We start from the raw sequence: 57671 nt of genomic DNA, 5'->3' as shown, positions 1-57671 counted from the left end.
ACCGGTAACGTCCTCCGCCGACTCGAACTCCTTGCTGACGAAGTAGATCGTGGCCGTCAGGCTCAGCGGCCCCCATTCAATGGTATTTGCCCAGTTGCCGCGAGTACGCGGCGTACCTGCGCCGGAGGACAAACCATACGGGCCCTGCGTTCCGACGTAGCTTTGCACCTGGCCGGCAACATCCTCCTTCCACTGGAAGATCTGGGTGGCCTGCAGTTCGCTGATGTATTGGATGCCATTGCTGAAATGGAAGTGCGCCTGCAAGTCCAGATCCAGGCCCGTGGTCTTCAGCCAATTGCCGTTGACGTAGTCGGCGCCCACAAAAATCGGCCGTAGCGGCGCGGTGGGGTGCTGGGGATCGGGCGTATCGAACTGCATGGTGTAGCCCGGCAATACCGTGCCGGTGTTGTAGTAATTCAACAAGGCGACACCCGGGTCCGCCGGGACGATCACATTGCTCTTCCTGATGTTGTAGTAATCCAGCGAAGCGTTCAGCCAGCTGACCGGTTGCACGACAACACCGAAGGTAAAGCTCTGCGACTTTTCCGGCTTCAGGCTGGGATTGCCCGAACTCCCTTCTTCAAGTGCATAAGGAATCGTCACGTAGTTCGAGTTGCCGTGTGCTGCGATGAAGGAGTCCGGAGCACCCTGGGATACGACGGAGCTGTTGACGAAACCCGCACTGAAACTACCGGCGCTCTCGCCGAATTGCGGCGCACGGAAACCTTTCGAATAGGTGGCACGCACCGCTACCCAGTCAAACGGCTTCCACTTCAGACCAATCTTCGGCGAAAAATTGTTGCCGACGTGCGGGTAATGGTCAAAGCGGCCGGAGACGTCGGCTTCCAGCCTCTCCAGCAGCGGCGCATCAAATTCCGCGTAGATGCCGCTTACGTTGCGCGAACCCGTAATGAAGGTGTCGCCCAGGCCTTGGTAAATGCCGCCCGGATTGAGCTCCTGCTGCAGCTGTGCCTCGTGGCGGAACTGGACACCGGCGGCCAACCCCGTTGGACCACCTGGCAAGTCGAACAATTGGCGGTTAACGGAAAAGTCGAACACGTCCATGTCCGAGTGGTTTTGCGCGATATCCGGTGGCGAAACGGCGTTGCGAACAGCCGCACTGTTTGCCGACGGGTTGGCGAAATTGTAGGTACCGTTGTTGATCGCGTTGAGCAAACCCTGATAGCTGATGAACCCCAGGTTTGCGTAACCCATCCAGATGTGGTTGCCCACCACCGACGCCTCATAGTTCCAGTCGCCGAAGGTGCCCTGCAGGTCGAGTACGCCGCGAAGGTTATGCGTATCGGTGCTGGTCGCGCCAGGAATATCACCGAACGTGTAGTTGATATAGGCGTACTGGCCCGGGAACGGGTTGGACGGGTTGCCCGGCGGCAACTGAATGTTGTCGGTGTTGTTCGGCACGCTGGACTGGATCTGGCTTGGCGTACCTAACTCATGCACCACAGACTGGTAGTAACTGACCGCGGCATATGCCTTGGTGGTGTCATTGAACTTGAATGTGAAGCGGCCATAGAGGCCATCCCTATTCGAGTACTGTTGCACGTGGCCCCAGGTGTAGAACTGATCCTGCGCGCAATACGAACCCGTGTTGGGCCCCGTGCCTGGCACAGTCACCAGTTCGGTGCCAGTCGTGCATGGCCCCAGAGGCTGGAAGGGGCCGGTTGCATCGCCGCCTGGCGTCGGCCCCGCCGGCGCTACCGTGCCCACGGTGGAGCCGGTGGTGTTCAAGGGATTGCCGTTGCGCAAGTCGGGGCCACCGATGCCGGTAAGGTTCGCACTGTTGAACGGATAGCTGCGCTTGCTCAGCGGGATCGCCTGATCCTGATCCCATTCCGCGCTGAAGTAGGCGTTGTAGTGATCCGTATTCAGATCACCCATGCCTGCAACCAGCGTGGCATTTTTGTGGAAACCGCCACCATGCTGCGAGTTGCCGACTTCGGCGCTGCCTTGCACGCCCTGAAAACTGGGCTTGAGAATGATGTTGACCACGCCAGCGATCGCGTCAGAACCGTAGATTGACGAAGCACCATCCTTCAGCACTTCGATACGTTCAACCGCAGCGAGCGGAAGCGTCTCCAAATCGACAAACGAACGGATGCCGTCGTCCACCAGCGGATAACTCGCTGCACGCTTGCCATCGACCAGCACAAGGGTGGAGTTCACCGTCAAGCCGCGCAACGCGACACCCGAAGACCCGGTCGCGAACCCGGCATAAAACGAAGGCGGAATGCTGCCGCTGTTATCCGCGGAAACAGCACGCACCACATCCGAAACATTGGTAAAGCCCGAACGCGCAATGTCCTGCGCAGTGATCACCGTGACAGGCGATGGCGTTTCCGTATCGACGCGCGGCAATGCGGAACCCGTAACCGTGATGGTCTGCAATTGCTTGGCGTTTGTTTGTGGAGGTTGCTGTGTGGATTGGTCTTGCGGGGCAGTGCTTTGTGCGAAAACCGCTCCGGAAGCAGGCGTGAGCAGCAAGGCTGCTAGCGAAAGCGCAAGTGGATGACGTTTCATTTGAACCCCTCCAAGGTCTAACCGTGAATGGTGTGACCGCTTGTGAGATGTCCAATCGATCCGCTGGATGACAAGTTGGCAAGGAACCCCTCCAGTTCCCGAGCGCGGTCTATCACACCCTGGCGTGATGGACAAGTCTTTAACATTTGCAAGGGCTTGCGATTCCGGCAACGCACAAGAGCGCGAAAAGGTACTGTTAACGCCTGTGTCCCAGCGTACGCAGCATCAGCACGATTTCGGATGCAACGTCATGGTGCGTGATATCTTGCGATTTCACGGACTGTTGACGCGAGATTACGCGCTGCAACAGTGAGCTAACTTTTCGATGCCGCGAAAATAACGATCCGCCGAGCCTGACGCACCGCTACTGAAACCAACTCGATTGTGGTGATAGACGGACGCTAAACGTCTTAGCCGTTGCCGGAGACGAGCAAATCAGATTCCGCCGTGCCGATTTGGTGTGTTCTGTCCTCGGTAGCCATTCGCTGCGGGACGACATCCCGCACGAATGAGAAAGCTCACATCGCTACTGCCATGTCCGGCTTTGTGTTCCAAACCAATTCTCATCGCCTAACCGCTCCAGCACTTCGTCAATCTTTGCGTTGATCGCTTCAAAGATGAAGTACAGCTCGGCACGGCCAATGATCATCACGGCGTTGCCGTCATCGGCGTTGTCTTCGTTATAGGTGATGTGCGCCATCAGGGTCAGCATGTCCTGCAGCTGTTTCAGGTTTTCGTAGCCGTCGCTGGACAATAGGTAAAGCTGCGGTCCGCAGCGGCCGCCTTGCATGTCATGCATGTTGGTTCTCCACACACTTAGGTCACGCCGCGTGTTGCGCGCGGCGTGAAGGGCTTCAGGAAAATCCTGCTCGTTTATCGGAATCAGCTGCTTCCGTTTCGACGAATGCCCACTTTGGCTCGACGTCGCGCAGTGTGCGCGGCGGTGAAGTCGCAAGAATGCACCAGGGAGGGAGCACGAAAGCGTGCCGGTGCCGTATGATCGAGCGTAACCATCATTAACTCCTACTTAGTTTGTGGTGGCCAGCGGATCGCCTGAGCGTCTACTCGGGCGATCCGCGCAAACTTCACGTCATGTCGGGCGTGTCGCGGTCATCTCGCTGGATGGGCACACCCGACAGCCGCACCTTCGCATGATATGCATCCCGCAGTCTGTCGGGTCCGAATGATTCAAGGTGTTGGCGAATGCCTACTCGCCTATGCGGAAGAGTTGGGATACAGCTGACGTTTTACTGCTGCGCTGTTGAACATCAGCTTCACGCTTAGACGCCGTGCTGAACCTCTGGCGACTTTCCGTCGAACACCGCGTGCGGAGGTTGCCATCGCTGTTAGGTCGGTGAAACCGGGGCTACTCCAACCCGTTCCCTGTGCCGCTTTTTTTATCAAAAAAACGGCGCGTCGAATCCGACGCGCCGTTTACTAAACAAGCTTCGATGGTAGCGATGCATGCAGCCGAAGCATCATGCATCGCTACGTCGATGCTTAGAACTTCACCTTCACACCCACGTTCCAGAAGCGGCCCACAGCACCGGACTGGCTATAGGTCGGGTTGTAGTTCGTCGCTGCGTAGTTGGCCGGATCGAACGGCGCCTTGCGATCAAACGCGTTCATCAGCGATGCGGTGATCGCGACGTGCTGGTTGATGTCGTAGCTGCCCGTCAGGTCGAAGTCGTAGAACGCACCGACGTGGCAGTTCGACGGCATGAAGGCCGTGCCGGCGCCGTTGAGGAACAAGCAGGAGCCCGGACCCACGCCGACGTCTTCCGCGATTTCCTGATAGCCACTGGTGTAATACAGCGTGCCGGTAACACTCAGCGGGCCGTACACGATCGTGTTGGACCACGAACCCTTGGTGCGCGGCGTGCCTGCACCGGACGACAGGTTATACGGCCCCTGCGTACCGACGTAGTTCTGCACGATGCCGCCCGGCAGGATCATCTGCCACTTGAAGATCTGCGTGCCCTGCAGTTCGCTGATGTACTTCACGCTGCCGAAGTCCCAGTGACCTTGGATATCGACGTCTACACCGGCGGTCTTGAGTGAATTGGCGTTGATGTACTCGCCCGTGAGCACCGCAGGACGTGCCAGAGCACCCGGGTGCTGCGGATCGGCCAGGTCCGGCGTGATCGCCACGCCCGACACCGTGCCACCGTTAGCCCAGTAAGCATTAAGTGCACTACCGTAATCCGGAGCGGTGATGACGTTGCTCTTGCGGATGTTGTAGTAGTCCACCGAGGCATTCAGCCAGCTCGTCGGCTGTACCACTACACCGAAGGTGAAGCTGTCTGCCTTCTCCGGCTTGATGTTGCGATTGGCCAGCGTGTATTCGGAAATCGCATACGGCGAGGTGCTGTAAGCATTGCTGCCATGCAGCGCCTGGAAGCTATCCGGCGGTGTGATGGTGACGAAGCCCTGCGCGGAGCTGGAGCCGTTTTCGGCGAAGCTCGGTGCACGGAAGCCCTTCGAGTAGGTACCGCGAATGGCGACCCAATCCAGCGGCTTCCACTTCAGGCCAATCTTCGGCGAGAAGTTGTTGCCCACGTCGGAGTAATGGTCGAAACGGCCGGAGACGTCGGCTTCCAACGATTCCAGCAACGGCATGTCGAGTTCGGCGTAGGTACCGGCGACATCGCGGCTGCCCTTGGTGGTGGCATTGCCCAGGCCCTGGAACTCGAAGTTCGGATTGAGCGTCGGGTCATTCTGCGCTTCGTGGCGAACCTGCGCGCCCACGGCCAGGCCCATCGGGCCACCCGGCAGATCCCACAATTCGCGGTTGGCGTTGAAGTCCAGCGAATCCAGGTCCGACGTCGAGGTCTTGGCATAGCCAGGTGCCAGCGATGCACGGATGGCAGACGAGTTCGACGACGGGTTGGCAAAGTTATACGTGCCGTTGTTGATCGCACTGATCAACGCCGCGTAGTTGATATAGCCGAACTGAGTCGTATCCAGCGACGTGTGGTTGATGGTCGCCGTGGTGTTGTAGTTCCAGTCACCGATGGTGCCCTGGACGCCACCCACCAAACGCATGTTGTGATTGGTGTAGTTGGTGCCGCGCGGGATATCGCCGAATGCGTAATTGATCGGCGCCGGCTCAGCAAACGGGTTGGACGGATTGCCCACCGGCAACGTGATGTTGTTGGTGTTGACCGGCGTGCTGGTCTGGATCTGCGCCGGCTGGTTCACGCCCAAGGTCTTCGACTGCATGTAGCTGGCCGACAGATAAGCCTTGGTGGTGTCGTTGATCTTGACCGTGAAGCGGCCGTAGATGCCGCCTTGTTCCATCTGCGGCTGGATCAGGTTGTACTGATTGACCAGATTCTGCGAGCAATAGCTGCCAGCACTATTGGTGACCAACTTAGAGCCATTGGTGCAGTTGCCCAGCGGCTGCAACAACTGGGTGGTCGGATTGGTAATTGAGCCAATTGTGGAGCCAGTGTTGTTGCCGGGCGTTTCCGGATTCGGGCCACCGATCGGGCTGAGGTCGTCGGTGTTGTACGGGAAGTCGCGATCACGAGTAAAGATCGCGTTGTCCTTTTCGTACTGCACGCTGAAGTAAGCGTTGTAGCGGTCTTTATCCAGGTCACCGGTGCCGGCCATGAAGGTGGCTTTCTTGGTGAAGCCGCCGCCGTGTTGCGAGTTGCCGATATCCGCCGTGCCTTCGACACCCTGGAAGCTGGGACGCAGGATGATGTTGACCACGCCGGCGATGGCGTCGGAACCATAAATCGACGAAGCACCATCCTTCAGCACTTCGATGCGCTCCACGGCTGCGAGCGGAATGGTGTTGAGGTCGACGAAGGAACGCTGGCCGTCATCCGACAGGGCGTAGCTGGCGGCGCGCTGGCCGTCGATCAGCACCAGCGTGGAGTTCACGGTGAGGCCACGCAGCGCCACGCCCGACGAACCGGCCGCAAAGCCGTTGGAGAACGCGTTGGGGATCGAGCCGGAGTTGTCCGCCGAAATCGAGCGAACCACGTCGGAAATGGTGGTGTAGCCGCTGCGCGCGATCTGCTGCGCGGTAATCACAGTCACCGGCGACGGCGTTTCGGTATCCACGCGCGGCAGCGCCGAACCGGTCACGGTGATGGTCTGCAGCTGCTTGGTGTTCTGCGACTGATCCTGCGAGGTGGCAGGCGTGCTTTGCGCAAAAGCGGTGCCGGCGATCGGGGCAAACAGCAAGCCCGCCAACGAGAGCGCAAGCTTATTACGAGTCATTTTTCATACCCTCCGAGGTACAGCAGATTGTGATTCGCCCAACTTAGGGAGTGTTGCGGGTAGGGGAAAGTTGGGCGTGTGGGGACACTGGGCCGGAGTGTTCCACAGACGCCAGCAATCAGACAAGTCCTTAACATCCCGCAATATTTTGCGATGTCGGCGCTACAGCAGAATCTGAGGTCCCATCGCTAATCCCGCAGCGCACAAGGGAAATCGGCTGAAGACGCGCGGAAGCTGGTGTTACGCATGTGTTGCAAGTGCTCATACAGGTCCGCCAACCGATGCAGCCTGCTCTTAACGCCTGACAGGGGTTTTGCTAAGTGAAAGCAGCCGTGTCCGTCTAGGGTAACCGCCGAAAAGCAAGAAGGCGCGCCGATGACTCGACGCGCCTTCCACTTCACACCCGCATCGCCGGCAGCGATGCGTATGACATGCACTTATTCGAACGTGTACTTCGCGCCCACCGTGAAGTACCGGCCGATGGCCCCGCTGGAATCCAGCGGGTTGTAGTTCATCGCACCGTAGGTGAGCGGGTCCAGCGGAGCCATTTCGTCGAACACGTTCTGGATCGAGCCGAACACTTCGAAGTTGTTCTGGAAGTGATAGCGCGCGGAAAGATCCAGCGTAGTGAACGACGGAATGCGGCAATGCGCTGGCGCATCCGTGCCATCGGCGAACTCGTTACCGCACGGTGCACCCTGCTCCGGCACATTCTTGAACGCACTGCGATAGTTCACCATCGCGCCGAGCGAGAAGTTGCGGATGTCCCAATCGGCACTGATCTGCGCACGATGACGCGGCGTACCGATGCAATTGGTGGTATCGCAATTGCCGTGCGTGCCGGCGTATTGCACGGTGCCGCTGGCGTCCTGGCGCGCATACGAAATCAGGCGCGTTGCGTTGAGGTCGAAGCTCAGTCTGCCCGCGTTGCCCATGTCCCAGCGCTGCGTGAAGTCCATGTCGATACCGCGCACGGACGTCGCCGCAGAGTTGATGTAGCTGCCCAGCGCCGCCAGCAGCGTACCGCTGTTGGGAATGCCCGGCAGGTTGTTGTCCTGGCGAACGACATTGCCCGCCGCGATGGCCGAAGCGGCCGTGCTCTGGTTGATTTCATCCGTACGGCGAATGCGCCAGTAGTCGACGGTCAACGAGGTATCGGCCGTGGGCGCCAACACGATACCTCCGGTGTAGCTGCGCGAACGTTCCGGTTTCAGGTTCGCGTTCGGCCCGGTGATGATGGCGATGGCAGCGTTACAGTCGGCTTGCGACGCACCCGGCGCCGCGCTGCCATTGGGGCAACGCACCGGATCGGGCGCATTGGTGAACGCGGCCAGGTGGCCGCCGCTTTCGGCCGGATTCGGTGCGCGGAAACCGCCCGCGAAAGTGCCGCGCAGCGACAGCCACGTCGTGGGCGACCATTTGATACCGAACTTCGGTGTGACGGCCGTGGTGCCTTCCTTGTAACTGTCCACGCGACCGGCGGCGGAGACTTCCACCGTGCTGAGCACCGGCGCATCCAGCTCGAAATAACCCGCTGCGACGGATTGCGTGCCCTTGTAGGCGGAATAACCCAGGCCAATGATGTCGCCTTGATCGGTATACGTGGTGGGCGTCAACGAGACCGACGTACGGCGATATTCAGTGCCCAGCGCCAAGCCGAGCGGACCGCCCGGCAAGTCGAACAATGCACGCGTTACCTTGGCATCGATCGAGTCGAGCACGCTGCTTGCGTTGGCGCGCAGCGTCGGCGAGATGTAGTTGTAGAGGGCCGGGTTGTTCAAGCCCGCGTTTTCCCCAATGCGCCAGTAGCCATACGGGCTATTGGGATTGGTCAATGCATCGCGCACAGCGCTATAGCGCAGGTAGCCCCAGCGGGTACTGGTGAGATCGGTGCCCGAATGCATGTACGCCGCATCGTAATCCCACTCGCCGAAGCTGCCCTTCACACCCACCAGGAAGCGGTAGAAATCGTTGTCGGTGCGCTGCAAACGCGGGCCTGCATCAAACGACGTGTAACGCAGGCGTGCATCTTCGTTGTAGGGATTGTCGGGATGGCCCGCGCCCAGCACCACGGCTCCCGCACCACTGCTGGCATTGACTGCGCCACCCGGATACCCCCAGGCGCCCGATACGCCCGATGGCGTGCTCTGGAATTTGGATACCTTGTTGTTGTAACCGAACTCGCTGTACACCTGCATGGTGTCCGACACATTGAACGTGCCGCGCACAAACAGGTTGATGGAACGGTCGCTTGGCGTAATCCAGCGGTATTTCGCGGTATCCCACAGGCAGCCGCCACCGCCGCCGGCCTGGGAAATGGTGGAGAACTGGCCGCAGCCCGGCAGCGACTGGTAGTGATAGATGTTGCTGGCGTCCGGAATACCCAGAGCGCCCGCCGGCGAACTGCCGGCCGCCGTACCGCCGCTGGTGATCGCACCGCCCAGGAACTGGCTGCCCGTCGCGCTGTAACCCCACGGACGCAGATCGCCGGTGCCGATCCATTTGCGGTCGCTGCGATCGGTGGCGAGGATCGCGTCATCCTTGATGCCTTCGAGGTTGAACAGGATGTTGTAGCGATCCTTGTTGAGATCGCCCGTGCCGGCCGTGAGCGACGCCTTGTAACGATTGCCGTCCCCATTGCCGGAAACACCCGTCGAAACTTTGGCCACGGCACCGTGGAAATCGCTCTTCAAGATGATATTCACCACGCCGGCGATGGCGTCCGAACCGTAGATCGCCGAAGCGCCGTCCTTGAGCACTTCGATGCGCTCCACGGCTTCCATCGGAATGGTGCTGAGATCGGTGAACACTTTTTGGCCGTCATCGGCCAGCGCGAAGGATGCCATGCGGCGGCCGTTGAGCAGCACCAGCGTCGAGCCGGCACCCAGGCCGCGCAGCGAAACGCCGGTGGCGCCGCTGGCAAAGCCGTTGCCGAACGTGGAAGGAATGGAGCCAGCACCGTCGGAGGTGAGGCGCTGCAGGAAATCGGCCACCGTGGGCAGGCCACTGGCTTGCAGATCCTTGGCGGTGATCACTTGCACCGGCGAGGCGGTTTCCAGGTCGGTACGCGGAATGCTGGAGCCGGTTACCACTACTTTTTCCAGCGTCTTGCTGGATGACGCGTCTTGCGCGCTGGCCGCCAGGGCAAAGCCGGCAGTACCCGCAAACAAGGTCAACACGATGGCGTCGCGCAGCCGTGTCGTTCTGAAACGCATATAGGACTCCCTCTTGATCAGCAGCAGATGTGGGGTATGGGTAGGGTTCTGCTGACTCCCCTGGCGCATTTACTTACGTCGTAAGAAAATGCTGCCTTAGGAATAGTAAACACGTTTCGCAAGAAATTAACAGTACTACATGGACTAACAGGACAGGGAAAATCGCGTCGCTATGCCATAACTAACTGAAATTACGAAACTTATCTAAGTGATTTGCAGCCATGTGCTAACGCAATATATTGCGTTAGCACATGGCTAGGTAGGACAAGTTCTTGCGGTGATGTGCCGATGCAACGCTTGCTTCGAGCAAGCCGGCAGGGAGAAATCGATCAGCGCTCCCTGCTTGCCGCGCGTACTTCCTGGCGGGAAGGCCGCCGCAGATAGAAAACACCCTCCCTGGTTAGAAGGCAGTCTTTTGATCACCAACCCGACGTGACCTCAGAGTCAGGCGTGGCGATGATCGCTCCCTCCCTCCCTGCGTGCAGGGGAGGGAGAGGATCATCACCAACGTCACGTTGGGTCGGCTGTTACGCCCTCAGACGAGCGGCGGCGCATTTATGGAAGCGCCCTTAAAGTTCGGAGCATTGACCCCGAGCCTTCCCTGCAAACAGGGAAGGGTGTGCATTTGCCGCGTTTTGCAGGCGCCACGCGCCTTATCGACGCCAACGAGCAGCTTGAAGGAGATGCCAGCTTTCTTGTGGTGTCCGATGCGGGATTTTCACCCCAGCCACTGCCTGCACAGCCGAGTCAGGACTCGCGCGCCATTACGCGTTGCCGGCCGGCCTTGCGTTCTCGCCGGCGCGAGCGCCACGCTGCCCAGCGCTCGCCGAGGCAGGAGAAGACCACATACAGCGCGGGCGTGCTGAGCAAGGTGAGGCTCTGCGAAATCATCAGGCCGCCAATCAGCGCGATACCCAGCGGACGACGCAGGTCGGAGCCCTCGCCAAGGCCGATGGCGATCGGCAACGCGGCGAGAATCGCGACCATGGTGGTCATCATGATCGGGCGGAAACGCACCAGGCTCGCTTCGCGCGCGGCTTCCAGTGGCGTCTTGCCATGTTCGCGCTGCGCGACGAGGGCGAAGTCGATCATCATGATCGCGTTCTTCTTCACGATGCCGATCAGCAGCACCAGCGCGATCTGCGCGATCACGGACAGGTCGGTATTGGTGAACCACAACGCGAGCAGCGCGCCGACGCCTGCGGCAGGCAGCGTGGAAAGAATGGTCACCGGATGGATCAGGCTTTCATAAAGAATGCCCAGCACGATGTACACCACGACAATCGCGCCAAAAATAAGCCACAGGGCGCCGCTCTGCGATTCCTGGAAGCGACGGAAGTCGCCGCCCACATCGAGCTTGATATCGCCGGGCATGCGCATGTTGTTTGCCGTCGCCTGGACGATCTTCAAGGCTTCGCCCATGCTCACGCCGGGTGCGAGATTGAAGCTCAGGTTCATGGTGGTGTACTGGTTCAAGTGCGACACCTGCGTCGGCGCCACGCCCGGCTCCTGATGCGCGAACGCCGATAGCCGCACCATCTTGCCGCTGCCCGAACGCACCAGGATGTCGTCGATGGATCGTGGCGTGGCGGTCTGTCCGGGGATCGCGTTGACCACCACTTTGTACTGGTTGAGATCGGCGTAGATGTTGCTTATCTGGCGTTGGCCGAACGAATCGTAGATCGCCGAATCGATGTTGCCGACATTGACCTGCAAGCGCGCCGCCTTGTCGCGGTCGATGACGACGTTCTGCTGCAGGCCGGCATCGTCCAGGTCGCTTCCCACATCACGCAGCTTGGGGTTCTTCCTCAGCTCATCGACCAGCTTCGGCAACCAGAACTGCAGCTTGGCGGTATCGTCGCCGCGCAACGACATCTGGTATTGCGCGCCCTGGCTGGTGCCGCCACCGCCGAAGCTGGGCAGGTCCTGGATGGCACGCAAGCGCACGTTGAGATCGGGATATTGCGCGGCTTTCTTGCTCAGCCGCGTCAACGCGGTAAACGTATCGTCCGTGCGGCCCTGCGCATGCGTCTTGAGCTGGATGTCGAACGTGCCGGACGTACCGGTGCGCGTGCTGCCCAGGCGCGAACCCACGACGGCCACGTCGTGGTCGCGCAGCAGCATGTCGATCAGGCGCTGCTGGCGCGCCACCGCATCCTGGAAGGAAACGGTGGCGCCGGAGGTGGCGCGGCCGCGGATCAGGCCGGTGTCCTGCATCGGGAACAGGCTGCTCTTGATCTGGCCGGACATCACGATCATCACCGCCAGGCCGATCAGGACCAGTGGCGTCAGCGACAACAGCAGGGCATGGCGCAGGGAAAAATCCAGCGCGTTCTCGTACAGCTTGAGCATGCGCTCGTGCATGCGGTCGATCACCCGGCCGAACCTGGAACTCGCCTGGGCATCGCGATGGCCCTGCAGAAACAGTCCGCACAGCGATGGCGTAAGCGTGAGCGACACCAAGGCCGAGACGACGATCGCGCCCACCAGCGTCAGCGTGAATTCCTTGAAGAACATGCCGGTGATGCCAGGCATGAACAGCAATGGGATGAAGACGGCCACCAGCGAGGCGGTGATCGAGACGATGGTGAAGCCGATTTCGCGCGCACCGGTCAACGCCGCTTCCATGCGCGTCATGCCCTGGTCGATATGGCGGATGACGTTTTCGATCACCACGATGGCATCGTCCACCACGAAGCCGATCGCGATCACGCCTGCGAGCAAGGTGAGATTGTTCAGCGTGAAACCCATCGCGTACATGACCACGGCGGCGCCGGCCAGCGACAGCGGCACGGCCACGGCAGCGATCAGCGTGGGCGCCAGCCGGCGCAGGAACAGCGCCATCACCAGCACCACCATCGCCAGGCTGATCAGCAACGTAGCCTGCACTTCGTGCAGCGAGGCTCGAATGGTGGGCGTGCCATCGAAATAGGGCACGAGTTTGGTGCCGGGTTGCAGATAGCTGCCCAGCAGCGGTACTTCCGCTTTGACGCGATCGGTCACGTCGATGATGTTGGCTTCCGATTGCCGATACACGTACATCAGGATTGCCGGCTTGCCCTGGAACCAGGCGGCCTGGTATGCGTCCTGCTGGCCATCGTAGACGCGTGCCACATCCTTGAGCCGTACTTGCGCGCCCTTGCCATTGTTGGAAATCACCAGGTTCGCGAAATCCGCTGCCGTGTGCAGTGCATCGTCGGCTTCCACCGCCATGGTGGTGTTGCCGTCAGAGAGGAATCCCTTCGGCTGCAGCACGTTGGCGGCCGTCAATGCATTGCGCAGCTGATCGGGCGACAGCCCCATCGCGTTGAGTGCGCGCAGGTTGACGTCGATGCGCACGGCCGGCGTGGCGGCGCCGAGGATGTCCACTTCCGACACGCCAGGCAGCTGGCGCAGGCGCTGGGCCAGCAGCGAATCGGCGACGTCGTAGAGATCGCGCGCGGATTGCGTTTCGGAGGTCAGCGCAAAGGCGATGATCGGGTCGTCGTTCGGATTCGCCTTCTCGTAGCTCGGCGGCGCATTGAGGCCTGAGGGCAAGTCCGCCTGCGCGGCATTGATCGCCGCCTGCACGTCGCGCGCTTCGTCATCAATGCTGCGGCTGCCATCGAAGATCAGGAACACGAGCGTGCTTCCAAGCGAGCTCACCGAACGCATGGTGTCGATGCCGGGCACTTGGCCCAGATGGCGCTCCAGGGGGGCGGCGACGGTGGCAGCCATGTTTTCCGCGCTCGCACCGGCCTGGTTGGCAAATACGAAGATCACCGGAAATTGCATGTTCGGCAACGCGGCGACGCCGAGCAGCGAATAGCAGATGGCGCCGATCACGAACACGCCCATCGCCAGCAGGGAGGTGCCGATGGGGCGGCGGATGAAGGGAGCGGAAATGTTCATGCTGGAAACAACGTGCAGCGAGCGGATTGGTTGAGGCCACCTTTACTCCCTCTCCCCCATCCCTGGTCAATAACGGGGGAAAGGATTGGAGTGAGGGGCTGGGCTGGCGGGAAACTTGATCGATGCAGGCAGGTTTTGCTTTTTGAATCCCGCACGGCGTCAGCCATTCCGCGGGATTCGCCCCTCATCCCAGCCCTCTCCCCCGTTATTGACCAGGGATGGGGAAGAGGGAGCTAATGCAAAGAGCGTACGAACTACACCGCATCGCGCGCCGCATGCCGCAGCGCCCGCCGCTCGCGGCGCGCCTGCAGCCACTCCGAGAATCGTTCCATATACAGATAGATCACCGGCGTGGTGTACAGCGTCACCAGCTGCGACAACAGCAAGCCGCCGACGATCGACACGCCCAGCGGACGACGTAGCTCGGCGCCGATGCCGCTGCCCAGCGCCAGCGGCAGCGCACCGAGCATGGCCGCGGCGGTGGTCATCATGATCGGGCGGAAGCGCAGCAGGCAGGCGCGGTGAATGGCTTCGCGCGGCTTCATGCCGGTGCGCTGCGCCTCGATGGCGAAGTCGATCATCATGATCGCGTTCTTCTTCACGATACCGATCAGCAGCACGATGCCCACGATGCCATCCACCGACAGGCTCATGTTGCACAGGATCAACGCCAGCAGCGCGCCCACGCCGGCCGGCGGCAGGGTGGAGATGATGGTGATCGGATGGATGTAGCTCTCATACAGCACGCCGAGCACGATGTAGATCACGATGATCGAGGCGAGCAGCAACAGCGCTTCGTTGCCGAGCGATGAGGAGAATTCCGCCGCCTTGCCGATGAACTGCCCGCGAACCTGGGGCGGGATGTTGAGCTGCTTCTCCACGTTGTGGATCGCATCCACCGCTTCGGACAGCGAATAGCCCGGCGCGAGGTTGAACGAGATCGTCACTGCCGGCAGCTGTTGCTGGTGGCTGATCACCAGCGGCGCGGTGGTCACTTGCGCGTTCACCAACGAGGCCAGCGGAATGGTGCCGCCGGCGCCGACGATGATGCCGGTATTGGCCGTAGCGATGCCGGTGGTGGTGGAGGAATTGCTCGACGCGGCCTGACCGAAGGTGGTGGCGTTGCTGCCGGTGAGCGCACCGCTGCCGTTGCTCTTCACCGTGAGCTGGTTGAGCAGCGAGGTGCTGGTGCGGAACTGCGGCTCGACTTCCAGCACCACGCGGTATTGGTTCAACTGCGTGAAGATGGTGGAGATCTGGCGCTGGCCGAACGAGTCGTACAGCGTGTCGTCGATGGTCTGCACCGGCACGCCCAAGGTGCTCGCCTTGTCGCGATCGATGGAGAGCTTGAGCGCGGTGCCCTGGTCGGCCAGGTTGTTGTCCACGTCCGCCAGTTCCGGCAGCTGGCGCAGCGCCTGCGTCATCTGCGTGGCGTATTGCGACAGTTCCTGCGCACTCACGTCGGACATCGAGTACTGGTACTCGGTAGCCGCCACGCGCGTGTCCAGCGTCACGTCCTGCACCGGCTTGAGGTACAGCGCCACGCCCGGAATATCGGCGGCATCGTTCTGCAAGCTCCGCACGACGTCATCCAGGCTGGCGCGCTTGCTGCGATCCTTCAGCACGATGCTGAGCTGGCCCTGGTTGATCGTGGGATTGATCGAGCCCGCGCCGATGAAGGCCGCCACGCCCGCGACGTTGGGATTTTTCTGCAGCGCGTCGGCCACCGCCTTGGTGCGCTGTTCCATCTGCGGGAAGGCGACGTTCTGGTCGGCTTGCACCACGCCGGTGATCATGCCGGTGTCTTGCTCGGGCAACAGGCCCTTGGGAATCACGATGTAGAGGAAGACGGTCACCGCCACCGCGACCACGGCTACCAGCATCGTCATGCGCTGGTGATCGAGCACCCAATCCAGCGTGCCCTCATACACGCCCACCGTGCGCGCCCACACCGTGCGCTTGCCGGCCGCGAGATGGCGCTCGTGCGCATCCTCGCCTTCCGGCAACGCATCGGGCTTCAGCAGGTAGGCGCACATCATCGGCGTCAGCGTCAGCGACACCAGCATGGAGATCACCACGGCGGTGGCGAGCACCCAGGCGAATTCATGGAACAGGCGGCCGGTGACGCCGGGCATCAGCAGCAGCGGCAGGAACACGGCGATCAGCGATACGGTCAGCGACAGCACGGTGAAGCCGATTTCCTTCGCGCCGACTTCCGCCGCCTCCTTGCCGTCCTTGCCTTGCTCGATGTAGCGCACGATGTTCTCGATCATCACGATCGCATCGTCCACCACGAAGCCGGTGGCCACGGTCAGCGCCATCAGCGAGAGGTTGTCCAGCGACATGCCTGCGAAGGACATCACGCCGAAGGTGCCCAGCAGCGACAGCGGCACCGCCACCGAGGGAATCACCGTCGCCCACAGGCGGCGCAGGAACACGAAGATCACGCCCACCACCAGGAAGATGGTGAGCACGAGCGTGAACTGCACGTCTTCCACCGACGCGCGGATGGTGATGGTGCGGTCGGCAAATACATCCAGGTGCACGTCCGCCGGCAACACGCTGCGCAGCTGCGGCAGAATGTCGCGGATGTGCTGCACGGTCTGCACGATGTTCGCGCCCGGCTGGCGGCGGATATCCAGCAGCACCGCCGGCTTGCCATTGGCCCACGCGGCAAGCTGGTCGTTCTCCACGCCATCGACCACCTTCGCCACGTCGGACAGGCGTACCGGCGCGTTGTTGGTGCTGTTGTAGGAAATGATGGTGTCTTTGTATTGGGCGGCCGTTTCCAGCTGGTCGTTGGTGGAAATGGTGTACGACTGCGTGGTGCCGTTGAGCGTGCCCTTGGGCGCGTTGACGTTGGCCTGGGTCAACGCACTGCGCACGTCTTCCATGGTGAGGCCCAGGTTGGCCAATTGCGCCGGATTTACCTGGATGCGCACCGCCGGACGCACGTTGCCGGCGATCGACACCAGGCCCACGCCCTGCACCTGCGACAGCTTCTGCGCCAGGATCGAATCGGCCAGGTCGTTGACATAGCGCAGCTGGCGGCTGTCGGAGGTGAGCATCAACGTCATGATCGGCGCATCCGCTGGATTCACGCGGTTGTACACCGGCGGATATGGCAGCGTGCTCGGCAGCGTGCCGCGCGCCTGGTTGAGTGCTGCCTGCACGTCCTGCGCGGCAATGTCGATGTCGCGGTCCATGTTGAACTGCAACACGATGGTGGACAGGCCCGCGGACGAATCGGACGTCATCATGTCCAGGCCGGAGATCTGGCCGAGCTGTCGCTCCAGCGGCGTGGTCACCAGCGAAGCCATGGTGGAAGCGCTGGCGCCCGGATACGTCGTCGTAACCACCAGGCTGGGCGCTTCGATTTCCGGCAGCGCGGAAACGGGCAGCTCGCGATAGCCGAGCACGCCGAGCAGCATCACCGCCACCATCAGCAGCGAGGTGGCGATGGGGCGGCGGATGAAGAGGGTCGAGAATCCCATAGTCGTCGGACTATCCGTGGTCAGAGCATCGATGAAGCCCCTCTCCCTCCGGGAGAGGAGTTTGGGGTGAGGGTGCGCGTGGAAACCGATGAAACGATCCCGCGCCAGACATGCCAGGCCGCATTGTCCGTACCCTCACCCGCGGCCCTCTCCGACGAGGAGAGGGGAAGGAATGGCGCTCGGTTTGGTCAGCCCGTGTTGCCACGGCGCTTACCACCTTGCTTGTCTTTCTTTCCATCCGGGGTGACTTGCACCGGCGGCACTTCGCCCGGCTTCAGCGCCTTCACCTTGCTGCCGGGCTTGAGGCGGAACTGGCCTTCGGTCACCACCTGGTCGCCGTCGGCAAGACCGCTGCTGATCATCACGTGGCTATCGCCGACTTCACCTGCCACATGCACCGACTGCATCGCCACCGTTTGATCCGGCTGCAGCTTGTAGACGAAATCGCCATCCGGGCCACGCTGCACGGCCTGCGCCGGAATCACCAGCCCGCCCTGCACGGTGCGCACGCGCAGCCGCACATTGACGAACTGGCCCGGCCACAGCGTGCTGTTGGGATTGTTGAACACTGCGCGCAGCTTGAAGGTACCCGTGCTGGTGTCGATCTGATTGTCCACCACCTGCAGCGTGCCGGTGGTATCGAGCGGATGCGCATCGGCGCGATCCAGCGCGATCACTTCCAGCTTGTTGGCGCCGTTCTGGAACGAATCACGCACGGCCTCCAGATTCTGCTCGGGCAGATTGAAAAGAATGTAGATCGGCTGGATCTGCGTGAGCGTGACGATGTTGGTGGTGGTGCTCACCACATTGCCCGGATCGACCTGGCGGATGCCCGCCACGCCATCGATGGGCGAAATGATCTTGGTGAAATCCAGCTGCACCTTGGCCGAGCGCACCGCCGCTTCGTCGGCGACCACGGTCGCCTTCAGTTGCGCGACATTGTTGCGATAGGTGTCGATGTTCAACGCCGCCACATAACCGTTGGCGACCAGCTTCTGGTTGCGGTCCAGCGTGCTGATGGCGGTGGCGAGCGAGGCTTCGTCCTGCTTCTGCTTGGCCACGGCCTGGTCGTATTCGGCCTGGTAGGTGCGCGGATCGATCTCGGCGATCACCTCGCCCTTCTTCACCGCCTGGCCTTCGTTGAAATTGATCTTCACCAGTTGCTGGCCGCTGACCTGCGGATTGACGGTCACCGTATTGAGCGCCGTCACCGTACCGAGCGCGGTGAGATAGACCGGCACGTTCTGCTTGACCGTGGGCTCCACCGTCACCGGCACCGGCGCGTTGTCCTGGCCATTGGCGCCCGGCGGACCGCCATCTTTTGCCGATTGCCTGTGATGATTGCCGGCCGCGGGCTCCGCCCCTGGTTTATGCAGCAAGCGGAAGGCGACTCCCCCCACCACCAGCACGGCGACCACGATCAACGCGATCTTCCAAAAACGCGACATGTAAAACTCCTGGATTGAACGGCGGAACCACCCGTCTCCGCCCGGTGCGAACGATGCACACTTACCCTATGTGTTGCGAACAAGCATAGGAGCTGCCTGACGAGCTTGGACAATGCCAGTTGACACAGGTGCCTTATGACCGATGGCATGGTCCATAAGGCAAAGCCTATCAACGGGTTTTGACCGTATGCCTGCAGGCATGGCCCACGCACTCTACTAAAGTCCTCGGACAAATCGCCGCGGCATGATGGCGGCAATCCGGTCTGATGCTATCTCAACTTGTTGCGAGCTTCGTCTATACTCCGGCACTGTTGTCCGCAGCGACCGGTTTGATCCGGCGCCCCGCGGCATGGTCGCCAGGGGCGCCAAGGTACGTCACGGGGGAAAACGTGGCGGCTTTTCCAGATTAATCATTAGATGACTGGAGTACTTGCGTGAGCGGTTCCATGAGCAAATCCGACCAGAGTTTCCTGCGTCAGTTCTCGCTGCTTATCGCCGGCCTCGGCGTGCTGACCCTGGTCCTGATCTTCACCGCATGGACGATCTACGAGCACGAGCCGAAGGAAACCGATCCCAACGCCGCGCAACAGCTGTCCGCCAGCCTCGCCCCCAATGGCGCGGTCTACGCGGGCAATACCGGCCGCGCCGCGATGCTTGCCGCGCAGGAAGCCGCCGCCAAGGCCGCTGCCGCGCAAGTGGCCTACGGCGGCACCACCGACGGCAAGACCATCTACGACAACCTTTGCCATAGCTGCCATACCGCCGGCGTAGCCGGTGCGCCGGTGCTCGGCAACAAGTCGATGTGGGCGCCGCGCATCGCCGAAGGCCTGGATACGCTGGTCAAGCACGCCATCGACGGCTACCACGGCCCGGACGGCAACACCATGCCGGCCAAGGGCGGCAACCCCGCGCTGACCGATGCGCAGGTGAAGGCCGCGGTGACGTGGATCGTCGACCAGGCGAAATAACTTTCGACCTCGCCATGCCTGCAAGCGCCACCTTCGGGTGGCGCTTTTGTTTGGTTCCCTCCCGAAGAGGGAGGGAAGCGCATGCGAAAACGTCGGACGCTATCATGACGCGCATGACCCAAGCTGCCCCCTCCCCCGATCCGTCCGCCTTCCCGGACGCGCTCACCGAATTCACCCTGCAAGGCCCGGCCGGCCCCCTCGAAGCCATCAGCGACGTCGCCGAGCGTCCGTGCGCGCGCCGCGGCGTGGTGGTGATCTGCCATCCCAACTCCAAGGACGGCGGCACCATGCGCAACAAGGTGGTGACCATGCTGGAACGCAGCCTGCGCGAATGCGGGCTCGACACCTTGCGCTTCAACTTCCGCAGCGCCGGCGCATCGGCGGGCGACTACGACAACGGCCGCGGCGAAAGCGACGATCTTGCTGCCGCCGTGGCGTGGGCGCGCAAGATGCGCCCCGACGATCAACTATGGCTGGCCGGCTTTTCCTTCGGCAGCTACGTCACGTTGCGCAATGCGGTGAAGCTGAAGGCCGATGCGTTGATCAGCATCGCGCCACCGATCGGCCGCTGGTCGCACGAAACACTCGTGCTGCCCACCTGCCCCTGGCTGGTGGTGATGGGCGAAGAAGACGAGATCGTGGAACCGCAAGCGGTGTTCGACTGGATCGACAGTCTCGAGCAGCCACCCGAACTGGTGCGCATGCCGGAGACGGGGCACTTCTTCCACCGCCGCCTGATGGATTTGCGTGGGGCGGTGAAACATTGGATGCAGGATCATCTGCCGCCTGTGCGCGAGTGACGTACCGGCTAACTCAAATACTGGACAATCCGCCATGCCGTCATTCCCGCGAAAGCGGAAATCCATCTTGCCCTGATGCACCATGAGAATGGATTCCCGCTTTCGCGGGAATGACGGCATGGCGGTACCAATCAACGTCTACGCTAGATTGCCGCTTCATGACCCAACTCTCTCCCAGCGCGCGCTACCAGGAAGGCGTCGCCGCCCACCGCTGGAATGCCGATCCCGCGCAGCTCGCGGTGCTGCCGGAATTCGATCGCATGCACGCGGCGCTGTGCGTGCAAGCCAACGGCAACGGCAGCAGCCTGTTCGGCCGTCTGAAATCCTTGCTCGGTGGCGAAGAACGCCAAGCCGTGCCCGGCCTGTACCTGTGGGGCAGCGTCGGCCGCGGCAAGACCTTCCTGATGGATCTGTTCGCCGCGAGCCTGCCGCATGGCGTCGCACTGCGGCGTCACTTCCACCGCTTCATGGGCGAAGTGCATGAGCAGTTGCGTGAACTGGGCGAGCGACAGGATCCACTGGTCGACGTCGCGGCAAACATCGCCCAGCGATGCCGCGTGCTGTGCCTGGATGAATTCCTGGTCAACGACATCGGCGACGCGATGATCCTGGCCAACCTGCTGGAAGCCCTGTTCGCGCGCGGCGTCACGCTGGTGACGACATCCAACACCGCGCCCGGCAACCTCTACCAGGACGGCCTGCAACGCGCGCGCTTCCTGCCGGCGATCGCTTCCATCAAGCAACACTGCCACGTGGTGGAAATGATCTCCTCGCACGACTGGCGCCTGCGTGCCCTCACGCATGCACCGGTGTATCACACGCCGCCGGGCGCCGAGGCCGAGCGCGAACTGTCGCGTATCTTTGCCAGCCAGGCGCAGGGTGACATCGTCGACGGTGGCGAGATCGTGATCAACGACCGCCCGATCCCGGTACGCAAGCGCGCCGGCAATATCCTGTGGTTCGATTTCCCGGCACTCTGCGACGGCCCGCGCGCTGTCGCCGATTACATCGCACTGGCGAAAACCGCGCCGGCCATCATCGTCTCCAACGTGCCGCAATTCACCCTCTACAGCGAAGATCCGGCCAAGCGTTTCGTGCAGCTGGTGGACGAGTTCTACGATCGCCACGTAAAGTTGATTCTTTCGGCTGGTGCACCAATCACCGAGCTGTACGACGGCGAGCGCCTGCGTGCGGAGTTTGGCCGCACCGAATCGCGCTTGATCGAGATGCAGAGCCAGGAGTACCTGGCGCTGGAACATCGGCCGGAATGACCCGGCACTCAACCTGTTTCTTATTCCATGGATGCAATGGCTGAAGCCATGGATGCCCCGCGAACGGGGCATCCGGCCAACTCAGCGCTTACTTAAAACCACGAATCATCTCCTGGCCACTGCTCCTGTCTGTTGATCAGCTGGCTTTTCCCACACCCTGTCGAGACTATCCAGGAGGCTGGGCAGGCTAAGGTTGACATACGCTCCTGGCGCTCCCTGATCTGCGCAACCGTCGCCGAAAGAGACCACGCCGATCTGGTACACGCGGGCACCGATGGCCCGAATGATGGGGCCACCGCTATCGCCCTGGCACGAATCCTTGCCTCGGACCCCAGCGCAGAAGTAAGTACTCATGTCGTGATCTGAATATGAAATCGCGCACTCATCCATGGAGACGATCGGTACGTCGACCTCGCGCAACCTATCCGGATAGTAGGGGAACGATTGACTATCGGTATTTCCCCAACCTATGACCGTTGCCATCTGGCCAGGCCGGTACAAGGCATCTGCCCCCGCCGTGGGCAGCGTGACGGGGACGATGCCCTCCACAGGTGCATCAAGCGTGACCAACGCGAGATCGGAGTCATCGAGCGTACTGGCATCAATGGCACGGATGCCGCGCCGCTGAGAACCGATTCCATCGCTAAGCAACGTTTGCCCAACGGTCACCGATAGCCGGTGCGCGTTTTTGTCATTGACGCCTTCTACGCAGTGCGCAGCCGTAATGACCAATGTGGAACTGAGCAGTGATCCTCCGCATCTATGCTTTCCATCTATCTGGACCGATGCCATGAAGGGGTATTTGCCCCTGGGTACTTCAGTACCGCCGATGATAAGAGGCCCAACCTGGCCATGCCCGTCAGATGCGGCGGATGTGCCAGCTGCGATCAACCCCGCACCAAACCCGAGAATGCCTAGCGCAAGGGCCTGCCCTTTTCTTTTCCTTGAGATACTCATGAAAATGCTCCATTCAGCTCCGTTGTCATCACGACAATCGCGCCATGCGACTGCCCGTTCGCAGGAAGCCCCACCCGTCGAGCACGATGCGGCCTCCGTTTAAACACACCGATTAGAATTTGACCCAGATGGGAATGAGGCTATCCCAGAGTCTTTGATCGCTGAGATTGGCATAGACCCCGGGCGCCCCTTGTCCTGCGCAACGAATGCCCCCGAAGACGGTGCCGATCTGGTACACGCGTCCACCGATGACGCGAATGACGGGGCCGCCGCTGTCACCGTGACACGCCCCCTTGCCTCGCACCCCACCGCAGAAATTCGTGCTGAAATCAAATTCCGGCGCCGCGATGATGCATTCCTCCATCGACAGGATCGGTACATCCACCTCACGCAATCGATCCGGGTGGTATGGAAAACCTTCGCTATCGGTATTTCCCCAGCCGATCACCGTTGCCATCTGGCCGGGCCTGTACAAAGCGTCACTCCCGGGCGTCGGCAATGCGACAGGCGCGATGCCCATCACAGGTCGGTCCAGTACAACAACAGCCAGATCGGAGCCCTCCAACGTACTGACAAAAACCGCACTGATGCCCCGCCGCTGCGAACCGATCCCGTCACTGAGGAGCGTTTGTCCGACAGTGACCGATACGTGAGAAGCCGCCTCATCGTTCGTAATGTCTACGACACAATGCCTGGCAGTAAGAATCGACCTCGTGTCAAGGAGCGAACCGCCGCAAAAATGGTTGCCTTCATCCTGAAGCGAAGCCATGAAGGGATATTTGCCCCTTGGCACTTCGGTACCACCAATAATCAAGGGGACAACCTGGTCGGATTGGATATCGGATCGGGCAGATACATCGAACCCGGTCAATGCTGCGCTCAGCCCAAGAACTCCCATGGCGAGAATCGACTTCTTCTTTCCCGTGAAGATTTTCATAGAGCACCTTTTTCGGTTTACTGCCCCCTGATTCACAACGGCCGCTTTACGTCGACCGCCTTCTTGCAAGAAGACCCGTCCCGGGCCTCCGTCTTGCACGGTGCGACCTCGATAGACAAGCAAGGTCCCACCATTCCAGCCGAATGAAACGCAACACTCCAATCAAACCTCCCACTACGTGGCGTGGAAGTTGGCTTATGAGGACGTACGCATCGGATATCTACGGAGGGATGCCAAGCGCTCGACGCGCAAGGCAGAAAATTCGCAAAAAGGCAGCAGTACCCCAGCCTTGAATCCGCTATTGCAATCACCATTGCATGCTTTGAACTGCCGTACATGGATAGCTCCCAGTGCACTGTTCATTCGGATTTCGCTTGAGCGTACATGCTCACCCCTCGTGCGCCGCAATGACGTTTGAGCTTTTCGTTCCGTCATGCAAGTGATAATCGAAGAGAGCCATTCGCCGACAAAAAAATCGAAAGTGACTACACCGCCTGCTATCCACGAACTTCCGATACATACAAGGCAGATGGCCTTGCTCTCAGACCGTCAAGGTCACATGGATGGACGAGCATACGGAGCAGCACCGTATTCGCATCGTTGCTGCACGCCCGTCCCGTCGCGGACTCGATCCATGTCGACTTCGCGAAACGCGCAGCGTCCATGCTTTTTCGCTCCATCTATCTGCGATATGGTGCCGTACCCATCCAGCCGCCGGCCCCGCCGCCATGCTTACAGCCCTCGTGCTCGCGCTGCTTGCCGGCGCACAGCCGCCCTCGACGGACACCTTCACCACGCGCGTGCAGCGCGCAAAGATGGTGGAAGCCGGCCCCACCGGCCCGGCCTATCAAAAACAATTCTGGGCCAAGACCGGCAACCCGATGACCGACGCACTGAAAGCCTGCCTGGCGAGCAACGCGCCGGCGGACAAGTCGCCCTTTACGCTGGTTGCGGATATTTCGCCCGACGGACATCCGCTGCACGTGGATGTGCGCGCGCCGACAGCCGTCGCGAAATGCCTCGCCGGCCAGTTTTCGGCGTGGACATTTCCCATACCGCCCAAATTGTCCGATTCGGTCGATTACCCGATCGAGATCGATGTAAGTCTGTGAGCGCGCACGAACCAATGGAGACTTGCCCGGCTTCGTGATCGGCGCAGTGCGGGCGCACACCACGCCTTGCGCTACGATCCGCCCAATCTTTCCATGGAGTCGGCGGCATGCGCGCACCCACCGGTTCGGTCGTCGGTCTCTGCTCCGCCTCTGCCACCATGTCGGCGATGGGCATGGCCTTTCTCGGTTATTGGGGCGTCCACGAACCTACGCCCTGGAATGCGCGTGACATCGTGGTGGTGTGCCTGGCCTTCTTCAGTTTCATGGCGTTGGGCGCGACGATCTGGATCGCCACCACGCCGGTGGCCGATGACACCGTCGAACGGATCGCGCCCGCGCGCCGCAGCTTCGCCGCGGGGCTGGTGCTGATGTGGCTGGGGATCGTTGTCGCCATCGTGCCGTAGCGAAAAAATTTTCAACCGGGCCACAGGCCGCATGGCGGTTGGAGTCCGTCTGGTTATCCACCGGCTTATCCACAAATTATTGGGTTGACCGGCAACGGCGACCCCGATATGTTGTGCTCCGTCGGTTGCCGCTTCGAACGATTTCGAGGTGGCTCGGGAATCCGGTGCAAGTCCGGAACTGCCCCGCAGCGGTAGGCGGAGACCAAAGCCCAGTCGCACTGGCCTGCAGGGCTGGGAAGCGGGGCGAGTAGGCGGATCGCGAGATCCACATCCGCAAGTCCGAAGACCTGCCGACACGGTCTGGCCGGAGCGCCATGCCGCTGGTGACGGCCTCCGTGGGAGAGGTGTGTCGCGCGACGCGGATGTCATTGCCTGTGTCGAGCGAGCACGACCGCGGTACCGCCACCTCAGCCCTGCGCGCGGGAGCAGGCGGTTGAGTCCAAGGAATCTGTCCGCACGAACCGGCTCTCGCCGGCCGGACCGATTCCGCAGCCCGGAGCGTCCGACATGCAACCTATCGATACCGAATCGCGCGAGCGCACTGCCGACCGCGCCGAACCTGCCGTTTTCTCCGCCGATGCCCACGCGCCGGCCACTGCCATTGCTGGAACGATGTCCGCTACCGCCGAAGCACCTTTCACCCTGACTCCTCCGCACAACCCGGGCCAGATGCGCGTCACCAAGCGCAGCGGCCGGCAGGAAGTGGTCGACGTCAACAAGATCGTCCGCGCGGTCACGCGCAGCGCCGAAGGCTTGCATGCGGTCGATCCGCTGCGCGTGGCGCTGAAGACCATCGGCGGCTTGTATGACGGCGCCACCACGCAGGAACTGGATCAGCTTTCCATCCGTACCGCCGCCGCGCTCACCGCCGAGGAACCGGAATACGGCCAGCTCGCCGCGCGCCTGCTCAGCGCCTTTATCGACAAGGAAGTGAGCGGGCAGGAAATCCAGAGCTTTTCGCAATCCGTCGCACGCGGTGCCGAACTGGGCATCGTCAATGCGCGGCTGCGTGATTTCGTGACCGAAAACGCACGCAAGCTCAACGATGCGATCGATCCGCTGGCCTCGCGCCGCTTCGAATACTTCGGCCTGCGCACGGTGTACGACCGCTACTTGTTGCGCCATCCGCAACTGCGCAAAGTGGTGGAGACGCCGCAGTATTTCTTCATGCGCATCGCCTGCGCACTCGGCGGCAACGAGATTGGCGAAACGCTGGAGCTGTACCGCCTGCTTTCGTCGCTGGAATACATCGCCAGCTCGCCGACATTGTTCAATGCCGGCACGGCGCACGAGCAGCTCAGCTCCTGCTTCCTGCTCGACTCGCCGCTGGATTCGCTGGAATCGATCTACGAGAAGTACGGCGACGTCGCCAAGCTCAGCAAATTCGCCGGCGGCATCGGCCTGGCCTATTCGCGCGTACGTTCGCGCGGTTCGCTGATCAAGGGCACCAACGGCCATTCCAACGGTCTGGTGCCATGGCTGAAAACGCTGGATGCCTCGGTCGCCGCGGTGAACCAGGGCGGCAAGCGCAAAGGCGCGGCCTGCGTGTACCTGGAACCGTGGCACGCCGATATCGAGGAATTCCTCGAACTGCGCGACAACACCGGCGACGAAGCGCGCCGCACGCACAACCTCAATCTCGCCAACTGGATTCCCGACGAATTCATGCGCCGCGTCGAACACGACGGCAACTGGTCGCTGTTCGATCCAAAGATCGTGCCGCATTTCGTCGACAGCTGGGGCGAAACCTTCGAGCGCGCCTATCACAAGGCCGAAGCCGAAGGTCTGGCGGTAAAGACGGTGAAGGCACGCGAACTTTATGCACGCATGCTGCGCACGCTGGCGCAGACCGGCAACGGCTGGATGACCTTCAAGGATCGCAGCAACGCCACCAGCAACCAGACGGCCAAAGCGGAAAACGTCATCCATCTGTCGAATCTGTGCACCGAGATCCTGGAAGTCACCAGCGCCGGCGAAACGGCGGTGTGCAACCTGGGCTCGATCAATCTGTCCCGCCATGTAGTCGATGGCTCGTTCGACTTCGCCAAGCTTGCTGCCACGGTGCGCACGGCGGTGCGCCAGCTGGATCGCGTGATCGACCTGAACTTCTACCCCATCGACACCGCCGCCACCGCCAACCGCAAGTGGCGCCCGGTTGGCCTGGGCGTGATGGGCCTGCAGGACGTGTTCTTCAAGCTGCGCTTGGCCGTAGATTCGGCCGAAGCGCTGGAACTGTCCACGCGCATCGCCGAAGAGATCTACTACAACGCATTGGCGCAATCGAACGCGCTGGCCGAACAACACGGCGCGCATCCCGGCTTTGCGGAAACCCGCGCGGCGAATGGCGAACTGCAGTTCGATTATTGGCCCCATGCCAAGGTGCACGACGTGGCGCGCTGGGATGCGCTGCGCGAAGCGATCAAGGCCAAGGGCCTGCGCAACTCGCTGCTGATCGCGATCGCACCGACGGCGACCATCGCCTCCATCGCCGGCTGCTACGAATGCATCGAGCCGCAGGTCAGCAACCTGTTCAAGCGCGAAACGCTGTCGGGCGACTTCCTGGTGGTGAATCGCTACCTGGTGGACGAGCTGAAGTCGCTGGGTTTGTGGACGGCGGAAATCCGCGACGCGATCAAGCTGGCGGAGGGTTCGATCCAGGGCATCACGGCGATCCCGGAGCGTCTGCGCTCGATCTACCGCACGGTGTGGGAACTGCCGCAGAAAGCGCTGATCGACCTGGCCGCTGCGCGTGGTGCATATATCGACCAGAGCCAATCGCTGAACTTGTTCATGGAGAACCCGAATATCGGGCAGTTGAGTTCCATGTACATGTATGCGTGGAAGGCGGGGGTGAAAACCACTTATTACCTGCGCTCGCGGCCAGCCACCAAGATCGCCAAGACCACGGTAACGGCAACAACGGTTGCGGCGCCTGCGCCCGACGCACAGGAAGTGGCGACGGCGGCAGTGTTCTGCTCGCTGGAAAATCCGGAATATTGCGAGGCTTGCCAGTAACCTCAGGCCCGTCACCCCGGCGAAAGCCGGGGCCTAGCGACTTTGGTTTTGGATTTCTCGAGCGAAAGACACCAGGCCCCGGCTTTCGCCGGGGTGACGGGTTCAAAACAAGGTTTTGTATAGGTCATTCCAATACGGATTCGTGTTCTCGATGAGCTCTAACTTCCATCGACGATGCCATTTCTTAAGTAGCTTTTCGCGGGCAATAGCCGAGTCCATGGAATCGTGCGCTTCGTACCAAACGAGATGGTGAACGCCATGACGCTTCGTAAAACCGGAAACAAGATCCAAGCGATGCTGCGAAACGCGCTGAATCAGATCAGACGTCACACCAACATACAGGACACCATTTCGCTTGTTGGCAAGCATATAAACACAGGGCTGTCGCGATCTCATGCCGCTATCTTCATCAAGATAAAAGCGGCTGGAAGTCCGCCGGCAACTCTCAAATCCGTCATCCTGGCGAACGCCGGGAGCCAGTGACTTCCTTACACCCATGCCAAGAATGAAACCCTACCGCAACCGCAGCCGCCGCTCCGGCGTCAGCGCCTATACGATCGGCAAGGGCTTCATCCTGGTGCACTTCGTACGTGATGGCACCTACGAATACACCGACGCCAAACCCGGCCGCATGCACGTACGCAACATGCAGACGCTGGCCGAAGCCGGCGTCGGCCTGTCCACCTACATCAGCCGTTTCGTGCGCGGCAAGTACGCGCGCAAACTCGACTAAGCCTGAAGGAACATCCATGTCCGAGCACATCCTCGATCCCGGTTTCGAACTCACGCTGCGCCCGATGCGCTACCCGGAGTTCTACGAGATGTACCGCAACGCGATCAAGAACACCTGGACGGTGGAGGAAGTGGATTTCTCGCTCGACGTCACCGATCTCAAGTCGAAGATGACCGATGCAGATCGCCACCTGATCCATCGCCTGGTTGCCTTCTTCGCCACCGGCGACACCATCGTGGCGAACAACCTGGTGTTGAACCTGTACCAGCACATCAATGCGCCGGAAGCGCGCATGTATCTGTCGCGCCAGTTGTTCGAGGAAGCGCTGCATGTGCAGTTCTACCTTACGCTGCTCGACACCTATATTCCCGATCCGAACGAGCGCAACAAGGCGTTTGCGGCGATCGAGAACATTCCGTCGATCCAGCAGAAAGGCGCGTTCTGCTTCAAGTGGATCGATTCCATCCAGAACCTGCAAAAGCTGGAAACGCGCGAGCAACGCCGGCAGTTTTTGCTCAACCTGATCTGCTTTGCGGCGTGCATCGAAGGATTGTTCTTCTTCGCTGCGTTCGCCTACGTGTACTTCCTGCGCTCGCGCGGGCTGTTGCATGGTCTTGCTTCGGGCACCAACTGGGTATTCCGTGACGAATCCGGCCATATGGGCTTTGCGTTCGCCGTGGTGCGTACCGTGCGTGCACAAGAGCCAGAGCTGTTTGACGAAGACATGCGTGCACAGGTGGAAGCGATGCTGGAAGAAGCGATCGCCTGCGAAACGCAATTTGCCGAGGACGTGCTTTCCGGCGGCGTGGCGGGTCTCTCGGTGAAGGACATGCGTCAATACCTGCAATACTGCGCCGACCAGCGCCTGGCCCAGCTCGATCTGCCGAAGAAGTACGGCGCGAAGAATCCGTTCGACTTCATGGATCTGCAGGACGTGCAGGAAGTCACCAACTTCTTTGAGCGCCGCGTGTCGGCCTATCAAGTCGGCGTGGAGGGTGACGTCGCCTTCGACATGGCGTTCTGACGCATAATCGGCGGCTATGGATTCGTCGCACATCATTCTTACCGACGCCCCCACTGCCGATGAGCTAGGGGCGATTCGTCGCCCACTCGATCGGTTCAACTTCGAGGCCTGCGGCATCGCCGACCAGCGTCCGCTGGCGCTATTGGTGCGCGATCCCGCTTCTCATGAAGTAGTCGGCGGTCTCAACGGCCGCACTACGCGCGGCATATTGTTTGTCGATGTATTTTTCTTGCCCGAATCCATGCGCGGCGCCGGCCTAGGTAGCAAGCTGCTGCGTATGGCCGAAGAGGAGGGCTCCCGTCGCGGCTGTTTTACCGGCATCTTGTATACGAATAGTTTTCAGGCGCCCGAGTTTTATATGAAGCAGGGTTGGCGCGAGTTCGGCAGGTTTCCAAGTATTCCCTCGGGCACCAGCCGCATCTTTTTCTGCAAGGAGCTTGTTCCAGCATGAGGACGCCGCTTGTCGTCGTTACCGATGCACCCGAGGCTGAGGACCTGTCCGTAATCTCTGAGGGGCTCGATCAATTCAACATCGATACGAGCGGCATTGCAGATCGGCGCCCGCTGGCGGTATTGATCAAGGATCCGCATACAAACAAGACGATCGGCGGGGTCACAGGCCGCACTTCGCTCGGTTTGCTGTTCCTCGATGTGTTCTTTCTTCCTCAAGCACTACGTGGCTCGGGCCTAGGCAGCCGAATCCTGCAGTTGGCCGAGGAAGAAGGAAAGCGCCGCGGCTGCCGCGCGGCAGTCCTCTACACCATCAGCTTCCAGGCGCCGGACTTCTACAAGAAACATGGCTGGCGCGAATTCGGCGCCATTCCGTGTGATCCGCCCGGCACGGCTCGCATCTTCTTCTGCAAAGAGCTGGCTTGAACCGCGTTATTCATTCGTCGCCCCGGCGAAGGCCGGGGCTAGTGACTTTGACGAACTGCAAGTCGTTGGGTGATTCGCTTCGCCCACCCCTTCCGGGCCGTCCATGGGAACGTTTTCCGCGCTGCGCGCTCCGTCCGGCCTTCGCCGAGACGACGATGCATTTAGTCGCGTACAAGACGCTTCTCAAACCGCCACTCTTCCAAATCAAACGGCCCATTGCTGGTTTCGACCGGGATAACAAACCGGCCCACATTGCGCTAGCCGCTCTTCTCATAAAACCGAGCGGCCCGATGGTTCCCAATGGCGCAGCCCAGCCATGCCCTCTCGAAGCCTTTGGCAGCAAGCCGCGCTTCGCCATCCACCATCAAGGCGGCGGCGACACCGGAACCACGCGCATCGACGGAAACGAACAGCTGGTAAAGCTCATCCTCTTTCAGCATGCAGAAGCCGAGTGGTGCGCCAGCCGGGCCGATCACCCGCACCTCGGCCAGCCCGCCTAGCAGACGTTGTTCAAAACTTTCACGCGTGCGCAGTCGCACCAACTCCACTGGCAGGATGGCTGCGTGCGCATCCTGCCAACCATCGAACCAGAGTTGCGCCAAAGCGCCCGCTTCTTCCACTGCGGCGTTTCTTACATGCATGCGTAGGAAGCCCTTCCTTATGCGCGCCTCTTCCCGCAGGAAAGAGGGCGCGCCAGTAAGATCATGTCCAGCTGTTGTCGTCGTCGAAACTGCCGCCATCGAAATTCGCATCATCGAAATCATTGTTGGACGCGAAATCCTGATCGCCACCGCTCGGCAAGTTGTTGTTGCCGTTATCGTAGAAATTGTTTTCGGTGACGTTCTCGATCACTTCCGGCTGGCCACCACCGAAACCGCCACCGAAGAAACCGCCGCCACGGTGGCCGCCCAGCAGGCTTTCGATGCCGTCGAACAGGAACATGCCGCCGGCGACGCCGGCCGCGGTGGTCGCTGCGTTGGCAAAGAAGCTCGAACCGCCGCCCTGTTGCGGCGCGGCCGGCGCACTGCCGCCGAACAAACGCTCGCGCCAGCTTGGTGCAGCAGCCGGAGCGGCCTGCTGTTGCGGTGGAAACGGTGGTGGGTTGTTACCCCATGCGGACTGCGGTTGGCCTCCAAGGAAGCTGCCCCCTTGTTGTTGCCCGGCCAATTGCGCCTGCAATTGCGCAATCTGGGCTTTCGCCGCGTCCAGCGCATGCTGTTGCAGCAGGCAGCGTTGCACCAGCAGATAGGCCGCGTCGGGCTGGCTGGCCAGGCGCTGGTGGATCAGCGCATCGGCCTGCGCATCCTTGTTCACGCCGTTGACGGCGGCCAGGCGCTGGAGGAAATCGTCGAGGAGGAGTTGTTCCTGGGGAGTCATGAGGTCACCGGGTAGCTGGCCGGCACGATGCCGGCAGGAGTGGAAGTATGCGCGGGATGCATGACCTCAAGGGTGCCGTTGGTACTCCCTCTCTGCGCCGATTCACGTGCGCCTTAACCAAACGGCTATTGACTACAGATGTAGTCAAGGAGTAGCGTGACTACACCTGTAGTCATCGATGCCAACGCCATGCGCAAACCATCCATCGGGGACCAGGAGCTGGCGCTCCTGCATTACCTGGCCGAACACGAACCCGCCACCGTGGGCGAAGTCGCCGCCGCCTTCGGCGAAGCGCGCGAGCTGGCGCGCTCCACCGTGCTGACCATGATGGAACGCCTGCGCAGCAAGGGCTACTTGAAGCGCCGCCACGTCGAGGGTGTGTATCGCTACAGCACGGCCACCGGGCCGAACGAGGCGTTGAACAACGCGGTAGGGCAGTTCGTGGAGAAGACCCTGTCCGGTTCGCTTTCGCCGTTCGTCGCGTGGATGTCGCAGAAGGCAGACGTCAGCGACAACGAGCTGGCCGAACTGGAAGCTCTGGTGGCGAAGCTGCAATCACAACGCAAGGAAAGCTGACATGGATACGCTACGTACGCTCGCCGATGCCCTGCTGCCGCGTCTTGCATGGACCAGCGCGCAAGCCGTTCTGCTGATCGCAGTGTTGTGGCTGATCATGCGCTACATGCCGCGTCTTTCGGCGGCCGTGCGCTGCATGCTGTGGTGGCTGGTGGGTGCGCAACTGCTGCTGGGCATGGCGCTCAACACGCCGGTGCAATTGCACTGGTTGAAGCCGGTCGCACAAATGGCTTTCATCGCGCCGCACGAAGTCATCGTGCACGCCAATGCCGAGACGACCGCGGCGATGGCAGCAGCGCAAGCCACGGCCCTCGCAGCGCCGGCAAATCATGGGATGTGGTCATGGCCGGAAGCGGCATTGCTGCTGTGGCTGTCGATCATCCTGCTGCAGGCGATCTTCGCGGTACGGCACTGGCTGGAAGCGCGGGCCCTGGTGCGTGAGGCGCGCACACCCGCCAGCGCCGCCTTGTCAGCGCTATGCACGCAGCAAGCCAGGGCGCTGGGCATGCGCCGCATACCAGCCTTGCGCATCTCCGATGCGATCGTGTCTCCACAGGTCAGCGGCCTATGGCGCCCCGTCGTGCTGCTGCCATCCGAGCAGACCTTGTCGCAAGACGAACTGGCGATGGCGATCGCGCACGAACTGGCGCACATCCATCGCGGCGACCTGTGGCTGTGCTGGATTCCCGCGCTGGCGCAGCGCTTGTTCTTCTTTCATCCGCTGACGAGCTGGGCGATGCGCGAATACGCGATCCACCGCGAAGCCGCATGCGATGCACAGGTATTGCAGCGCCACGACGCCACGCCACAGCACTACGGCCATCTGCTGGTTCGCCTGGGTGTGGTCGATCCCGTGCATTCCAGCCTTGCCGGTGCGTCCTCCACGTTCCTTCATTTGAAGAGGCGACTGATCATGTTGCAACAGAGCCAGGCCAAGCCGCGCAAGCACGGTTGGTTGCTGGTAGCGGCGATGGCGTTGATCGGCGTACTTCCTTATCGCGTCACCACGGCGCGTGCGGAACAGGCAAGTACCGCTGCGCAGACACCGTCCGCCACTGGCGCCTACGCGATACCGCCACCACCGCCTGCACCCGCCATACCGCCCCTGCCGCCAGCACCGCCTTCAACGACCGTGCCGCCCCCACCGCTTCCACCGCCTGCACCTGACTTCAACGCCGCCCACGTGGAGATCGACACCAAGGCGCATGCGGATCATGGCTTTGTCTTGCTGGATGGAGATACCGTCATAGTTCAAGGCAGCGATGCGGATCTTGCACGAGCGCAACGCCTGGACCATGGCAATGCACCGCTACTGTGGCTGCGGCAGAACAACAAGTCTTATCTGATCCGCGACACAGATGTGATCCGGCACGCCCAGGATATCTATGCGCAGTCCGCGCAAGTCGCGCAGGCACAGGGTGAACTCGCCGGCAAGCAGGGCGAGCTTGCCGGACAACAAGCCGGACTGGCGGCACGCCATGCTGATCTCGCGTCCCGGCAAGCCGACGTGGAAAATCGCCGCGCCGCCCTGATGGAACACGCAGCGCAGCGCGCGACGTCGCAGGACGGCGGCGACAACGAGGCAAGCCTTGAAGGAGAACTGCGGGGCCTTGACCGGGAGCTGGCCGACATCCAACGCGAAAACAAAGCCATCGATCAGCAGGCGTCCGCACTGTCCAGGCAGGAGGCCGAGCTTTCGAAGCAGGAAGCAACGATGTCGAAGCAGGAGCAGCAGCATTCACAGGACAGGAATCGACAGCTGGACCGCGTGCTCAGCGATGCCATCGCGAAAGGATTGGCAAAACCCGTCGATCGATGAGAAACCGGTGCGCTTGAGGCGCCCCGGTCGTTTCCGCACGGCACATCCGGATATGCATGCACCGCCCGTCATGTCGGCGGACGGCGCACTGCGTCCTGCATACAGGGAAGCTCACCATGCTCGGCTATTACTGCTTGCTCGCCTTTTACAGTTTCAACCGCAGCAGGATCATCACGGCGCTGATGGTGCTCGCCATCGGCTTGGGGATAGGCGCCAGCATGACCATGATCACCGTGCTGCACGTGATGTCCGGCGACCCGCTGCCTGGACGCAGCGCGCGGCTGTATGTGCCGGTCGTCGATCCGCGCCCCGTCAGCAACACCAAGCCGGACGACACGGCGCTGGATGCCACCCGGACTTGGGTAGATGCGATGTATCTGCTGCACGCCGCACGCGCGGACCGGCAGGCAGCGATGGCCGCCGGCACCTTGCCGGTGCAACCGGCGCAGACGTCACTGCATCCTTTTTTCGAATCTGGGCATTACGTCACCGCCGACTTCTTTCCGATGTTCGGCGCACCCTTTCGTGCCGGCAGCGGCTGGAACGCGCAGGATGATCAAAGCCATGCGCGCGTGGTGGTCCTCAACGCCGACTTGAATCGCAAACTGTTCGGCAACGCGCCCAGCATCGGCCGCAGCGTACGTTTGAAGAACACCGATTTCCGCGTGGTCGGCGTGCTGGATGACTGGCAACCGCAACCCACTTTCTACGCGCAGATCGACAACGCCGCCTTCGGCAGCACCGATCAATTTTTCATACCGCTGCAGACCGCGCAGGAACTCAACTTGCATATCTCCGGCCGCATGTGGTGCTGGGGCAATGGTGGCGATGCGCGCACCAGCGATCATTGCGCCTGGCTGCAATTCTGGGTGGAACTGGACAGCCCAGCCAAGGCGCACGCCTATCTCGATTTCCTCGCCGGCTACTGGCGCGACCAGCACGCGCACGGACGCTTTCCGCATCCGCTCGATGCCAAGTTGTTCAGTTTGATGGATTGGCTGAGCAACCAGCACGTGGTCCCCGGCGATCTGCGTCTGCAACTGTGGCTGGCGCTAGGTTTTCTGGGCGTGTGCATGCTCAACATCGTCGGCTTGCTGCTGGCGAAATTCCTGCGCCGCGGCGGGGAAATCAGCGTACGGCGCGCATTGGGTGCGCGGCGGCGCGACGTGTTCTTGCAGCTGGGCATCGAGGCGGGAGCAGTCGGACTGGCCGGCGGCGCACTGGGCTTAGGTCTCGCCGAGCTGGGTCTGTGGAGCGTACGCCACCGGCCGGATGGCTACGCGCATCTCGCGCAGATGGATCTCAGCATGCTGCTCGGTACCTTCCTGCTGGCGACGGTTGCCGGCGTGTGCGCCGGACTGATACCCGCCTGGCGCGCCTGCAATGTCGCTCCTGCCCTGCAGCTCAAGACACAGTGAGGCATATCATGACGCTACCACCGATCGTCGCCAGCCTTACCCGACACAAGCTCACCGCCTTACTGCTGATGCTGCAGGTCAGTTTCACCTGCGCCATCGTGTGCAACGTCGCCTTCATGATCGTCGATCGCGTGCAGCAACTGCATCAGCCCAGTGGCGTGGCAGAGAATGAACTGGCGTTGATCGACAGCACCGATCTGGATGAAAACGCGCAACCGCTGGTGCGCCATGACGCCGATCTGGCGGCCTTGCGTGCCATCGCGGGCGTGAAATCCGTAGCAGCTGTCGATGCGCTGCCGTTCAACCATCGCGATTGGAGCAACGGCATCGCGCTGGTGCAAGACGGCCCCGCACCCGCCGCGGCCACTGCGTTCAACGGCACGCCTGGTGAACTGGCCACGCTCGGCCTGCACCTGATCGAAGGCCGCGATTTCCTGCCGAACGAATACGTGCCCTTGGGTAGTGCACACGATTGGAACGGTATTGACCAGGTGCCCGTCGTCATCGTCACGCGAGCGTTGGCCGACAAGCTTTTTCCAGGGCAGGATCCACTCGGCAAGGCGATCTATCCGAATGAAAAGCCCGTGCGCATCGTCGGCGTGGTCGATCACCTCCGTCGTCCGCAGGCGCACGGGAGCAGCGACAGCGACTATGCCACCCTGTTTCCACTGCTGCCCGATGCCAATGACGTAACCTACGTCATGCGCACCGCCCCGCAAGATCGCGAGCGCGTGCTGAAACAGGCGACTGAGGCACTCAATCGTCTGCATACCAATCGCATCCTCCGGCGTGCGCAGACGTTCGAGCAATTGCGTGCCGATTTCTTTCATCGCGACCGCACGATGATCGCGCTGCTGATGGCGGCGGCGCTTGGCCTGCTGATCGTCACTGCGCTGGGCATTGCGGGCCTGGCCAGTTTCTGGGTGCAACAGCGCCGGCGTTCCATCGGCATTCGCCGTGCGGTGGGCGCGACGCAGGGCGATATCCTGCGTTATTTCCAGTTCGAGAATTTTTTGATCGTGAGCACCGGCGTCGCTCTTGGTGTGTTGCTGGCCTACGGGCTGAACATGCTGTTGATGCTGCACTACGAGCAGCCGCGATTGCCCGTGCTTTATCTCGCTATCGGCGCCTTGGCGTTGGGGTTGCTCGGGCAGCTTGCCGTACTCGGCCCTGCCTTGCGTGCTGCTTCAGTGCCACCCGTTGTGGCGACCCGTAGCACATGACGTAGGTAGCCATGAACTCCATGGCTCCCTTACGGCCGTCATTCCCGCGAATGTGCACTGCTGTCGGGAGAATGGGTTCTGTTCTTTAAGGCCACACTGATTAAGTATCGCTGTCGCAAGGCGAAATGCCTGCCTGCAAATGCAACGCTACCAAGCCGTCGCCCCGGCGAAGCCCCGGGGCGACGATATCAAGGCAACGCAGCTCACAAGCTTTGCTCCGTTGCCCGCCTTCACCGCATTAGCGCCAGGGCCAGGGCTTGAGTGCGTATTCCTTCGGCGGCGTATCGCCGGCGAGGTATTGCACGAAGTAATCCCAGCGGCGCCGCGTGACGTACGGCGTATCGGCCGCATAGCCATGATGCATGTTGGGCAGGATCAACATGTCAAAGTCCTTGTTGGCCTTGATCAGCGCATCCACCACCAGGAAGGTGCTGTACGGCGGCACGTTGTCGTCGATCGAACCGTGTACCAGCATCAGCTTGCCCTTGAGATCCTTGGCGATCAGCTGGTTAGCCTGGTTGTCGTAATTGCTGGTGCCGTCCTTGTTGGTGACCAGCAGGCCCTGCCACTTCTCGCCCCAATCGTCCTCGTATTCGCGATTGTCGTGGTTGCCGCTTTCGGCCCAGCCAACCTTGAAGAAGTCCGGGTAGCGGAACATGGCATCCGCCGTGGTGTTGCCACCGCCGGAGTGGCCCCAGATGCCGACGCGCTCCAGATCGATCCACGGATAGCGCTGGGCGAGCTGCTTGATGGCGGTGACCTGGTCCGGCAGCGTGTTGTCGCCCATGTTGCCGTACCACGCATCGTGGAACGCCTTGGAGCGCCACGGCGTGCCCATGCCATCGACCGCGATGACCACAAAGCCCAGTTCCGCCAGCGACTGGTTGTCGTAGTCGGAGGCGGCAAAGCCGAACGTTCTTACCGAACCGGTCTGCGGACCGGGATAGACGTAGTCGACGATCGGATATTTCTTCGTCGCATCGAAATGCGTGGGCTTGAACATCAGGCCATACAGATCGGTCTTGCCGTCGCGCGCCTTCACCACGATCTGTTCCGGCGGCTGCCAGCCGGTGTCCAATAGCCGCTTGATGTCGGTAGTGGCGACGGTCGCGACGGTGCGGCCATCGCCGGCATCGCGCAGCACGGCAACCGGCGGTTTGGCGGTGGTGGAGTAGCTGTCGACGAAGTACTTGCCGTCATCGGATATGGTGATGATGTGGTCGGCCGGTTCGGGCGTGAGCAGCACCGGCTCGCCGCCATCCAGGCTCACCTTCCAGAATTGCTGGTAGTACGGATTGACGCCCGGCGTGCGGCCCACGCCGCGGAACCACACGGTGCGCGTCTTCGCATCCACTTTCAGGATTTCAGTGACGTTGCCCTGGCCGGTGGTGATGGCGCGCTTGAGCTGGCCGTTGCCGAGATCGTAGAGATAGAGGTTGCCCCAATTGTTGCGCTCGCTGAACCAGATCGCTTCGTTCGTTTCCGGCAGGTAGCGCCAGTTCACGGCGCCGTTGCCGCTTTCGTAATAGGTAGGGACGTCCTCGTGGAAGACCGTGCGCACTTCGCCGGTTTTTGCATCGGCGATGCGGAAGGTTTCGTGCTTGTGATCGCGCGAGGTCGACACGAAGGCGAGCGTCTTGCTGTCTGGCGCCCACTTCACGTCATCCCAGCCGCCGTCTTCGCCGCAGATCACGTCGTCGCACAAGGTGGAACGGTGCTGGTCCGGCGGCATCTTCAAGCGCAGCACTTTATGCGTGGGCACGTCGATGATCACCCGTTCGATCATGGTGATGTCTTTGTCGCCCGCCAGCGGATATTTCCACGACTGCAGTTCCGGATGGCCCAGCTTGGTGGTGACCAGGTACATGTCGCCGGTCTTGCGCTGGTCCTGCTGGAACGTCGCGATGTGCCTGGAATCCGGCGACCATTCCAGGATCGCTTTGTCGGTGTGCTTCCAGCCGGCGTTGTCGGTGGCGTAGCCGAAATTTTCCACGCCATCGGTGGTGAGCTGGGTTTCCTTGCCGGTAGCGACGTCGCGCACCCACAGGTTCCAGTTGCGGATGAAGGCTTCCTGCTTGCGGTCCGGCGACAGCACGCCGGGCTCCTTGCCGGTCTTCACGACGGTGGCGCGATCGACGCAATTGCCGGCGGCTTTCAGATCGCACAAGTAATGCGTGTCGCCGATGGTGATCTCGTCACGCCCATCGGCGGCGACACGAAAATCGCTGATGCGCAGCTTGTCCGCCTTGACGTCCTTCTTGCCGGCCTTGGCCAGCGCGGCGGCGAACTTGCCTTGGTCGAGCAACGGCTCGGCCTTGCCGTTGGCCGCATCCATGCGCAGGTAGTGATCGCCGCTGGCGTCATGGTCGACGTACCAGAAGTGCGTGCCGTCCAGCCAATGCACGGTGCTGACCATGTGATCGACCAATGGCGTGGCGTTGTACGGCATGTAGCGCTCGGCCTGGCGGTAATCTTGCGCGGTAAGCGTACGGCCTGCGGCGGTGGCGCCGCTCGCGCAGCCCAGGGCCAGCAGGCCGCACATCAATGCGCCGTACAGGCGCGACGTGCCGGTTGTCGAATGCATGTTTGCTCCCATGAAAAACGAATGGCCGCGCAGGCGGCCGCCCCCAATCTGTCACGACCCCTGATCGTAATGGTTGTGGCGGGGTCCCCACCCCTGCCAAAGGTCCCTGAAACGCTTGCCTGTTTGTGCGCATGCAGCACGAAGGCTTGTACGCTATGTCGCTATCGGCCTGTTCACTGAGAGCCAAGCGTATGTCGCAGCGCTACAGCATTATTGGCAACTACATTTCGCCCTATGTGCGCAAAGTGCTGGTGTGCCTGGAGCTGAAAGGACTGGCTTACGAGATCGACCCGATCACGCCCTTCATCGGCAATGACGACTTCAGCCGCATCAGTCCGTTGCGGCGCATTCCGGTGCTGATCGACGGCGAACTGGTGCTCAACGATTCCAGCGTGATCTGCCAATACCTGGAGGACAGGCATCCACGGCCCTCGCTTTATCCCGCGGATATCGGGCAACGCGCCAAGGCGCGCTGGCTGGAGGAATATGCAGATACTTACCTGGCGGATGGGCTGATCTGGCGGCTGTTCTATCAGCTGGCCATCCGCAAGCACGTCTTCAAGGAGCCGACCGACGAAGCCATCGTGCAACGTGCACGCGAGGTCGACGTGCCGGCCGCACTCGATTACCTGGAAACGCAATTGCCGGCGGAAGGTTTCATCTTCGGCGAGTTGTCCATCGCCGACATCAGCATCGCGTGCTATTTCCGCACGGCGTCGTTCGTGCGCCATGCCGTGGATGCGGAACGCTGGCCGCGCACCGCCGCGTTCGTGCAGCGCATGCTCGCGCTGCCGCCGTTCCAGACACTGGCGCGCCTGGAGGAAAGCATCCTGCGGCTGCCTTTGGCACAGCAGCGAGCTGCATTGGCTGCGGCGGGTGCACCGCTTACGCGTGAGACCATGGGCACGCTTGCTCCTCGACATGGTTTCCCGCGGGGATAAGCCTCCGTATGTAACTTGGCCTGCAAGACTCTGCGATGTTGGTTCGCGTTCCACCCGCCCAACCTACAACTGCTTGCCCATCACTTCGACCAGCCAGTCGACAAACACGCGCAAGCGCGCCGGCATCTGCCGATGCGGCGGATACAACACCGTGATCGGCAGCGAAGGCGGCGGTGTTGCAGGCAGCAGTTCCTTCAGCTGCCCGTTCGCCAACGCACCCGCCAGGTGATAACGCGGAAATTGCGCAATGCCCAAGCCCGCCTCGCAACAGCCGCGATAGGCTTCCACGCCACTGACGGTGATGCGTCCCGGCAAGCTCACTTCGCGCCGCTTGCGACCGACCATGAACTCCAGCGGTTCCACGCGATGCGTGGTGGGCGATGCCCAGTTCACCGCGTAATGGCCATCCTGCAGGTCCGCCAGGTTGCGCGGCATGCCATGTCGACGCACGTACTCGGCGCTGGCCACGGTGGCTTGCTCCAGCGCGCCGACACGCCGGCCGACCAATCCGGAGTCGGACAAATTGCCCGCGCGCAATACGCAATCGACGCCTTCGCGCAACAGATCCACGAAGTGATCGCCAGTGCCGATGTCCAGCTCCAGCATCGGATAGCGCGCGAAAAAGGCGGGCAGTGCCGGAATCACCCACAGCTTGGCCAGCTGGGTGGGCAGGTCCACGCGCAATCGTCCGCGCGGCTGCACCGCAGCCTGGCGAAAATCCGCTTCCACCGCGTCGACGTCGGCGAGCAGCCGCACGCAGTGGCGGTAATACGCTTCGCCATCGCGGCTGGTGCGCACGCGGCGCGTGGTTCGCTGCAGCAGTTGCGTACCCAGGTGCGCTTCCAGCCGCTTGATGGTGTGGGTGACGGTGGCGCGCGGCAGGTTCAGGTCATCGGCCGCGGCGGTGAAACTGGCCAATTCGACGATCCGCGTGAACAGGCGCATGGCATCGAGGCGGTCCATGGATTGTTGATCTCGATGAAATAGTGAAGCTCATTATTGAGCATTTATCAGGGGGCGGCATCGGCCGATGATGGATGGGTTTTCCTCCCCCTCCCGCCGCGAGACGACAAGCATGCAAACACGCACACTCGGCAAGAACGGTCCCCAGGTTTCCGCCATTGGCCTGGGCTGCATGGGCATGAGCGAGTTCTATGGCGCCGCCGATGAGGCCGAATCCATCGCCACCATCCACCACGCGCTGGACCGTGGCATGAATTTGCTGGATACCGCCAACGTGTACGGTCCGCACACCAACGAGGAACTGGTCGGCAAGGCGATCAAGGGGCGCCGCGAGCAGGTGTTCCTGGCCACCAAGTTCGGCATCGTGCGCGATCCGTCGAACCCGGGCTTCCGTGACGTCAACGGCCGCCCGGAATACGTGCACGCCAGTTGCGATGCCAGCCTGAAGCGCCTTGGCGTGGATCACGTCGACCTGTATTACCAGCATCGCGTGGACCCGAAGGTGCCGATCGAGGAAACCGTCGGCGCGATGGCCGAACTGGTGAAGGCCGGCAAGGTACGGTACCTGGGCTTGTCGGAAGCCGCGCCGCAAACCATCGAGCGCGCGGCCAAGGTGCACACCATCAACGCACTGCAGAACGAACTTTCGTTGTGGACGCGCGACGTGCAGGAAAACGATACGCTGGCCACCTGCCGCAGGCTGGGCATCACGCTGGTGGCGTATTCGCCGCTGGGCCGTGGTTTTCTCACCGGTGCGATCACCACGCCCGACGATTTCGAGGCGGATGATTTTCGCCGCAACAGTCCGCGCTTCCAGGGCGAGAACTTCGCGCGCAACCTGCAATTGGTGAAGCAGGTGGAAACGCTTGCCGCGGAAAAAGGCTGCACGCCGGCACAACTCGCCCTGGCCTGGGTGCTTGCGCAAGGGCAGGACATCGTGCCGATTCCGGGTACGCGCAAGCGTTCGCGGCTGGACGAAAATATCGGCGCGCTCGACGTCGCGCTGAGCAAGGAAGAGCTGGCCTCGATCGATCGCATCTTCCCCACGGAGGCCATCGCCGGTGCGCGCTATGCCCCCGCCGGCATGGCGCATATCGGCCGGTAAGCCGCGATGGACACGATCGTGCGCATCCAGCCGGACGATCTGTTTGCCTTCCCGGGCCTGCATGCCGGTGTCCGGGTTGGCCATCTGCTGTTCGTATCCGGCCAGGTGCCGCTGGGGCCTGCGGGTGAACTGGTGGGCACGGGCGATTTTCGCATGCAGGCCGAGCAGGTGTTCGCCAATCTCGGCAGCGTGCTTGCCGCCGGTGGCAGCGGGTTCGACCGGCTGGTGAAGCTCACCGCGTTCTTCGTGGATATTTCGCGCGACCTGCCGGTGTATCGGGAGGTGCGCGATCAATACATCGTTGCGGACCATGCGCCGGCCAGTTCGGTGGTGCAGGTGGCGAAGCTGTTTCAGCCGGCGGTGTGGCTTGAGGTGGAGGCGGTGGCGGTTTGCGGGAGTACGCGCTGAACATCGGCACCCTGGCGAAGGCCAGGGCCCAATGACTTTTTAGATCCCCGAAGTCACTAGGTCCCGGCCTTCGCCGGGGTGACGGGAAAGGGGCATTACAATGTGCGCATGAGCACTCCCGAACACTCCCCCCTCGGCAAGCACACCGTCTACGCCGACCGCTACGACCCTTCCCTGCTGTTCGCCATTCCACGCCAGGCCAAGCGCGACGAAATCGGCGTCAGCGAGCCACTGCCGTTCCAGGGCGTGGACATCTGGAACGCCTATGAGCTGTCATGGCTGGACATGCACGGCAAGCCGATGGTGGGCGTGGCCGAATTCCACGTGCCGGCAAACTCGCCGAACATCATCGAGTCCAAGTCGTTCAAGCTTTACCTCAACGGTTTCGCGCAGGAGCCGCTCGCCAACGTCGCGGCGCTGAGCGCGCTGTTGCAGCAGGACCTCACCCGCGCAGCCGGTGCGGTCGTGACCGTGACGGTCCGCCCGCCGCGTATCGCGCAGCTTACGTTCGCCGATCTGGAAGGCGAGTCGATCGATGGACTACCGGTGGCGATCGATCACTACGGGCCACCGCACCCGGAATACCTGCGCGCCGATGCGCAGGCCGGCATCGTCGAAGAAAGCCTGGTTTGCGACCTGTTGCGCTCCAATTGCCCCGTCACCGGCCAGCCCGATTGGGGCAGTGTGCAGATCGCCTACCGTGGCGCGCCGATCGATCGCGACGGCCTGCTGCGCTACCTGGTTTCGTTCCGCACCCACAACGAATTCCACGAGCAATGCGTGGAGCGCATCTTCATCGACGTGATGAAGCACTGCGCACCCGAGCGGCTCAGCGTGTACGCGCGCTACACGCGCCGCGGCGGCCTGGACATCAATCCTTTCCGCAGCACGGACAAGGCGCTGCCGGGCAATGCTCGCGGAGTGCGTCAATAAACGGATTGACCGGGTACACTCTTAGGGATGCTCGGATGCATTCTGCGTAGGCGGCATGATGTCCAGAAGGCCCGCAGGGTGCGCGGCGCAGAGCAGACGGGTTGTCTGTTCAAGCCGTGCGGCGCAGCCTGCGGGCCTTCCGGACATCACCTTTCGGGCCGTTCCTGTCTGTCCGCATCTCACAGGGCCATCGTCTCGATAGACGACCAGTCTGCCTTCGCCGATGGCCCTGTGATCTGCGAACAGACAGGAACGGTGACGCCTGCACAGAATGCATCCGAGCATCCCTATCCCGGTCATCGGCACTTCAGATCGCTGGCGCTAGCCTTGGCAGTTGCCTCGATACCGCCCGGTTTACCGGTAACGCTATTTATCATTTCGGAATCCCGCACATGACACTTTCCGCACGTTCCGCCGCCTTTTACTGCGTGACATTGGCTGGCCTGCTGGCGCTCAGCGCCTGCGGCAAGAACGAGCAGCAGCCCGCCAACCAGCCGGCTGCCCCGAGTACCGCACCGGCCCCCGCCAGCACCGCCGCGCAGCCGGCGCCGAGCACCACGGCCGCGACTCCCGCCCATCCGGGCACCGCACCCGCCCCGGCCAGCACCGCTGCCCCGGCCAGCGCAGCGGCACCGGCTCCCGCCGCCGACGGTTTCCAGGTCAGCAGCGTGACGCTGGGCGATTCCGTCAATACCGACCACAAGGTGAGGAAGGACATGACCGCCTTCTCGCCGACCCAGAAAACCATCTACGTAAGCGTCGACACCACCGGCAACACGCCGGGCGCCACGCTCAACGCCAAGTGGACCTATCTGGACAAGAACCAGATGATCGTCAGCACCAGCCAGTCGATCATCGCCGATAGCCCGAGCACCACCACCTTCAGCATGAAGAACCCGGACCTGTGGCCGGAAGGCAAGTACAAGGTGGACATCTCGGTGGACGGCAAGCAGGCGGCCAGCAAGACGTTCGAAATCAAGAAGGGCTGAGCCTTACCGGCAAGCTGGATGCAGGGCGCTCCGAACGGAGCGCCCTTTGCTTTGATGGAAACGTGTGATCGACACTCCGCGATGGCAGGCCGCCAGTTACTGCCTGTCATGCCATGTATGGCACCATCGCGGCCTGGGGAATCGAGAGGCGAGGCAGTAGCAGCGTGGAGCAGCAAGGCGGGGCCGAAGTCCTTAGCCAAGAAGACGCCCTCAACCGCACCGGTCCGGTGTGGCTGCGTCGATTCGCCGGCCCGGTGTTGTCGGTGCTGATGCTGTGCCTGGCGTTGTGGGCGCTGTATCGGCTGGCCGGCGAGGTGAGCTATCACCAGGTGGGCGAATACATGCATCGGCTGCGCCGCGGACGCATCGGGCAGGCGATCGTGCTGACCGCGCTCGGCTATGCGGTGATGCCGCTGTATGACTTGTTCGCGCTCCATTCGATCGGCCGCACGCTGCCGAAACGGCGCGTGGCGCTGATCTCCTTCATCAGCTATGCCTTCAGCAATACGCTGGGCATGGCGATGCTGGTATCCGGTTCGATCCGCTATCGCTTCTATATCCAGGCCGGCTTGTCGACCTTGGATGTCGCCAAGGTGGTGCTGTTCTGCACGCTCAGTTTCTGGCTGGGCCTGTTCGCCATCACCGGCGCAACGCTGCTGCTGGTGCCGATTCCCTTAGGGCTTCCGCTGGCTCGCTGGCACTTGCTGCTGGGTATCGCGCTGTGCCTGATTCCTTTGCTATGGCTGGTTGGCGGAGCGCTGCTGCGGCGACCGATCAAGCTGTGGCGCTGGAAGGTGCAATTGCCGTCGGTGTCCGTGGGGCTGCGCCAGGTGTTCGTCGGTGCGCTCGACTGGGGGCTGGCCGCCGCCGTGCTGTATGCGCTGATGCCCGATTCGCTGGCGCTGCACTTCGGTTCGTTCCTGGCGATCTTTGCGCTGGCGCAGATCGCCGGCCTGATCAGCCACGTGCCCGGCGGACTGGGCGTGTTCGAAGCGGTGATGCTGGCAGGCTTCGGGGCGACCGGCAATCAAGCCTTGTCGGCGCCGATCCTCGGTGCGCTCGCCGCGTTCCGCGGCGTCTACTACCTGCTGCCGCTGTGCGCCGCGACCGTGGTCGTCGTCATCCGCGAAGCGCGCGGATTGCGCCAGGCAACGCTGCTCACGCCCTGGTTCAACGGATTGCTGCCGCCGTTCTTCGCCGGACTCACGCTGGTTTCCGGCGCGATACTGCTGTTCTCCGGCGCAACCGCCGTGCTGCCGGGCCGGTTGGAACTGTTGAGCGATCTGTTGCCGCTGCCGGTGATGGAGATTTCGCACTTCCTCAACAGCGTGATCGGCATGTCGCTGTTGATCCTGGCGCGCGGCCTGCAGCGCCGGCTCGATGCGGCCTATTGGTTGACGCTGGTGCTGCTGCTGGCCGGCGCGGTGGCGTCATTGCTCAAAGGCATCGACTACGAAGAAGCGGGCTTGCTGGTGCTGCTCGCGATCGCGCTCGCGCCGGCACATCGTTTGTTCTATCGCCGCGCATCGCTGTTCGACATCACGTTCTCGTTCGGCTGGCTGCTCGCCTGCGCAACGGTGCTGGGTTGCACGGTGTGGCTGGTGCTTTTCAGCTACCAGCACGTGGAATACCGCAATGACTTGTGGTGGCAATTCAGCTTCTACCACGGCAATGCGCCGCGCGCGCTGCGTGCACTGGTCGGCGCGACCGGCGTAGCTTTCCTGTTTGCGCTCACCACGCTGATCCGCTCGGCGCGCTCGCGCCCCACCCTGCCCGACGAAGCGGAACTGGCGCGCGCACTGCCGCTGCTCAAGCAGTACCACTCCGCCCAGGCCCACCTGGCACTGATGCGCGACAAGAGCCTGTTGTTCGACCCGGACGGCAAGGCTTTCATCATGTATGCCGTCGAAGGGCGCAGCTGGGTGGCGATGGGCGACCCGGTCGGCCGCGACGATCGTGCGCGGCAGGAACTGGTGTGGACGTTCCGCGAACGTTGCGAGCGCGGCGGCGGTTGGCCGGTGTTCTACCAGGTCACTCCGGACGATCTTGATCTTTATCTCGAAGTGGGCATGAGCCTGCTGAAGATCGGCGAAGAAGCGCGCGTACGGCTGGAGCAATTCAGCCTCGACGGCAAATCGAAGAAAGTGCTGCGCAATACCGTGAACAAGCTCGCGCGCGATGGCGTGCGCATGGAGATCGTGCCGCAGGCGCAAGTCCCGGCCCTGCTGCCGCAGCTCAAACCGATCTCAGACGCATGGCTGCGCGAAAAGCGCGTGCGCGAAAAAGGTTTTTCGCTCGGCGCATTCGATGAGCGCTATCTCGCACGCACGCCGATGGCCGTGGTGTGGCAGAACGACAGAATGGTGGCCTTCGCCAACGTGCTTCTCACCGACAGCATGGAAGAAGCCTCGGTCGACCTGATGCGCTATCTGCCGGATGCACCGCCAGGCCTGATGGATTACCTGTTCGTGGAACTGATGCAGTGGTCCAAGGCGCAGGGCTATCGTTGGTTCAACCTCGGCATGGCGCCGTTGTCGGGCTTGCAGAGCCGCCGCCAGGCACCGCTGTGGAACCGCTTCGGCGCGCTCATCTTCGGGCGTGGCGAGCGCTTCTATAATTTCCAGGGCCTGCACCGCTACAAGGACAAGTTCGACCCGGAGTGGGAGTCGCGGTACCTGGCAGCCCCGGGCGGCATTGCGTTGCCGGTGGTGCTCACCAATGTCGCCAGCCTGATCTCAGGCGGCTTAAGCGGAGTCGTGCGTCGATGAAGTTGCGTATTGCGGTGGTGGTGATCGTGCTGGCGATCATCGCGGTGCTGGCCATCTGGAAACCTTTCCCGCATCCCAGCCTGGAAGACGCCACCGTCAAGCTGATGCCCACCACACAGGCGCCGGCCGGCCACGATGACGTGGTGGCGATTTTCTATTCCGGCGACGGCGGCTGGCGCGATCTGGACCAGGAGCTCGGCAAGCGCTTGCAGGCGCATGGCGTGCCGGTGCTCGGCATCAGCTGCCTGGACTATTACTGGCGCATGCGTTCGCCGGAAGAATCCGCACACGACCTCGATGCGCTGATCAACCACTACACCACGCAGCTGCACAAGCAGAAGGTGTGGCTGATCGGCTTCTCGTTCGGCGCAGACGTGCTGCCCACCATCGTCAACAAGCTCAGCCCCGCCAATCGCGCGCGCATCACGCAAATGGTGCTGCTCTCGCCCAGTCAGGACGTGAACTTCGAGATCGAAATGGAAGGCTACATCATGGTGCGCGAGAACTGGCTGAAGACGCACCTGCAGGAAGCCAAGCAATGGATCAACCCGGTGCCGCACTATCCGGCCCTGCCGCCGATCGAGGCGCTACAGGACAAGCCGCCATTGGTTTGCTATTACGGCCGCGACGATGGCGACGACACCGTCTGCAACGATCCCAAGCTGCCCAAGTGGGTGAAGGTGTATGTGAAGCCGGGCGATCACCACTTTGACTACAACTACGACGGGCTGGCGATGCAGATGATCGGCGACTTGCCTAAGGACTCGCCGTAAGGCATTGCCAGCCTGGTAACGTGCATTGCACGCCACCCATACCGCGCCTGCACGCCTGCCATCCAAGATCTTCACCTCGCTGAATTGCCTAGGCCGCACGTACACCGCGCGTACGCGTCTTTCACGGGTGCATTGGTCGAATCAGTAACGCCGAACGCACTAACGCGCCCGGCTACTCAATCGATTCGGATGGAGATTGCCATGCTTTACTGGGCCGCCGTATTTTTCATCATCGCTATCATCGCCGCCGTGTTCGGTTTCGGCGGTATTGCCGCCGGGGCGGCGGGTATTGCGAAGATCCTGTTCGTGGTCTTCGTCATTCTGTTCGTGCTGTCGCTGATCTTTGGCGGCATACGCCGAGGCCCGCGCCCATAACGATAGACAACTCGACATGATGTGGATCTGGGCCGCAGCGCCGCGGGGCGCTGCGGCTTTTTTATTGCTTCAAAACGCGGCTAACGGCTGTGGAACAACGCAGGCCGGTGCGGAGTGCAGGCGTCGGTCGACAACCACGGTTCTTGAGCAATCACCGCCGTACCAGGTCCCAGGCTGCAAAGCCGGATGGTGCGATGCCTGGCTTCACACGCCAGCATGTCCAGCACGCTACGCAGCATGGCGCCGGTGAACGGCGTGTACAGATAAAACAGCGTGCCTTCCGACAAGCGCGCCTCGCGCACATCCTGCGCCAGGAATGTAGCGTTGCGGATGTTCAAGGCCTGCGCGCATTGCCGTGCACTCGCGACATAAGCGCGCTGCCACTCGATGCCGATGCAGCGCGCGGGCGTGCAAATAGCTGTCAGCAGCGCGACATGTCCCAGCCCCGCACCAAGGTCGACAACGGTATCGTTCACCGTGATCGACGCACGCTTGATGAAATCGAAGACATGCCGTGCCGGCGTGGGCTGGTAGAACACCATTTCCGCTGCCAGATCGAGCACCTCACCGGGCTCGGCAAGATCGAGCACGCCGCTGACCAGGGTATCCAGTGGATCGTAGCTTTCGTCGTCGCCATCGTGAGGCGTGGCCGCTGCCCACTGCAGCAGGCTGGCTGCACCGCGGCCTTGCTGGATGTCCTGGCGAAGGGATTGATAGAACTGCTGATTGATCGTTTCCAGTTCGCGCACCAGGTCTTCGATGCGGCTTTTAAGCGCGCATTCCCCGGCATCGCCATGGTGGACGAGCCAGCTTTCCAGTCGCTCGAGCATGTCGATGCGCCGGCACCATTGATCCGGCTGCTGCCACGATCGATCCTGTAGCATGCCGTCGAACACAAGTTGCACGTTGTTGACCATCGATCCTTCCGGGAATGCCGCATGACCAAGCCCCATACGATCAGGCCGGTTGAAGAAGCGGATTTTTCCGCCTGGCTGCCTTTATGGGAAGGCTACAACGCCTTCTATGGCAGGAGCGGTTCGACGGCGCTGTCGATGTACATCGTCCAGACAACGTGGCAGCGCTTCTTCGACGCCTACGAACCGGTCCATGCACTGGTGGCCGAACAGGACGGGAACCTGCTTGGCCTGGCGCATTACCTGTTCCACCGCAGCACCATCCAGATCGAACCCAGCTGCTATCTGCAGGATCTTTTCACCAGCGAGCCGGCCCGCGGCAAGGGCGTAGGCCGCGCCCTGATCGAGGCGGTTTATCGGGCGGCCGAGGCAGCGGGCTGCCGGCGCGTGTATTGGCATACGCACGAAACGAATGCCACCGCCATGCAGCTGTACGACACGTTGGCGGAGAAATCGGGTTTTGTCGTTTACCGCAAATCGCTGCCCTGATCGCTGGCGCGGGCTGGAGCGGGAAGCCGGGATCGCCTCCCAGCCTACGCATACCGCTAGAGATGGGTGCGCCGCAACCATTCGAGCAATTGCGCCAACACCTGGTGCCGCCCGGTCTCGGTTTCGTTGAACAGCTCATGGAACAAGGTATCGAAGAAGCGGGCGGTAAGTTGCTTTGTCGCCCACGCACCATTTGAGAAATCGCGGCTACCCGAGGGATCCACCAGGCGATCGCTGCCGGCGGCCAGCAACAGCGTCGGTACGCGCAATCGCCACGCATCGGCAATGCTCGACGCACCGGCGCGGAAAATGAAGTCGGCCAGACGCGGTGTTACCGAGCGCGAGCACAACGGATCGATGCGGTAGGCGTCGATCACTTTTGCATCGTGCGACAAGGCATCCAGCGGCGAGCCGTTGCGCAGCGGCAGGTTCGGAAGCACGCGTGCCAGTACGGCAGCCAGCCGACGCAACCAGGGCGCCTGATAGGGACGCAAAGCCGGTGACGACAGCACCAGCCCGGGCGGTTCCACGCGGCCATCGAGTACTGTCCGCACGGCAACCAGGCCACCCATGCTATGACCCAGTAGCAAGGGCGGCCGCCCGAGACTGGCCGAATAGTGTTCGTAGACCGTGGCCAGGTCGCTCAGCAAATCGTCACTGCGGCGCAACGCACCACGCTGGCCCGGCGTGCGGCCGTGTCCGCGCTGGTCGTAGCTGCGCACCGCATAGCCGTGCGCCAGGAACCACTGCGCCAGCGCTTCATAACGCCCGCTGTGCTCGCCCAGCCCATGCACGATCAACACGGCATGATGCGTCTGATGCCGCGGCCAATCGCGCAGAAACAACCGCTGGCCGTCGGCCATCGTCAGCCAAAGCACGCTCTCTTCTTGCTTGCCATGACGTGGCATGGGCCCCGCCTGTTCCTGTCTTTCCATAACAGCCCCCTTATTGGCCTGTCTACATTAGCCCTTGGCAGGCGGCGTGAGAACTGGCTCTCAGGGCATCCAGCTTGCCGTGCGCGGGTTCGTGGCCCATGCACGCCAGTTGTCGACATTCAAGCCGACGATGGCGAGCCACAGCGCCAGCGAACCTTCGCCAGGCAAACAGGGAAAAAGCAGGTAAGGCAGCAGCCACTCCTGCAACGCGGGGGAAATAAAACTGAGAAAGCCGTCGGAGAAATAACAGAAGCCGGACATGGCGAGCAGCACGCCGATGATCCGCGGCAAAAAGCCGGAGCGGAAAATCAAATAGCCGGCGAGTATTTCATCCAGTCCGTAAAAGACAAAGGAAATGAGCAGACCGGTGTCCTGCAATTGCAGCGAGAGATAGGACATGGCCTGCAACTGTGCCGGGCTGAACACCGCCATGGCACTGCTCTCGGCCGCAAGCTTCAACGGCATGTACGCGTTGACCATGTCGAGGCCTTCGATGGCGGTGCCGATCAGGCCGCAACTCATCGCAACGGCCGCCACCACGCCGTTGACCCGCCGGAACAGAATGAAGCTGATGACTTCATCCGGCACATTGCACAACAGCAGCACGATATGGGCGGCAAACCCCAACCGGAACAACGTTTCGTGCGCGGCAATATGCTGCATGGTCGCCACGGCATCGCCGGGCACGATCAATGCGTTGCGTACGTAGCCGATGTCGAACGCACCGGTCACGATACCTATCAGCGAAACGACGCCGACGATTCTTGCCAGCGTCCGCGGGGAAAACCGTTCCGAACCGGCATTAGCCATAAGCCCCCCTATGCCTGCACGACAACGAATCGGAAAGCCAGCCCAACGTGAGCATGCGCAGGTAAGGACGCAGCTTCGCGTGCCGAAAGTACTCCGGTCTTCGCCGCAAGGGGCTTGTATCGAACAACGCTCCCCTCCGTGGAAGCAAGGGAGGGCAGCGTTATTCGCAGGTATCGCAATGCTTGGCCGGAATACCTGTTACGCCCTACCCTTCGCACTGGCTTCGCGAAGCTTTTGCGCGCATTCCTCGCAGCACACTTCCACCACGCGACCACCGATGGTGACCTGGACAGCATTGTCGTCCAGCGCGTAGTCGCACACGGCGCAGGTTTTCTCGTTCATGACTTTCTCCTGATGTGACCCGTCAACGGGTACGTACAGGAAATCATTCGGCAAACCGGAGCGCTGTCGAATTCTTTAGGCGTTTGAAGGGCGGCTGGAGGTGCGGCGAAACTCGGCCGGCGATCGGCCGTAGGCCTGGCGGAACGCGCTGGTGAAATGGCTGTGGCTTGAAAAGCCAAGCGCCAAGGCCAACGCCGACAAATCGTCGTAGTGCTGGATGAGATCGAGCGAACGCGCCAGGCGCAACTGCAATTGATAGCGGTACAACGGCATGCCCTCGACCTGCCGGAATACCTGTGTGAGGTAGACCGGCGAGCCGCCGATTTCCTTGCCGATCTCGGCAAGCGTCCAGCGTCGCGAAAGGTCGCCGGCCAGCAGCACCTTCACGCGATCGGCAAGCCGTCGGCGCGCATGCGTCGAAGCAGGCTGCCGCGAGGTGCGCGGTCCGAGGCTGCGCGCAACCATGGTGAGCACCAGTGCCTCGGCTTCCAGCGGATCGATGCTGCCGTGCTCCAGGCCATGGCGCAGCAACGCCACCAGCGCCTGCGCACGTGCATCGATGCGCTGCGATTGTGCACGGAACGCCACATCGGCATCGGCCTGTAACAATGGCTTCGGCGCCAGTTCCTCCAGCAGTGCCTGGTCCAGCTGCAACGACAGGCAGGCATCGCCGCCGTCCAGCGGGTGGCTGACCTGATAGCCTTCTTGCGCATTGAAGAACAACACGTGGTTGGCGTCCGCCACGGCCTGCTCCTGCCCGACGTGACGGAGGTACAGCCCGCGATAGGGGAAGACCAACTGCGTGGCGGATGCGCACTCTTCCACGCTGCGATGGCGGCAAGTGCCGGTGCAATGGACGTTACGCAGCGTCAACGACTCCGTCGACAACAGCATTTTGGAGCTGAGCTCCGACATGGCGGCGCGTTACTTCTGCTTCATCGGGATTTCAGCTTAACAAGCCCGCCACGGGTTTTGCCTGTGCCGCGCGGCAACGGCTAAAGATTTTGACAGCGCACCCGGCCCATTCCATGGTCTGCTTTGCACGCCCGACAAGCGGGCGTGGACACAGGTCAAGCGCATGAATCGCGAGCAAAAAGAACGTGCCGAATCCTTCCATCGACTGCATGACGGCCCAGCGCCGCTGATGCTGCCCAATGCGTGGGACGTTGCCAGCGCACGAGTGATCGAAAATGCCGGCGCCAAGGCGATTGCCACCACCAGCGCGGGCATGGCCTGGTCGCTGGGGTATCGCGATGGCGAGCAGATGCCCGTGCAGCAACTGCTGGCTGGCTGCAAGCGCATCTGCCGGGCGGTGAAGGCGCCGGTCACCGTGGATATCGAACGCGGCTATGGACGTGAGGCGCAAGACACCGGCGATTTGGTGGCGGCACTGATCCAGCTTGGCGTGGTGGGCATCAATATGGAGGACGGCACCCTGCCCGGCACGCAAACACTGGCGCATCCCTCCGTGCTCAGCGCACGCATTGCCTGTGCGCGGACGATTGCGCGCGATCACGACCTGCGGCTGTTCATCAACGCACGCATCGACACGTATTTCTCTCAAGCCCTGCACGCCACCGCCAAGCTGGAAGAAACACGCTTACGCGCACTCGCCTATATCGATGCGGGTGCCGATGGCATCTTCGTTCCCGGTTTGGCCGATCTTGATGACATCGCCACACTGGCTCGCTCATTGCCGGTGCCGCTCAATATCTACGCCGGCTATCCAGGCGCGCCATCGTCACGGGCACTCGGCGAGCACGGCGTGCGTCGAATCAGCCTGGGCTGTGGCCCGATGCAGGCAGCGCTGGCGCATCTGGCGCGCATGGCAGCCGAAGCGATCGACAAAGGCCGTTACGACACGATGGGCGATAGGATGTTCACGGTGGCCGAAGCGAACGGCTTGTTTGCGGCTGTCGATTCCACCGATCGCAACGGCGCCGTCGTAGCAGCGATGACGTAACGCGGCACGATGCATCGTCGCCCCGGCGAAAGCCGGGGCCTAGTATCTTCCACGATGTTGCAAGCCGCCGGACCCCAGCACACTTTCCATATCCTTACGAAAGATGGACGTCGTCAATGACGCCGGGGATGGGACAGCTCGCGCATTGTGGCGCAGGCTGTCGTCGCATGAATGCAATGGCTTTCTGAGGATGGCGGCAAGCCAGAGCAGCCATGCCTACGCACGCAACGCCATCGCTACAAAATGAGAACTGGCAGCCTTTACTACTACTGCCGAACAGTTGTTTCCGATGCATCGCTCGATACCGCCTTGGCAATGTCGGCGTAGATGGCATCCCGCGCTGCCTTGTCCGCGCGCGAGCCGGTAAGGAACGCGGCAACGACAACCGTGTGGCCGTTTGGCCAGCTCATGATGCCGATGTCGTTATACGCAGCCGTTTTGCCTTCGAACGACACCGAGGTTCCGCATTTATCGGCCAGGCGCACGCCTTCCGGCAGACCGGCGCGCAAGCGGCGAGGAATCGCCTGCTTGTACATCAGCTCCAACAGCTGCCGCGTCGAGGTCGCCGACAGCAACTGGCCTTTCCAAAGCTGCTGTAGAAATTCGGCCGCCGCATCGGGCGTACTGCGATTGCGCGGATCGCTGAGATAATCGCGGTAGCCTCGGCGAAGTCGCGCAAGCGATTGCTGCGCGGTTTCGTCGGCAGGAATCTGCTCGCCGTGCGCGGTGCCATCGAAAACCCGATCGACGCCCGCTTCGTCCATATCCACGCGCATGCCGCCAATGCCATGCGCACGCACAAACGCCGTGACCACCTTCGGGCCGCCCACCAGCCGGACCAGTGCGTCAGCAGCCGTGTTGTCGCTTTCGCTTATCGCGGCCGTCAGCAGTTCGTTGACTGTGAACGTCATGCGGTCACCGCGAAAGTGCGCACCTATGGAGGGAACAGCGGAACCGCCCACGACGTCAGCACGCGTTATGGTTACCGCTTGCGCGAGCGAGAGACGTCCGTCGTCGATTTGCGCAAGCACGGTGGCGGCCACGGGTGCCTTGAAGACGCTCATCATCGGATAAGCGCGGGCTGCATTGATCCGCGCCCGTGCACCGGTATCCAGATCAAGCACGGTGACGCCCAGCAAGCCAGGGCGAGCGCGGGATGCAAGGTCTTTCAACGCTTGCGCGAGCGGCTTTGCCGTGTCGAAAGAAGAAGCCAAAACGGGTTGTCCTGCGCTCGCCCAAAGCAGCAAAACCGAGCAAACGAATAGCCGATATCTGCTGATCATCCAGAGCCGCCTTCAGGTCAAAGCGGCATCTTGCCAAGATGGCGAGCGACACGCGAGCAACGACGGGCGGGAAGCTGATGTGCTTTCCCGTCGGTTTCGAAGGTGCGCCCAACGGATGGCTGAACGCGCAGCTGCGCGATCCATCATGGTTTGTCCGGCCAGCAAGTAGCCGCGTCTCTTTAAAGACTTCGATGCGTACTTACGGCTGAGCGGAAAAACATGGCAAAGTCGCCGATTGACTTAATTCCATTTTTCTGGAACTATGGAATTATGAAGACCGAAACGGCGTTAGAGGTACTTGGCGCGCTCAGCCATGAATCACGACTGGCGGCATTCCGTCGTCTCGTTCAGGCGGGCCCTGAGGGCATGTCCGTCGGCGAACTTCGCGAGCACCTGGACCTCCCTCCGGCGACGCTCACCGCACATCTCAACATTCTCCGGGCGGCTGCACTGGTCAATGACCAGCGCGAAGGACGGGTCATTCGTGTCCGCGCAAACTATCTCCAGATGAATGAGCTGCTCGGTTATCTCACAGAAAATTGTTGCGAAGGCAAAGTCAGCTGCGTTCCCGCCACCCCATGCGTCCCACGCAAAACAGGAGCATCTCGATGAATCGCTTCCACGTGCATCTCAATGTCGCCGATCTGCCTTCCAGCGTACGGTTCTACTCGGAATTGTTCGCTGCTGAGCCGACGGTGCTCAAGCAGGATTATGCCAAGTGGATGCTCGACAACCCGCGGGTCAATTTCGCCATTTCCAACACCGGGCGAGCGCCGGGCATCGATCATCTTGGTATTCAAGTCGAAAGTGAGAGCGACCTTGCCGAGTTAGGCCATCGGCTGGATGAGGCGGGCGGTACGGTCATCCCCGAAGAAGCAACCGTCTGTTGCTATGCGCGGTCCGACAAGCTCTGGACCGAGGACCCCCAGGGCACGCGCTGGGAAACGTTCCACACCAAGGGCGATGCCACGACGTACTACGCGGGAGATTCTGCCTGCGCTACGGATGGCTCAACCTGTTCGCCTGACGTTCGAACGGTGAAGCCCAAGGTGGACAAGGGATCGAGTTGCTGCTCGCCACAGTCCGGCTGCTGCTGAAAAGGCAAGGGCGGCAACGTGGCCGGCATGATCAAGCCTCTGGATAACGCGTTATGAAACGCGTTCTATTCGTCTGCATCGAAAACTCCAATCGCAGCCAGATGGCTGAAGCTTTCGCGCATATCTACGGCGGCGACGGTGTCGAAGCGTACAGTGCAGGGTCCAAGCCCTCGGGGGTTATCAACCCGAAAGCAATCCGCTTCATGGATGAACTCGGCTATGACCTGACAGCGCATGCCTCCAAGTCGCTGGATGATGTCGCTGGCCAATTCGACGCAGTCATTACCATGGGTTGTGGCGACAGTTGTCCGTGGGTACCCGCAAAACGCCGCGAAGACTGGGGTCTTCCCGACCCCAAGCATATGGACGATGAGGGCTATCGCGCTGTCCGCGATGACATCGCAGCACGTGTGAAACAACTTCTGGCGGAACTGCGGTAACCCTCGCGCGCAAGCTATTGGCCCAATTCCTTGGCATGGCTTGGTTGCTGGCACGGTAGCGGGGTCGTGCACCCTGGACGTCCATCGACGTTTGTCCAAACGGACAAACCATGCTGGATCGCGCAGCAAGAACGGCAGTGTGCGAAATGGCGCGCCCGGAGGGATTCGAACCCCCGACCAATGGCTTCGGAAGCCACTACTCTATCCGGCTGAGCTACGGGCGCGTGGTG

General features: G+C 61.8%; 48 protein-coding genes, 1 tRNA gene and 1 riboswitch (1 of these 50 running past the window's edge). Of the genes, 28 read left to right on the top strand and 21 right to left on the bottom strand.

The features are described 5' to 3' along the window. The 7 genes from V7M64_RS04655 to V7M64_RS04625 all read right to left on the bottom strand — a co-directional run. Positions 1–2538 carry the 5' portion of a TonB-dependent receptor gene (locus V7M64_RS04655; RefSeq protein WP_333677385.1) on the bottom strand. 264 nt of this gene lie to the left of the window's left edge, so the window shows 2538 of its 2802 coding nt (coding positions 1–2538); it begins with the start codon at positions 2536–2538; the stop codon falls past the left edge of the window. Positions 2539–3064: 526 nt separating this feature from the next. Continuing rightward, entirely contained in the window at positions 3065–3337 is a 273-nt protein-coding gene (locus V7M64_RS04650) for a hypothetical protein (protein WP_333677383.1), read from the bottom strand. 701 nt (positions 3338–4038) lie between these two features. Continuing rightward, entirely contained in the window at positions 4039–6771 is a 2733-nt protein-coding gene (locus V7M64_RS04645; protein ID WP_333677381.1) for a TonB-dependent receptor, read from the bottom strand. Positions 6772–7208: 437 nt separating this feature from the next. Beyond that, positions 7209–9986 carry a TonB-dependent receptor gene (locus V7M64_RS04640; RefSeq protein ID WP_333677379.1) on the bottom strand — a complete coding sequence of 926 codons (2778 nt, stop codon included), beginning with the start codon at positions 9984–9986 and terminating at the stop codon, positions 7209–7211. A 747-nt stretch (positions 9987–10733) separates the two neighbouring features. Continuing rightward, positions 10734–13877: an efflux RND transporter permease subunit gene (locus V7M64_RS04635; RefSeq protein WP_333677378.1), complete on the bottom strand. Its 3144-nt coding sequence runs from the start codon at positions 13875–13877 to the stop codon at positions 10734–10736. 254 nt (positions 13878–14131) lie between these two features. Continuing rightward, positions 14132–17371 (bottom strand): efflux RND transporter permease subunit, encoded by a 3240-nt coding sequence (locus V7M64_RS04630; protein WP_333677377.1) that lies wholly within the window; start codon positions 17369–17371, stop codon positions 14132–14134. 188 nt (positions 17372–17559) lie between these two features. Then, on the bottom strand, positions 17560–18819 hold the full coding sequence (locus V7M64_RS04625; RefSeq protein WP_333677375.1) for an efflux RND transporter periplasmic adaptor subunit: 1260 nt from the start codon (positions 18817–18819) through the stop codon (positions 17560–17562). Positions 18820–19265: 446 nt separating this feature from the next. Between V7M64_RS04625 and V7M64_RS04620 the strand changes: the two genes are divergently transcribed. The 3 genes from V7M64_RS04620 (at position 19266) to zapE (ending at position 21858) form a co-directional block, all read left to right on the top strand. After that, the gene (locus V7M64_RS04620; protein WP_324146189.1) at positions 19266–19787 is read left to right on the top strand and encodes a c-type cytochrome; all 522 of its coding nucleotides are present in this window, start codon (positions 19266–19268) and stop codon (positions 19785–19787) included. Positions 19788–19900: 113 nt separating this feature from the next. Continuing rightward, complete coding sequence (locus tag V7M64_RS04615; RefSeq protein ID WP_333677471.1) at positions 19901–20587, top strand: alpha/beta hydrolase; 687 nt, start codon at positions 19901–19903, stop codon at positions 20585–20587. 158 nt (positions 20588–20745) lie between these two features. Then, positions 20746–21858 carry a cell division protein ZapE gene (gene zapE / locus V7M64_RS04610; protein ID WP_333677373.1) on the top strand — a complete coding sequence of 371 codons (1113 nt, stop codon included), beginning with the start codon at positions 20746–20748 and terminating at the stop codon, positions 21856–21858. Between the two features lie 105 nt (positions 21859–21963). Here the strand turns inward: zapE and V7M64_RS04605 are convergent, their stop codons facing one another. Next, complete coding sequence (locus V7M64_RS04605; RefSeq protein ID WP_333677372.1) at positions 21964–22815, bottom strand: serine protease; 852 nt, start codon at positions 22813–22815, stop codon at positions 21964–21966. A 112-nt stretch (positions 22816–22927) separates the two neighbouring features. Beyond that, on the bottom strand, positions 22928–23752 hold the full coding sequence (locus V7M64_RS04600; protein WP_333677371.1) for a serine protease: 825 nt from the start codon (positions 23750–23752) through the stop codon (positions 22928–22930). A gap of 728 nt (positions 23753–24480) precedes the next feature. On the opposite strand from V7M64_RS04600, the gene V7M64_RS04595 reads away from it, so the two are divergent. The 3 genes from V7M64_RS04595 (at position 24481) to V7M64_RS04585 (ending at position 28283) form a co-directional block, all read left to right on the top strand. Then, complete coding sequence (locus V7M64_RS04595; RefSeq protein ID WP_333677370.1) at positions 24481–24864, top strand: peptidase C13; 384 nt, start codon at positions 24481–24483, stop codon at positions 24862–24864. A gap of 107 nt (positions 24865–24971) precedes the next feature. Then, complete coding sequence (locus V7M64_RS04590; protein WP_333677369.1) at positions 24972–25268, top strand: hypothetical protein; 297 nt, start codon at positions 24972–24974, stop codon at positions 25266–25268. Between the two features lie 105 nt (positions 25269–25373). Then, a riboswitch (cobalamin riboswitch) is annotated at positions 25374–25578 on the top strand. Between the two features lie 197 nt (positions 25579–25775). Continuing rightward, on the top strand, positions 25776–28283 hold the full coding sequence (locus V7M64_RS04585) for a ribonucleoside-diphosphate reductase subunit alpha (protein ID WP_333677368.1): 2508 nt from the start codon (positions 25776–25778) through the stop codon (positions 28281–28283). A gap of 102 nt (positions 28284–28385) precedes the next feature. Here the strand turns inward: V7M64_RS04585 and V7M64_RS04580 are convergent, their stop codons facing one another. Continuing rightward, positions 28386–28613 carry a GIY-YIG nuclease family protein gene (locus V7M64_RS04580; protein ID WP_333677470.1) on the bottom strand — a complete coding sequence of 76 codons (228 nt, stop codon included), beginning with the start codon at positions 28611–28613 and terminating at the stop codon, positions 28386–28388. Between V7M64_RS04580 and V7M64_RS04575 the strand changes: the two genes are divergently transcribed. From V7M64_RS04575 to V7M64_RS04555, 5 genes are read left to right on the top strand one after another with little or no spacing between them, the layout of a single operon-like run. Continuing rightward, positions 28542–28766, top strand: coding sequence for a hypothetical protein (locus V7M64_RS04575; RefSeq protein WP_333677475.1), 225 nt, complete (start codon positions 28542–28544; stop codon positions 28764–28766). The two genes, V7M64_RS04580 and V7M64_RS04575, sit on opposite strands and share 72 nt — an antisense overlap. Before the next feature lie 22 nt (positions 28767–28788). Further along, positions 28789–29016, top strand: coding sequence for a hypothetical protein (locus V7M64_RS04570; protein WP_333677366.1), 228 nt, complete (start codon positions 28789–28791; stop codon positions 29014–29016). A 16-nt stretch (positions 29017–29032) separates the two neighbouring features. Then, positions 29033–30040: a ribonucleotide-diphosphate reductase subunit beta gene (locus V7M64_RS04565; RefSeq protein ID WP_333677365.1), complete on the top strand. Its 1008-nt coding sequence runs from the start codon at positions 29033–29035 to the stop codon at positions 30038–30040. A 16-nt stretch (positions 30041–30056) separates the two neighbouring features. After that, on the top strand, positions 30057–30491 hold the full coding sequence (locus V7M64_RS04560; protein WP_333677363.1) for a GNAT family N-acetyltransferase: 435 nt from the start codon (positions 30057–30059) through the stop codon (positions 30489–30491). Further along, positions 30488–30916, top strand: coding sequence for a GNAT family N-acetyltransferase (locus V7M64_RS04555; RefSeq protein WP_333677362.1), 429 nt, complete (start codon positions 30488–30490; stop codon positions 30914–30916). Before V7M64_RS04560 ends, V7M64_RS04555 begins: the two co-directional genes overlap by 4 nt. A gap of 257 nt (positions 30917–31173) precedes the next feature. Here V7M64_RS04555 and V7M64_RS04550 read toward each other — a convergent pair whose 3' ends face one another. Together V7M64_RS04550 and V7M64_RS04545 are read right to left on the bottom strand one after the other, a co-directional pair. Further along, positions 31174–31557: a GNAT family N-acetyltransferase gene (locus V7M64_RS04550; protein WP_333677360.1), complete on the bottom strand. Its 384-nt coding sequence runs from the start codon at positions 31555–31557 to the stop codon at positions 31174–31176. Between the two features lie 61 nt (positions 31558–31618). Beyond that, positions 31619–32293, bottom strand: coding sequence for a DUF2076 family protein (locus V7M64_RS04545; RefSeq protein WP_333677358.1), 675 nt, complete (start codon positions 32291–32293; stop codon positions 31619–31621). A 189-nt stretch (positions 32294–32482) separates the two neighbouring features. Between V7M64_RS04545 and V7M64_RS04540 the strand changes: the two genes are divergently transcribed. From V7M64_RS04540 to V7M64_RS04525, 4 genes are all read left to right on the top strand, one after another. Further along, positions 32483–32869: a BlaI/MecI/CopY family transcriptional regulator gene (locus V7M64_RS04540; protein WP_333677468.1), complete on the top strand. Its 387-nt coding sequence runs from the start codon at positions 32483–32485 to the stop codon at positions 32867–32869. 1 nt (position 32870) lies between these two features. Next, entirely contained in the window at positions 32871–34688 is a 1818-nt protein-coding gene (locus V7M64_RS04535) for a M56 family metallopeptidase (RefSeq protein ID WP_333677356.1), read from the top strand. Between the two features lie 116 nt (positions 34689–34804). After that, a complete protein-coding gene (locus tag V7M64_RS04530; protein ID WP_333677354.1) occupies positions 34805–36106 on the top strand; it encodes an ABC transporter permease in 1302 nt (433 codons plus the stop codon). Between the two features lie 8 nt (positions 36107–36114). Further along, entirely contained in the window at positions 36115–37329 is a 1215-nt protein-coding gene (locus V7M64_RS04525; protein ID WP_333677353.1) for an FtsX-like permease family protein, read from the top strand. A gap of 238 nt (positions 37330–37567) precedes the next feature. Here the strand turns inward: V7M64_RS04525 and V7M64_RS04520 are convergent, their stop codons facing one another. After that, positions 37568–39913 carry a DPP IV N-terminal domain-containing protein gene (locus V7M64_RS04520; protein WP_333677352.1) on the bottom strand — a complete coding sequence of 782 codons (2346 nt, stop codon included), beginning with the start codon at positions 39911–39913 and terminating at the stop codon, positions 37568–37570. Between the two features lie 191 nt (positions 39914–40104). Between V7M64_RS04520 and V7M64_RS04515 the strand changes: the two genes are divergently transcribed. Next, entirely contained in the window at positions 40105–40854 is a 750-nt protein-coding gene (locus V7M64_RS04515; RefSeq protein ID WP_333677351.1) for a glutathione S-transferase family protein, read from the top strand. A gap of 63 nt (positions 40855–40917) precedes the next feature. Here the strand turns inward: V7M64_RS04515 and V7M64_RS04510 are convergent, their stop codons facing one another. Next, positions 40918–41817, bottom strand: coding sequence for a LysR family transcriptional regulator (locus V7M64_RS04510; protein ID WP_333677349.1), 900 nt, complete (start codon positions 41815–41817; stop codon positions 40918–40920). Between the two features lie 112 nt (positions 41818–41929). Here V7M64_RS04510 and V7M64_RS04505 point away from each other — a divergent pair, with 112 nt between their 5' ends. The 7 genes from V7M64_RS04505 to V7M64_RS04475 all read left to right on the top strand — a co-directional run bounded on the left by V7M64_RS04505 (position 41930) and on the right by V7M64_RS04475 (position 49168). Beyond that, a complete protein-coding gene (locus V7M64_RS04505) occupies positions 41930–42922 on the top strand; it encodes an aldo/keto reductase (RefSeq protein ID WP_333677347.1) in 993 nt (330 codons plus the stop codon). 6 nt (positions 42923–42928) lie between these two features. Beyond that, positions 42929–43330 (top strand): RidA family protein, encoded by a 402-nt coding sequence (locus V7M64_RS04500; RefSeq protein ID WP_333677346.1) that lies wholly within the window; start codon positions 42929–42931, stop codon positions 43328–43330. A 108-nt stretch (positions 43331–43438) separates the two neighbouring features. Beyond that, on the top strand, positions 43439–44263 hold the full coding sequence (gene queF / locus V7M64_RS04495) for an NADPH-dependent 7-cyano-7-deazaguanine reductase QueF (RefSeq protein WP_333677345.1): 825 nt from the start codon (positions 43439–43441) through the stop codon (positions 44261–44263). A gap of 392 nt (positions 44264–44655) precedes the next feature. Then, complete coding sequence (locus V7M64_RS04490; RefSeq protein WP_333677343.1) at positions 44656–45252, top strand: hypothetical protein; 597 nt, start codon at positions 44656–44658, stop codon at positions 45250–45252. Positions 45253–45416: 164 nt separating this feature from the next. Beyond that, positions 45417–48020: a bifunctional lysylphosphatidylglycerol flippase/synthetase MprF gene (mprF, locus tag V7M64_RS04485; RefSeq protein WP_333677341.1), complete on the top strand. Its 2604-nt coding sequence runs from the start codon at positions 45417–45419 to the stop codon at positions 48018–48020. Continuing rightward, positions 48017–48793 carry an AcvB/VirJ family lysyl-phosphatidylglycerol hydrolase gene (locus V7M64_RS04480; RefSeq protein WP_333677339.1) on the top strand — a complete coding sequence of 259 codons (777 nt, stop codon included), beginning with the start codon at positions 48017–48019 and terminating at the stop codon, positions 48791–48793. Before mprF ends, V7M64_RS04480 begins: the two co-directional genes overlap by 4 nt. A gap of 201 nt (positions 48794–48994) precedes the next feature. Continuing rightward, positions 48995–49168 (top strand): DUF1328 family protein, encoded by a 174-nt coding sequence (locus V7M64_RS04475; RefSeq protein ID WP_324150237.1) that lies wholly within the window; start codon positions 48995–48997, stop codon positions 49166–49168. An 80-nt stretch (positions 49169–49248) separates the two neighbouring features. Here the strand turns inward: V7M64_RS04475 and V7M64_RS04470 are convergent, their stop codons facing one another. Beyond that, positions 49249–50085: a class I SAM-dependent methyltransferase gene (locus V7M64_RS04470; protein ID WP_333677338.1), complete on the bottom strand. Its 837-nt coding sequence runs from the start codon at positions 50083–50085 to the stop codon at positions 49249–49251. Between the two features lie 21 nt (positions 50086–50106). Between V7M64_RS04470 and V7M64_RS04465 the strand changes: the two genes are divergently transcribed. Then, positions 50107–50571: a GNAT family N-acetyltransferase gene (locus V7M64_RS04465; protein ID WP_333677337.1), complete on the top strand. Its 465-nt coding sequence runs from the start codon at positions 50107–50109 to the stop codon at positions 50569–50571. A gap of 56 nt (positions 50572–50627) precedes the next feature. On the opposite strand, the gene V7M64_RS04460 is transcribed toward V7M64_RS04465, so the two are convergent. From V7M64_RS04460 to V7M64_RS04445, 4 genes are all read right to left on the bottom strand, one after another. Then, positions 50628–51479: a lysophospholipase gene (locus V7M64_RS04460; protein ID WP_333677336.1), complete on the bottom strand. Its 852-nt coding sequence runs from the start codon at positions 51477–51479 to the stop codon at positions 50628–50630. Between the two features lie 87 nt (positions 51480–51566). Beyond that, positions 51567–52316: a DUF4386 domain-containing protein gene (locus V7M64_RS04455; RefSeq protein WP_333677335.1), complete on the bottom strand. Its 750-nt coding sequence runs from the start codon at positions 52314–52316 to the stop codon at positions 51567–51569. A 198-nt stretch (positions 52317–52514) separates the two neighbouring features. Next, positions 52515–52658, bottom strand: coding sequence for a hypothetical protein (locus tag V7M64_RS04450; RefSeq protein WP_333677333.1), 144 nt, complete (start codon positions 52656–52658; stop codon positions 52515–52517). A gap of 75 nt (positions 52659–52733) precedes the next feature. Beyond that, positions 52734–53573: an AraC family transcriptional regulator gene (locus tag V7M64_RS04445; RefSeq protein ID WP_333677332.1), complete on the bottom strand. Its 840-nt coding sequence runs from the start codon at positions 53571–53573 to the stop codon at positions 52734–52736. 163 nt (positions 53574–53736) lie between these two features. Here V7M64_RS04445 and V7M64_RS04440 point away from each other — a divergent pair, with 163 nt between their 5' ends. Then, complete coding sequence (locus V7M64_RS04440; protein ID WP_333677330.1) at positions 53737–54621, top strand: isocitrate lyase/phosphoenolpyruvate mutase family protein; 885 nt, start codon at positions 53737–53739, stop codon at positions 54619–54621. Positions 54622–54887: 266 nt separating this feature from the next. Here V7M64_RS04440 and bla read toward each other — a convergent pair whose 3' ends face one another. Further along, a complete protein-coding gene (gene bla, locus V7M64_RS04435) occupies positions 54888–55835 on the bottom strand; it encodes a class A beta-lactamase (protein ID WP_333677328.1) in 948 nt (315 codons plus the stop codon). Positions 55836–56123: 288 nt separating this feature from the next. Between bla and V7M64_RS04430 the strand changes: the two genes are divergently transcribed. The 3 genes from V7M64_RS04430 to V7M64_RS04420 are packed head-to-tail and all read left to right on the top strand — an operon-like array spanning position 56124 to position 57441. After that, positions 56124–56516: a metalloregulator ArsR/SmtB family transcription factor gene (locus tag V7M64_RS04430; protein WP_333677326.1), complete on the top strand. Its 393-nt coding sequence runs from the start codon at positions 56124–56126 to the stop codon at positions 56514–56516. Then, positions 56513–57001, top strand: a complete 489-nt coding sequence (locus V7M64_RS04425) for an ArsI/CadI family heavy metal resistance metalloenzyme (protein ID WP_333677324.1) — start codon at positions 56513–56515, stop codon at positions 56999–57001. Before V7M64_RS04430 ends, V7M64_RS04425 begins: the two co-directional genes overlap by 4 nt. 53 nt (positions 57002–57054) lie before the next feature. Continuing rightward, the gene (locus V7M64_RS04420) at positions 57055–57441 is read left to right on the top strand and encodes an arsenate reductase ArsC (protein WP_333677322.1); all 387 of its coding nucleotides are present in this window, start codon (positions 57055–57057) and stop codon (positions 57439–57441) included. A gap of 147 nt (positions 57442–57588) precedes the next feature. Here the strand turns inward: V7M64_RS04420 and V7M64_RS04415 are convergent. After that, positions 57589–57665 (bottom strand) — tRNA-Arg (locus V7M64_RS04415). Positions 57666–57671 lie beyond the last annotated feature (6 nt).

It is taken from the genome of Dyella sp., from assembly GCF_036746095.1.
Taxonomy (GTDB): Bacteria; Pseudomonadota; Gammaproteobacteria; order Xanthomonadales; family Rhodanobacteraceae; genus Dyella_B.
Note: the sequence above shows the minus strand (reverse complement) of the source record. Positions and strands in the feature narration are given on the sequence as shown.

Coding starts and splice junctions, on each gene's coding strand:
- V7M64_RS04650 (WP_333677383.1), bottom strand. CDS start 3,337: ATGCATGACATGCAAGGCGGCCGCTGCGGACCGCAGCTTTACCTATTG.
- V7M64_RS04645 (WP_333677381.1), bottom strand. CDS start 6,771: ATGACTCGTAATAAGCTTGCGCTCTCGTTGGCGGGCTTGCTGTTTGCC.
- V7M64_RS04640 (WP_333677379.1), bottom strand. CDS start 9,986: ATGCGTTTCAGAACGACACGGCTGCGCGACGCCATCGTGTTGACCTTG.
- V7M64_RS04635 (WP_333677378.1), bottom strand. CDS start 13,877: ATGAACATTTCCGCTCCCTTCATCCGCCGCCCCATCGGCACCTCCCTG.
- V7M64_RS04630 (WP_333677377.1), bottom strand. CDS start 17,371: ATGGGATTCTCGACCCTCTTCATCCGCCGCCCCATCGCCACCTCGCTG.
- V7M64_RS04625 (WP_333677375.1), bottom strand. CDS start 18,819: ATGTCGCGTTTTTGGAAGATCGCGTTGATCGTGGTCGCCGTGCTGGTG.
- V7M64_RS04620 (WP_324146189.1), top strand. CDS start 19,266: ATGAGCAAATCCGACCAGAGTTTCCTGCGTCAGTTCTCGCTGCTTATC.
- V7M64_RS04615 (WP_333677471.1), top strand. CDS start 19,901: ATGACCCAAGCTGCCCCCTCCCCCGATCCGTCCGCCTTCCCGGACGCG.
- zapE (WP_333677373.1), top strand. CDS start 20,746: ATGACCCAACTCTCTCCCAGCGCGCGCTACCAGGAAGGCGTCGCCGCC.
- V7M64_RS04605 (WP_333677372.1), bottom strand. CDS start 22,815: ATGAGTATCTCAAGGAAAAGAAAAGGGCAGGCCCTTGCGCTAGGCATT.
- V7M64_RS04600 (WP_333677371.1), bottom strand. CDS start 23,752: ATGAAAATCTTCACGGGAAAGAAGAAGTCGATTCTCGCCATGGGAGTT.
- V7M64_RS04595 (WP_333677370.1), top strand. CDS start 24,481: ATGCTTACAGCCCTCGTGCTCGCGCTGCTTGCCGGCGCACAGCCGCCC.
- V7M64_RS04590 (WP_333677369.1), top strand. CDS start 24,972: ATGCGCGCACCCACCGGTTCGGTCGTCGGTCTCTGCTCCGCCTCTGCC.
- V7M64_RS04585 (WP_333677368.1), top strand. CDS start 25,776: ATGCAACCTATCGATACCGAATCGCGCGAGCGCACTGCCGACCGCGCC.
- V7M64_RS04575 (WP_333677475.1), top strand. CDS start 28,542: ATGACGCTTCGTAAAACCGGAAACAAGATCCAAGCGATGCTGCGAAAC.
- V7M64_RS04570 (WP_333677366.1), top strand. CDS start 28,789: ATGAAACCCTACCGCAACCGCAGCCGCCGCTCCGGCGTCAGCGCCTAT.
- V7M64_RS04565 (WP_333677365.1), top strand. CDS start 29,033: ATGTCCGAGCACATCCTCGATCCCGGTTTCGAACTCACGCTGCGCCCG.
- V7M64_RS04560 (WP_333677363.1), top strand. CDS start 30,057: ATGGATTCGTCGCACATCATTCTTACCGACGCCCCCACTGCCGATGAG.
- V7M64_RS04555 (WP_333677362.1), top strand. CDS start 30,488: ATGAGGACGCCGCTTGTCGTCGTTACCGATGCACCCGAGGCTGAGGAC.
- V7M64_RS04550 (WP_333677360.1), bottom strand. CDS start 31,557: ATGCATGTAAGAAACGCCGCAGTGGAAGAAGCGGGCGCTTTGGCGCAA.
- V7M64_RS04545 (WP_333677358.1), bottom strand. CDS start 32,293: ATGACTCCCCAGGAACAACTCCTCCTCGACGATTTCCTCCAGCGCCTG.
- V7M64_RS04540 (WP_333677468.1), top strand. CDS start 32,483: ATGCGCAAACCATCCATCGGGGACCAGGAGCTGGCGCTCCTGCATTAC.
- V7M64_RS04535 (WP_333677356.1), top strand. CDS start 32,871: ATGGATACGCTACGTACGCTCGCCGATGCCCTGCTGCCGCGTCTTGCA.
- V7M64_RS04530 (WP_333677354.1), top strand. CDS start 34,805: ATGCTCGGCTATTACTGCTTGCTCGCCTTTTACAGTTTCAACCGCAGC.
- V7M64_RS04525 (WP_333677353.1), top strand. CDS start 36,115: ATGACGCTACCACCGATCGTCGCCAGCCTTACCCGACACAAGCTCACC.
- V7M64_RS04520 (WP_333677352.1), bottom strand. CDS start 39,913: ATGCATTCGACAACCGGCACGTCGCGCCTGTACGGCGCATTGATGTGC.
- V7M64_RS04515 (WP_333677351.1), top strand. CDS start 40,105: ATGTCGCAGCGCTACAGCATTATTGGCAACTACATTTCGCCCTATGTG.
- V7M64_RS04510 (WP_333677349.1), bottom strand. CDS start 41,817: ATGGACCGCCTCGATGCCATGCGCCTGTTCACGCGGATCGTCGAATTG.
- V7M64_RS04505 (WP_333677347.1), top strand. CDS start 41,930: ATGCAAACACGCACACTCGGCAAGAACGGTCCCCAGGTTTCCGCCATT.
- V7M64_RS04500 (WP_333677346.1), top strand. CDS start 42,929: ATGGACACGATCGTGCGCATCCAGCCGGACGATCTGTTTGCCTTCCCG.
- queF (WP_333677345.1), top strand. CDS start 43,439: ATGAGCACTCCCGAACACTCCCCCCTCGGCAAGCACACCGTCTACGCC.
- V7M64_RS04490 (WP_333677343.1), top strand. CDS start 44,656: ATGACACTTTCCGCACGTTCCGCCGCCTTTTACTGCGTGACATTGGCT.
- V7M64_RS04480 (WP_333677339.1), top strand. CDS start 48,017: ATGAAGTTGCGTATTGCGGTGGTGGTGATCGTGCTGGCGATCATCGCG.
- V7M64_RS04475 (WP_324150237.1), top strand. CDS start 48,995: ATGCTTTACTGGGCCGCCGTATTTTTCATCATCGCTATCATCGCCGCC.
- V7M64_RS04470 (WP_333677338.1), bottom strand. CDS start 50,085: ATGGTCAACAACGTGCAACTTGTGTTCGACGGCATGCTACAGGATCGA.
- V7M64_RS04465 (WP_333677337.1), top strand. CDS start 50,107: ATGACCAAGCCCCATACGATCAGGCCGGTTGAAGAAGCGGATTTTTCC.
- V7M64_RS04460 (WP_333677336.1), bottom strand. CDS start 51,479: ATGCCACGTCATGGCAAGCAAGAAGAGAGCGTGCTTTGGCTGACGATG.
- V7M64_RS04455 (WP_333677335.1), bottom strand. CDS start 52,316: ATGGCTAATGCCGGTTCGGAACGGTTTTCCCCGCGGACGCTGGCAAGA.
- V7M64_RS04450 (WP_333677333.1), bottom strand. CDS start 52,658: ATGAACGAGAAAACCTGCGCCGTGTGCGACTACGCGCTGGACGACAAT.
- V7M64_RS04445 (WP_333677332.1), bottom strand. CDS start 53,573: ATGTCGGAGCTCAGCTCCAAAATGCTGTTGTCGACGGAGTCGTTGACG.
- V7M64_RS04440 (WP_333677330.1), top strand. CDS start 53,737: ATGAATCGCGAGCAAAAAGAACGTGCCGAATCCTTCCATCGACTGCAT.
- V7M64_RS04430 (WP_333677326.1), top strand. CDS start 56,124: ATGGCAAAGTCGCCGATTGACTTAATTCCATTTTTCTGGAACTATGGA.
- V7M64_RS04425 (WP_333677324.1), top strand. CDS start 56,513: ATGAATCGCTTCCACGTGCATCTCAATGTCGCCGATCTGCCTTCCAGC.
- V7M64_RS04420 (WP_333677322.1), top strand. CDS start 57,055: ATGAAACGCGTTCTATTCGTCTGCATCGAAAACTCCAATCGCAGCCAG.